Annotated in this window: 50 protein-coding genes (1 of these 50 running past the window's edge); 27 read left to right on the forward strand and 23 right to left on the reverse strand. The window is 60.5% G+C overall.

What is annotated here, in order from left to right:
- Nucleotides 1–253 (reverse strand): hypothetical protein (locus KDL09_RS11025; RefSeq protein WP_294384731.1); only part of this gene is annotated, 253 nt, incomplete at its 3' end.
- Between the two features lie 208 nt (nt 254–461).
- Between KDL09_RS11025 and KDL09_RS11030 the strand changes: the two genes are divergently transcribed.
- A complete protein-coding gene (locus KDL09_RS11030; RefSeq protein WP_294384732.1) occupies nt 462–1,151 on the forward strand; it encodes a hypothetical protein in 690 nt (229 codons plus the stop codon).
- Here the strand turns inward: KDL09_RS11030 and KDL09_RS11035 are convergent.
- Complete coding sequence (locus KDL09_RS11035; protein ID WP_294384733.1) at nt 1,144–2,478, reverse strand: hypothetical protein; 1,335 nt, start codon at nt 2,476–2,478, stop codon at nt 1,144–1,146. The genes KDL09_RS11030 and KDL09_RS11035 overlap by 8 nt on opposite strands.
- A 128-nt stretch (nt 2,479–2,606) precedes the next feature.
- Here KDL09_RS11035 and KDL09_RS11040 point away from each other — a divergent pair, with 128 nt between their 5' ends.
- The gene (locus tag KDL09_RS11040; RefSeq protein WP_294384734.1) at nt 2,607–3,824 is read left to right on the forward strand and encodes a glycosyltransferase family 4 protein; all 1,218 of its coding nucleotides are present in this window, start codon (nt 2,607–2,609) and stop codon (nt 3,822–3,824) included.
- Here the strand turns inward: KDL09_RS11040 and KDL09_RS11045 are convergent.
- The 5 genes from KDL09_RS11045 to KDL09_RS11065 form a co-directional block, all read right to left on the reverse strand.
- Nucleotides 3,814–4,422: a L,D-transpeptidase gene (locus KDL09_RS11045; protein ID WP_294384737.1), complete on the reverse strand. Its 609-nt coding sequence runs from the start codon at nt 4,420–4,422 to the stop codon at nt 3,814–3,816. The genes KDL09_RS11040 and KDL09_RS11045 overlap by 11 nt on opposite strands.
- 74 nt (nt 4,423–4,496) lie before the next feature.
- Nucleotides 4,497–5,681 carry an FG-GAP and VCBS repeat-containing protein gene (locus KDL09_RS11050; protein WP_294384739.1) on the reverse strand — a complete coding sequence of 395 codons (1,185 nt, stop codon included), beginning with the start codon at nt 5,679–5,681 and terminating at the stop codon, nt 4,497–4,499.
- Between the two features lie 49 nt (nt 5,682–5,730).
- A complete protein-coding gene (locus tag KDL09_RS11055; RefSeq protein WP_294384741.1) occupies nt 5,731–6,474 on the reverse strand; it encodes a putative 4-mercaptohistidine N1-methyltransferase in 744 nt (247 codons plus the stop codon).
- 12 nt (nt 6,475–6,486) lie between these two features.
- On the reverse strand, nt 6,487–7,656 hold the full coding sequence (locus KDL09_RS11060) for an aminopeptidase (protein ID WP_294384743.1): 1,170 nt from the start codon (nt 7,654–7,656) through the stop codon (nt 6,487–6,489).
- Nucleotides 7,657–7,738: 82 nt separating this feature from the next.
- Entirely contained in the window at nt 7,739–8,494 is a 756-nt protein-coding gene (locus KDL09_RS11065) for a TSUP family transporter (protein ID WP_294384750.1), read from the reverse strand.
- 131 nt (nt 8,495–8,625) lie between these two features.
- Here KDL09_RS11065 and KDL09_RS11070 point away from each other — a divergent pair, with 131 nt between their 5' ends.
- Nucleotides 8,626–11,001 (forward strand): M1 family metallopeptidase, encoded by a 2,376-nt coding sequence (locus KDL09_RS11070; RefSeq protein WP_294384752.1) that lies wholly within the window; start codon nt 8,626–8,628, stop codon nt 10,999–11,001.
- Nucleotides 11,002–11,037: 36 nt separating this feature from the next.
- On the opposite strand, the gene treY is transcribed toward KDL09_RS11070, so the two are convergent.
- The 6 genes from treY to KDL09_RS11100 form a co-directional block, all read right to left on the reverse strand.
- Nucleotides 11,038–13,875, reverse strand: a complete 2,838-nt coding sequence (treY, locus tag KDL09_RS11075) for a malto-oligosyltrehalose synthase (RefSeq protein ID WP_294384753.1) — start codon at nt 13,873–13,875, stop codon at nt 11,038–11,040.
- A complete protein-coding gene (gene treZ, locus KDL09_RS11080) occupies nt 13,872–15,695 on the reverse strand; it encodes a malto-oligosyltrehalose trehalohydrolase (RefSeq protein WP_294384754.1) in 1,824 nt (607 codons plus the stop codon). The genes treY and treZ overlap by 4 nt, the downstream gene beginning before the upstream one ends.
- Entirely contained in the window at nt 15,692–18,955 is a 3,264-nt protein-coding gene (gene treS, locus KDL09_RS11085) for a maltose alpha-D-glucosyltransferase (protein WP_294384755.1), read from the reverse strand. Before treS ends, treZ begins: the two co-directional genes overlap by 4 nt.
- Before the next feature lie 153 nt (nt 18,956–19,108).
- A complete protein-coding gene (locus KDL09_RS11090) occupies nt 19,109–20,956 on the reverse strand; it encodes a hypothetical protein (protein ID WP_294384756.1) in 1,848 nt (615 codons plus the stop codon).
- Nucleotides 20,957–21,118: 162 nt separating this feature from the next.
- A complete protein-coding gene (gene xylA / locus KDL09_RS11095; RefSeq protein ID WP_294384758.1) occupies nt 21,119–22,429 on the reverse strand; it encodes a xylose isomerase in 1,311 nt (436 codons plus the stop codon).
- Nucleotides 22,430–22,526: 97 nt separating this feature from the next.
- On the reverse strand, nt 22,527–23,798 hold the full coding sequence (locus KDL09_RS11100) for an MFS transporter (protein ID WP_294384760.1): 1,272 nt from the start codon (nt 23,796–23,798) through the stop codon (nt 22,527–22,529).
- 111 nt (nt 23,799–23,909) lie between these two features.
- Between KDL09_RS11100 and KDL09_RS11105 the strand changes: the two genes are divergently transcribed.
- Complete coding sequence (locus KDL09_RS11105) at nt 23,910–25,178, forward strand: hypothetical protein (protein WP_294384761.1); 1,269 nt, start codon at nt 23,910–23,912, stop codon at nt 25,176–25,178.
- A 9-nt stretch (nt 25,179–25,187) separates the two neighbouring features.
- On the opposite strand, the gene KDL09_RS11110 is transcribed toward KDL09_RS11105, so the two are convergent.
- The 3 genes from KDL09_RS11110 to KDL09_RS11120 all read right to left on the reverse strand — a co-directional run bounded on the left by KDL09_RS11110 (nt 25,188) and on the right by KDL09_RS11120 (nt 28,177).
- The gene (locus tag KDL09_RS11110; RefSeq protein ID WP_294384762.1) at nt 25,188–26,585 is read right to left on the reverse strand and encodes a DEAD/DEAH box helicase; all 1,398 of its coding nucleotides are present in this window, start codon (nt 26,583–26,585) and stop codon (nt 25,188–25,190) included.
- 162 nt (nt 26,586–26,747) lie between these two features.
- Nucleotides 26,748–27,362 (reverse strand): hypothetical protein, encoded by a 615-nt coding sequence (locus tag KDL09_RS11115; RefSeq protein WP_294384764.1) that lies wholly within the window; start codon nt 27,360–27,362, stop codon nt 26,748–26,750.
- 122 nt (nt 27,363–27,484) lie between these two features.
- On the reverse strand, nt 27,485–28,177 hold the full coding sequence (locus tag KDL09_RS11120) for a hypothetical protein (protein ID WP_294384766.1): 693 nt from the start codon (nt 28,175–28,177) through the stop codon (nt 27,485–27,487).
- A 66-nt stretch (nt 28,178–28,243) separates the two neighbouring features.
- Here KDL09_RS11120 and KDL09_RS11125 point away from each other — a divergent pair, with 66 nt between their 5' ends.
- The 3 genes from KDL09_RS11125 to KDL09_RS11135 all read left to right on the forward strand — a co-directional run bounded on the left by KDL09_RS11125 (nt 28,244) and on the right by KDL09_RS11135 (nt 32,630).
- Nucleotides 28,244–30,298, forward strand: a complete 2,055-nt coding sequence (locus KDL09_RS11125) for a hypothetical protein (RefSeq protein WP_294384768.1) — start codon at nt 28,244–28,246, stop codon at nt 30,296–30,298.
- A gap of 98 nt (nt 30,299–30,396) precedes the next feature.
- Nucleotides 30,397–32,157, forward strand: coding sequence for an FHA domain-containing protein (locus KDL09_RS11130; protein ID WP_294384769.1), 1,761 nt, complete (start codon nt 30,397–30,399; stop codon nt 32,155–32,157).
- A gap of 29 nt (nt 32,158–32,186) precedes the next feature.
- The gene (locus KDL09_RS11135; protein WP_294384771.1) at nt 32,187–32,630 is read left to right on the forward strand and encodes a very short patch repair endonuclease; all 444 of its coding nucleotides are present in this window, start codon (nt 32,187–32,189) and stop codon (nt 32,628–32,630) included.
- On the opposite strand, the gene KDL09_RS11140 is transcribed toward KDL09_RS11135, so the two are convergent.
- Nucleotides 32,627–33,208, reverse strand: coding sequence for an NAD(P)H-dependent oxidoreductase (locus KDL09_RS11140; RefSeq protein ID WP_294384774.1), 582 nt, complete (start codon nt 33,206–33,208; stop codon nt 32,627–32,629). The genes KDL09_RS11135 and KDL09_RS11140 overlap by 4 nt on opposite strands.
- Nucleotides 33,209–33,320: 112 nt before the next feature.
- Here KDL09_RS11140 and KDL09_RS11145 point away from each other — a divergent pair, with 112 nt between their 5' ends.
- From KDL09_RS11145 to KDL09_RS11195, 11 genes are all read left to right on the forward strand, one after another.
- Entirely contained in the window at nt 33,321–34,988 is a 1,668-nt protein-coding gene (locus KDL09_RS11145) for an AarF/UbiB family protein (RefSeq protein ID WP_294384776.1), read from the forward strand.
- Between the two features lie 94 nt (nt 34,989–35,082).
- Nucleotides 35,083–36,579: a xylulokinase gene (xylB, locus tag KDL09_RS11150; protein ID WP_294384779.1), complete on the forward strand. Its 1,497-nt coding sequence runs from the start codon at nt 35,083–35,085 to the stop codon at nt 36,577–36,579.
- A 17-nt stretch (nt 36,580–36,596) separates the two neighbouring features.
- A complete protein-coding gene (locus tag KDL09_RS11155; RefSeq protein WP_294384780.1) occupies nt 36,597–36,947 on the forward strand; it encodes an STAS domain-containing protein in 351 nt (116 codons plus the stop codon).
- Between the two features lie 17 nt (nt 36,948–36,964).
- A complete protein-coding gene (locus tag KDL09_RS11160) occupies nt 36,965–37,711 on the forward strand; it encodes an ABC transporter permease (RefSeq protein WP_294384782.1) in 747 nt (248 codons plus the stop codon).
- Nucleotides 37,711–38,592 (forward strand): ATP-binding cassette domain-containing protein, encoded by an 882-nt coding sequence (locus KDL09_RS11165; protein WP_294384783.1) that lies wholly within the window; start codon nt 37,711–37,713, stop codon nt 38,590–38,592. Before KDL09_RS11160 ends, KDL09_RS11165 begins: the two co-directional genes overlap by 1 nt.
- Nucleotides 38,589–39,806: an MlaD family protein gene (locus tag KDL09_RS11170; RefSeq protein ID WP_294384785.1), complete on the forward strand. Its 1,218-nt coding sequence runs from the start codon at nt 38,589–38,591 to the stop codon at nt 39,804–39,806. The genes KDL09_RS11165 and KDL09_RS11170 overlap by 4 nt, the downstream gene beginning before the upstream one ends.
- Nucleotides 39,799–41,484, forward strand: coding sequence for a SpoIIE family protein phosphatase (locus tag KDL09_RS11175; protein WP_294384786.1), 1,686 nt, complete (start codon nt 39,799–39,801; stop codon nt 41,482–41,484). The genes KDL09_RS11170 and KDL09_RS11175 overlap by 8 nt, the downstream gene beginning before the upstream one ends.
- A gap of 34 nt (nt 41,485–41,518) precedes the next feature.
- Nucleotides 41,519–42,178 (forward strand): lysophospholipid acyltransferase family protein, encoded by a 660-nt coding sequence (locus tag KDL09_RS11180; RefSeq protein WP_294384788.1) that lies wholly within the window; start codon nt 41,519–41,521, stop codon nt 42,176–42,178.
- A gap of 10 nt (nt 42,179–42,188) precedes the next feature.
- Nucleotides 42,189–42,722, forward strand: a complete 534-nt coding sequence (locus tag KDL09_RS11185; protein WP_294384790.1) for a hypothetical protein — start codon at nt 42,189–42,191, stop codon at nt 42,720–42,722.
- Nucleotides 42,722–43,291, forward strand: a complete 570-nt coding sequence (locus tag KDL09_RS11190; protein WP_294384792.1) for a pseudouridine synthase — start codon at nt 42,722–42,724, stop codon at nt 43,289–43,291. Before KDL09_RS11185 ends, KDL09_RS11190 begins: the two co-directional genes overlap by 1 nt.
- A gap of 75 nt (nt 43,292–43,366) precedes the next feature.
- Nucleotides 43,367–44,590, forward strand: coding sequence for an aspartate kinase (locus tag KDL09_RS11195; RefSeq protein ID WP_294384794.1), 1,224 nt, complete (start codon nt 43,367–43,369; stop codon nt 44,588–44,590).
- A gap of 77 nt (nt 44,591–44,667) precedes the next feature.
- Here the strand turns inward: KDL09_RS11195 and rpsF are convergent, their stop codons facing one another.
- Genes rpsF through KDL09_RS11215 form a run of 4 tightly spaced genes read right to left on the reverse strand, consistent with a single transcriptional unit; the run spans nt 44,668 to nt 47,282 of the window.
- Nucleotides 44,668–44,958, reverse strand: coding sequence for a 30S ribosomal protein S6 (gene rpsF / locus KDL09_RS11200; protein WP_294384796.1), 291 nt, complete (start codon nt 44,956–44,958; stop codon nt 44,668–44,670).
- A gap of 20 nt (nt 44,959–44,978) precedes the next feature.
- Complete coding sequence (gene pth, locus KDL09_RS11205; RefSeq protein ID WP_294384797.1) at nt 44,979–45,593, reverse strand: aminoacyl-tRNA hydrolase; 615 nt, start codon at nt 45,591–45,593, stop codon at nt 44,979–44,981.
- A gap of 24 nt (nt 45,594–45,617) precedes the next feature.
- Entirely contained in the window at nt 45,618–46,286 is a 669-nt protein-coding gene (locus tag KDL09_RS11210; RefSeq protein ID WP_294384798.1) for a 50S ribosomal protein L25, read from the reverse strand.
- Between the two features lie 57 nt (nt 46,287–46,343).
- Nucleotides 46,344–47,282 (reverse strand): ribose-phosphate pyrophosphokinase, encoded by a 939-nt coding sequence (locus KDL09_RS11215; protein ID WP_294384799.1) that lies wholly within the window; start codon nt 47,280–47,282, stop codon nt 46,344–46,346.
- 143 nt (nt 47,283–47,425) lie between these two features.
- On the opposite strand from KDL09_RS11215, the gene KDL09_RS11220 reads away from it, so the two are divergent.
- The 4 genes from KDL09_RS11220 (at nt 47,426) to KDL09_RS11235 (ending at nt 51,531) form a co-directional block, all read left to right on the forward strand.
- Entirely contained in the window at nt 47,426–49,396 is a 1,971-nt protein-coding gene (locus tag KDL09_RS11220) for a serine/threonine-protein kinase (protein ID WP_294384801.1), read from the forward strand.
- Between the two features lie 115 nt (nt 49,397–49,511).
- Nucleotides 49,512–50,168, forward strand: a complete 657-nt coding sequence (locus tag KDL09_RS11225) for an ATP-dependent Clp protease proteolytic subunit (RefSeq protein ID WP_294384803.1) — start codon at nt 49,512–49,514, stop codon at nt 50,166–50,168.
- Nucleotides 50,169–50,248: 80 nt separating this feature from the next.
- The gene (locus KDL09_RS11230) at nt 50,249–51,163 is read left to right on the forward strand and encodes a sugar phosphate isomerase/epimerase family protein (RefSeq protein ID WP_294384804.1); all 915 of its coding nucleotides are present in this window, start codon (nt 50,249–50,251) and stop codon (nt 51,161–51,163) included.
- Nucleotides 51,164–51,210: 47 nt separating this feature from the next.
- Entirely contained in the window at nt 51,211–51,531 is a 321-nt protein-coding gene (locus tag KDL09_RS11235; protein ID WP_294384805.1) for a hypothetical protein, read from the forward strand.
- Nucleotides 51,532–51,545: 14 nt separating this feature from the next.
- Here the strand turns inward: KDL09_RS11235 and KDL09_RS11240 are convergent, their stop codons facing one another.
- Nucleotides 51,546–52,064, reverse strand: a complete 519-nt coding sequence (locus KDL09_RS11240) for a DUF6702 family protein (protein WP_294384807.1) — start codon at nt 52,062–52,064, stop codon at nt 51,546–51,548.
- Between the two features lie 111 nt (nt 52,065–52,175).
- On the opposite strand from KDL09_RS11240, the gene KDL09_RS11245 reads away from it, so the two are divergent.
- From KDL09_RS11245 to KDL09_RS11255, 3 genes are read left to right on the forward strand one after another with little or no spacing between them, the layout of a single operon-like run.
- Complete coding sequence (locus KDL09_RS11245; protein WP_294384809.1) at nt 52,176–55,223, forward strand: hypothetical protein; 3,048 nt, start codon at nt 52,176–52,178, stop codon at nt 55,221–55,223.
- Nucleotides 55,210–55,779, forward strand: coding sequence for a DUF1318 domain-containing protein (locus KDL09_RS11250; RefSeq protein ID WP_294384811.1), 570 nt, complete (start codon nt 55,210–55,212; stop codon nt 55,777–55,779). The genes KDL09_RS11245 and KDL09_RS11250 overlap by 14 nt, the downstream gene beginning before the upstream one ends.
- Nucleotides 55,776–56,072: a hypothetical protein gene (locus KDL09_RS11255; protein ID WP_294384813.1), complete on the forward strand. Its 297-nt coding sequence runs from the start codon at nt 55,776–55,778 to the stop codon at nt 56,070–56,072. Before KDL09_RS11250 ends, KDL09_RS11255 begins: the two co-directional genes overlap by 4 nt.
- Before the next feature lie 30 nt (nt 56,073–56,102).
- Here KDL09_RS11255 and KDL09_RS11260 read toward each other — a convergent pair whose 3' ends face one another.
- A complete protein-coding gene (locus KDL09_RS11260; RefSeq protein ID WP_294384815.1) occupies nt 56,103–56,324 on the reverse strand; it encodes a hypothetical protein in 222 nt (73 codons plus the stop codon).
- A 98-nt stretch (nt 56,325–56,422) separates the two neighbouring features.
- On the opposite strand from KDL09_RS11260, the gene KDL09_RS11265 reads away from it, so the two are divergent.
- Entirely contained in the window at nt 56,423–56,830 is a 408-nt protein-coding gene (locus tag KDL09_RS11265; RefSeq protein WP_294384817.1) for a hypothetical protein, read from the forward strand.
- A gap of 12 nt (nt 56,831–56,842) precedes the next feature.
- Nucleotides 56,843–57,671, forward strand: the 5' portion of a protein-coding gene (locus KDL09_RS11270) for a hypothetical protein (RefSeq protein ID WP_294384818.1). It continues 1,100 nt past the right edge of the window; only the first 829 of its 1,929 coding nucleotides appear in the window; the start codon lies at nt 56,843–56,845; its stop codon lies beyond the right edge, outside the window.

The following is a 57,671-nucleotide window of genomic DNA, read 5'->3' on the forward strand; positions in this document are numbered from 1 at the left end:
CATCCGGCTTTTCCTTGATGCTGATCTTCTCCTCCATCTCCGGCGTGATCGGCTCGATGAAGGTCCGGAACGCGAACTCTGGATCGGTCATGATCGTGGCCGGATTCGAATTGATGAGCACCACCTCGTAGCCCTCCTGGCGCAGGGCCTTGCAGGCCTGGACGCCAGAGTAGTCGAACTCACAGCCCTGGCCGATGACGATGGGGCCGGAACCGATGACGAGAATGCGTTTGATGGAGGTGTCTTTGGGCATGGATCAGGTATGAGAGATCTGAGATGGGGATCAGAGATTTTTGAGTGAAAGCGTTCAGTTGGGGGCGCTTTCGGGGCCGTTTCGGTGTGAATAACCTCAATGCGGTGCCGGAAAGCGCGGCATCTTGCACAGTCGCGGGGGTGCGTCAAATGCAGGCCTTGCTTTGATGCGTTTCCGTCTGAAAAATCTGCCGATTCTCTGGAAAACCATGCCTGCCACGACCATCACTCTTGGAATCGGCCATCTGCCTTCGGACCATGACCGAAAGACGCAGTTGGATGTGCATTTGCACCTGAACTGCCCGGCCACGCCCATTTCGATGGGGGAACGCTGGGGGCCGCAGTCCATCGGCGCGAGTTTTACGCTGCAACAGGCGACCGAAAACCGCCATGAGGAACATCTGCGCGTCTGCGGCTGTGACTGGCTGTGCCGGCTGGCCCTGGAAGAGCGGATGAGCGGTCATGTGTTCACGCCGGAGGAGATCCTCCAGCGGCGGCCGGAGCAGGCCGCCCCGGCAGCAGAACCGAAACCCGCACCATCTCAGTCCTCCCCTGAGCCGCAGCTTGCCAAAATCCGCCGGGCTCTCGAAACACACGACTTCGAGAAGATCGAAGGCTTGCGGGATGTTTTGAACCCCGGCCTCGTCCAACAGATCGCCGACGACTGGCGGTCTGATCTCCCGCGCGAGACCAAGGACGCCTATGCCGCCCTGCTGCTGGATCAGGTGGCCGACTGCGTGCGTCCGATCTTCGAGGATGCGCTCGCCTCGCCCAGCGTGGAGTCACGCGCCTATGCGGTATGCGTGCTGACGAAGGACTTCGGACGCTTCGATTCCATGCTGGTCAACGGCGGTCTGGACGCAGCGAAAGTGGACGCCGCCGTGCGCACACTCAGTTGACCGAAATTTTAACGCCGATGTTCTTGTAGGCTTCGGTGATCTCCTTCGCGATCTGCGAATAACCGCGCCCGTCGAGAAGCAGCTCGAGATGCTTGAACGGAGCCGTGTCTGGCTTCATGTCCGGCGGCGGAAAGTTTGTGGGGTAGCTGAACCGGCCTTCGGGGAGACGTTTGACGCGCGGATCCTTGAAAAAAGTGCGCAGCGCCTCGGTCTCACCATAGACGGCATCCATGAACTTCATGAAGCGCCGGCCCTCCGCGCCCTTTTCACCGTCGAGGTGGCAGAAAAAGTACACGATCAGCACGGAGCGGAAGTACAGCTCCCCCATCTTCTTGTTTGAGGTGTCGGCGATAGCGGACCAAGTGGCGCGGTTCATCGTCATGTGCGTCTCCAGATTGCCGATGTCGGCGGCGTAGCCGCGTTTCTCCATCTCCTTGATGTGATCGCGGATGCTCGTCTTGTGCGCGTCGGCGCGGAACTTGCCCGCGTTGTAAGGCAGCATCTCGGTGTACTCCGCCGTGCCTTCGATGACCCACACGGGGAGGAAGGTGAGGTAGTCGTCCATCACCTGATGGGTGATCTCGTGGATCAGCGTGCCGCCGTCATAGCCGGCGTCCTTGGCATAGGATTTGCCAAGAAGCTTGAGACCGATGCTTTCAAAGGGGACCTTGAAGGTCTTTTCGTCCCCCATGTAAACTCCGCCGGAGTTGTCGGGACCGCCAGCATCCTTGTAATCCTGCCGGGTTTCATAAAGCGCGGCCTGATAGCGCTCGAAGCCCTCGGGCGGAACGCAGACAACGCCCCATGGCAGCGATGAGACAAGCGCCCGGGTGGCCTCAAAAGTGCGGGCCACCTCCTTCATCACGCTGCCGGCCAGCTTGGCCTGCGAAGTGAACTCGAACGCCTCGGAGCGGTAGATGCACTTCCGCGCGACCGGATTCTCCTCCACCACCTGGATCTCGATGGAATTCGTCGGTACGACCACATTGTCCGGCCAGGTGCGTTTCTCGATGGGCACACGATTCAACGAAGCAGCGGCGATGGCAGGCGGAGAGGCAGCCTCGGTGGTGGGGGCCGCGGGGGCAGGTGCGGCCGCCTGGCTCTTCGCATAGGCCTGGTCCTCTGCGCAGAGACGCGCCAGCGGGATCTGATGCTCTTTGCCGTCCGCCATTCTCAATACGACGCTGTCCGCTGTGGCGCTGACGAACGTGGCCTGAATGATCCGGCCCTGGGTGTCCTTCCACGGGCGCAATGCGGCATCTTGTGCGAACACGCCGAATGCGATGAAGGCTGTCGCGATGAAGAGGCTGCGGTTGGCGGGCTTCATGGTGGATGTGCATATCACGAAGCGGGAATTTAGGCAAGACGGGGCTGCAAATCGTGCGACAATCGGTCTGATGGCCTGCGATCTGCTTGGCAATCAGGCGGCGCAGGTTTTCTTTGCTCCCGATCTCGATGGTTCCCGTCTCCCCCACTCAGCCCCGCGCCCTGCTGCACGTCTTCAACCGCTACCTCTTCCGGGGAGGCGAAGAGCTGATCGTGGACAAGATCCATGACGATCTTTCCACCGGGCACAACATGACCTGGTGCCGGTTCGAGAGCTCCGAATGGACCGGAGCCGCGGCCCCCTCGAAGCTGGGCCAGGCGGCGCGCTTGTTTTACAACCGCGGGGCCCGCCGCCGCTTCGAGACGGCGCTGGACGCCAGTGGCGCGGGTGCCGCGGTGTTTCACAACATTCATCCGGTAGGCTCCCCTTCCCTGTATCACGCGGCGCTGGAACGCGGGCTGCCGTTGGTGCAGTTCCTCCATAACTATCGGCCTTTCTCTGTCGGCGGAACGCTGCATGTGAACGGCAGGCTGGAGCCCAACGCGCTCTACGGCAACTACTGGGACGAAGTGCGCGCCGGCGCCTGGCAGAACTCCGTCGTGAAGAGCGCGCTGTTCGCGGTGATGCTCAAGGCGCTGCATCGCAGCGGCTGGCTCCAAAGTGTGAAAGCGTGGGTCGCGGTGTCCGATTTCATGCGGCAGAAACTGATCGCCACCGGCTCGCTGCCTGCGGACCGTGTGCACACGTTGCGCCACTCGTGGAACGCACTGCCGCGGGCGCCTACATCCGAAGATGCAGGCTATTACCTTTTCTTGGGCCGCCTGGCCGACACCAAAGGCGTCACCGTGCTGCTCGACGCGTGGGACCGGCTTCGCCAGCAGCTCGGCAAGAACACCCCCCTGCTGCACATCGCCGGTGAAGGCCCACTGGAAGATGCCGTGCAGCAGCGCGTGCGCACCAATCCGTACATCGGCCAGCTCGGACACGTCGGTGGTGAGACCAAGCGCGAGGCGCTGCGCCGGTGCCGTGCGGTAATCGTTCCCTCCACCTGGTGGGAGCCGCTGGGCTTGGTGGTTTACGAGGCCTATGATTACAGCAAACCCGTGCTCGCCGCAAAGTCAGGCGGCCTCGGCGAAATCGTTCATCATGGCGTTACAGGTCTGCATCATGAACCGGGCGACGCGGACAGCATCGTCCACGATGTGCAGCAGATGGAGTCCACGCCTGCCTCAACACGCCAGACAATGGGCAGCGCAGGTCGTCAATGGCTGCTGCGCGAGACCGGCACACACGCCTGGCTGCAGCGCTTTGAGGAAATCCTCGCTACAGCAGTCGCTACTGCATGATCGTGACTCGCGTGCCCACGTCGGCATGCTGAAAAATCGTCTCCGCCATGCTGGCCGGCAGGCGGATGCAACCATGGGATGCCGGAGAACCCGGACGTGGAATCGGACCCGCATGCATGCCCACGCCGTAGCCGGTGATGCGCATCCAGTAGGGCATGCGGGCACCGACAAACTGACCGCCTGGCGGCACACGGGACACACCGGCCGTGGCGTTGCTGTTGACCACGTTGCCACGGGAATCGACGATCATGCCATACTTGTTCGAACGCTTGTTGGCGATCTTCTCCATGATGCGGAAGGTGCCTGTCGGCGTGGCATAGCCGCTGCGGCCCGTCGCCACATAGGTCCATCCCACGCTCTGGCCGTTCTTGAACAGATACGCCTTCTGCTGGCTGAGGTCGATGTTCACGCTCAGCGGACCCGGCCTGCCATTGCCATGCCAGACATACAAAGGCGACTGCGAAGCGAACGCGGGCAGCACCAACAGCGGGCGCCTCACCATCTCACGGCGTGCAGAGAATAGTGGATACTCTGGCAATTCGCACTGGCAGAGCACCAGCATGCCTATGACAGCGAGAGAAAATCGGGAAGTTTTCATGGCGAGTACGACTTTAGAAGCACGATCCGCGCCCATGCAACCCATCCGCTAGAACCAGTAGATGGTTTTTTGTTTCACTGATTTCGCTGATTCCAGTAAATCTTAACATTCTTGCTACGACGACCTGCACCGATGATTTCCAAATCGTGATCGCCATCGAGATCCGCACAAACGGCATCTTCACAGGCCATTCCGCCATCGTCGATGAAGGCCTCCTGCCAGCCGTTCCCATCTTCTTTCGTCGTCCAGAAAAGTTTCACCGCCACCTTGCCAATCTTCTGCTGCGCGCGCCAGCCGACGACGATCTGACGATTGTTCAAACCAAGCAGGTCATGGGTCGCGATGGCATGGCCATCAACAAGTTCACTCGTGATGACATGCCGCTGCCATTCGCCGTTCTTCGGACCTTCCGGCTTCGGCGTGTAGATGACCAGTTTGTCCCCGTGCATCGGTTCGATCGTCACGATGTAAGGCTGCCCGCCGGAAAAGGCACCATAGCGTACCTCGCCTGCCCCTTGGAGTTCAGGATTATCCTTCGGGTGCTTCGAGATCCACTGTTCCTTCCAGCCGTCGTCGGTTTGATCCAGCCGCACCACGCCCTCGCGTCCAGCCAGCAACAGGCTCTCGGCTTCACCATTGGGCGCGGGGATGATCTCGAGGTTGTGCGTCTTATGCATCGTGTCCTGCACCACGGTGGTGTTCCACTCCTTGCGTGGATCTTTTGGCATGTGATAGGCCAGCACACGCACGCCTGCCCCTTCGCCATTCTTGTCATTGCCGCGGCCGTGCAACGGAACGACGACGAGATCATAACGCCCGCCGCGGTTGCGCACCCACTTCATGCGATGCGTCGTCGGCTCATGCGTGAGCTTCACCGGTTCCCATTTCTGCGTGCGATCCGCCGGCGGGATCAAATAAAACACCGCGCCGCTGCCCGTCGTGTCGCCCGGATTCCATTCCGCGCCGACGGCGATCTCGCATTTGCCATCACCGTCGATGTCGCGCGCTGCGAGGCACACATGGTCTTTTTCCGTGAGTTGTTCGGCGATGACGTGCTTCTTCCACGTCGGGTTCTCATACCAGACGATCACCTTGCTATCGGCCAGCAGGATGTCCTTCAGCCCGTCGCCGTTCACATCCGCCGCGGCCAGCCCGTAGCCGATGCCCACCTCGGCGTCGATGAGCTGTTCCTTAAAGTTCGGAGTCTGCGCCCGGGCGACGACGGTGGCCAGGAGAAGGGAAATGAGCGTGATTTGCATGCGGCGCGCAGCCTAGGCGAGGCCGCCGCTGCGAAGCAAGCCTGCAAAATCAGACGGCCTCGACTTTTCTCCGCCATCGCATCCCCAGCGCCACGCTCCATTGATATTTCCGCGCGTGTTCGCGAATCAAAAACGGCATGTCGCAGGTCTTCGCGAGATCGAAGTGCGGCTCCAGCAGCGATTTGAGCCATTCCAGCGTCGAACCTTGGGGCCAGTTTCCACGAGGCGTGAAATCTTCCAACCACGTGCAGGGCGTTGTCAGCAGCAACTGCCCGCCCGGCCGAACCAAACTCGGCAATCGCTCGATCAACTTCAGCGGATCACTCAGACGACAGAGCAAATTCGCCGCATGCACGATGTCGTAGTCACCCAGGTCGTCGCGCAGGTTCATCGCATCGCCCTGCTCGAAACGCACGCGGTCGCGCCGCAAATTCTCCGGCACCTTCGCCAAAAGCTTCGTTGTCGCGCTGCCTTCATCGACACGCTCATATTCCATCTGCCCTTCGGCGGCCAGCTTCGCCGCCGCATCGACAAAACTCTGCGAATAATCAATGCCCAGCACGCTCACACCGAAGTTCGCCAGTTCAAAGCTCGACCTTCCGACGGCGCAGCCGAGATCAAGCGCCACCGCCTCACACGGCGTGCGCGGTAGGTCGATCAGCTCCATCACCGTGCGCACTGGAAAGCCCAGCGCCTCACGCGGCCCGTTCTCCCATGGCAGCACCTCGTTCGGGGCGCCGTAATGAAACAGCAGGTATTCGTCGAGCAGGCGACGCGTTTCGTAGATGTTCATCCGGCGAAGATTCTATTCCGCTGCGAGTGCTTCGAGCAAATATTTCGAAGGCTGAAAGTGCTCATTGAGTACGGTGACCTTGCCATCACGGAACATGCGGGTCTGCTTGATGTCGAAGTTCGGTGTCTTGTGCGGCGCGAAGAGGATGTCGTCGTGCGTGGCGTTTTGATGGCGCTTGAACTGCGCGGGAGTGATGTGACCTCCGAGATGGTCGTCGCGACCGGTGGCGAGGTGGCAGGTGCCGAGCACCTTCTCGTCCTGAATGTCCGCGCCGGAAACCGGCAGCACCTGCGTACCGAATCCGAGCTCGCCGAGCACGCCGGTCATCGGATCGTCGACGAGTCTGGCATTGTGCGTGTCGATGGTGCTCTGCTCTCCGGCAATGAGCTCGGCCTTGATGATGCGGCCACCAGTCACCGTGAGTTTGCCAAGTGTTCCATCTTCGTATTTCAACGGGAAGGTTCCTTCGGCACCGGTGGGCACGAAATAAACTTCGCCTGCGGGAAGGTTCGCGATGTCTGGCGTGTCGCCCTGGCAAAGGCCGTGGCTTTTTTGCGCCTCCTGCTGGCTCAATTCGAGCCGCACGGTCATGTCAGGACCATTTTCGACCGTGAAATCGATCTCAACCGCATCGGCGCGTGTCATGGCGAGACGCAGCTTTTCAGCATCGCGGCTCACGACTTCGTAATCGACGGCAAGACCCGAATTCAAGATCACATCATTCACACCATGCAGCGTGGCACCGCGGAATCCATACTGCTTGGCAAACGCCGTCAGCGGAGCGGTGGCGGAGAAGGTGGAGATGCAAAGGATGATGTCGTAGTTCGGATAGATGTCCTTCTCCAGGCTCAATTCCTTGCCGCTCATGTCCACACACAGATCCGGCAGATCGAGGTTGCTCCCTGTGGTCTGCGTGTAGGCGTACATTTCACCGCCCTTGAGCGCGAGCTCTTCCGCAACCCCGTTTTTCAAGCCCAGATAAAAATGCTCATGCGCACGCTGCTGAATCGGACGCTCCGGGTTCTTCAAGAACGCATAATCCTTCGCCTCGACGAGATCCGGCAGGTCGATCAGGATGCAAATCTTGCGACCAAAGGTGGGCTTGAAAACAGTGCCGAGCAGGCGTGAGAGATCGAACTTCGGGAAGCTGCGACTTTGAGCGGAGGACTGAATGGTTGGCATGGGAGCAGCGATCATAGGCAGGGAGGGTGTGGGAGGCAATTACGCGCTGCATATTCACGCCGGACGCCTCAAAATAAGGTCATCACTTCGCAAATTGGTCCCACAACAATTTCGTCACCATCGCGAACACCACGATGATGAAGATGATGCGGATGAACGGTGCTCCATGTTTGATCGCCAGGCCCGCGCCAAGGCGTCCGCCAATGAGCTGGCCCGCGATCATCGCGGCGGCGATTTCGTAACTCACGCGTGCCGTGATGACGAAGACCAGCAGCGAAGCGAGATTGCTGGTGAGATTGACGACCTTCGTGAACGCCGTGGCGCGCGTAAGCTCGAGTCCGAACAGTGACAGACAGGCGATCGTCCAGAACGCGCCGGTGCCGGGACCAAAGAAGCCGTCGTAAAATCCGAGCACGGTCCCGCCAAGAAACGAAAAAGCAACCACGCCGAGGCGCGCATGCGATCCGTGCCGGCTCAGCCGTGGACTGATCAGCACATAGATCGCCGCGCCCATCAGCATCCACGGCACGATGTATTTCAGCACGTCATTGCTGACCTTCGTGAGTGTCCAGCTTCCGAGCAGTGCGAACACAAAAGTCACCAGCACCGCCAATCGAACCTGCGACCACGAAACGAGACCTGCCTTCGCATACTTCCGCACCGCCATCAACGTGCCACAGCTCGACTGCATCTTGTTCGTGCCCAGCGCCATCTGCGGCGACAATCCGGCTGCGAGCAACGCCGGCACGGAGATCAACCCACCGCCGCCTGCGATGGCGTCGATGAATCCGGCGCTCAACCCGGCGAAAAACAGCAGCGTGACAATCTCCCAGCTCATGGGTGGAGGCAGAGGAGGTGGGAGGGTGAATGCATGGCGCGGATGCAATCAGAGCCGGAGGGGATCGGCAAGCGGGTTTCCGCTGCATTCCGTGATTGCCAAGTCACGGCGAGTCGGAACAATGGCGCACCATGAAACGCGTTCTGTTCTGTCTGATCGTTGCATCGTCCCTGTTCGCCGCCGAACCCGGCGCGCCGGTGCAAAAGTTTCAGCAGTTGGATTCGACGATGCCGACGCCATCGACGGTCAGGCTGGCGTCGGGAGCGCCAGGCCGCGACTACTGGCAGAACCGGGCGGACTATGACATCAGAGTCGAACTGGACGACGTGAAGCGCACGATCACGGCTGAGGCGACGGTGACGTATCACAACGCCTCGCCGGACACACTGGAGTATCTATGGGTGCAGCTCGACCAGAACTACCTCTCGCACAATGCGGACTCGCGTGCGGTGCCGAACACGAAGCGCGGCATCGATCCGTCAAAGATCACCTACTTTGCGGTGGATCGCCTGCTGGCCTACGAGGACTACGATGGCGAAATGAAGATCACGAAACTCACGGATGCGCAGGGTGAAAAACTGCCGCACGCGGTGGTGAAGACAATGCTGAGGCTCGATCTGCCCCAACCGCTCGCTCCGGGAGCGGACTTTGTCTTCAAGATCGGCTGGGCCTATCCGATCAACGACTGCAAGCGCATCAGCGCTCGCACGGGCTACGAATACTTCGAGGAGGACAAGAACTGCATCTACACCATCGCACAGTGGTTTCCGCGCATGGCGGCCTACACGGACTACGCGGGCTGGATCAACAAGCAGTTCCTCGGCACAGGCGAGTTCACCCTCGAGTTCGGCAACTACACCGTCCGGCTTACGGTGCCGGACGATCACCTCGTCGGTGCGACGGGTGTGCTGCAGAATCCCGAGGCCGTTTTGACCGAAACACAACGCAAGCGGCTCGAGAAGGCGCAGGCAGAAACGAAGAAGCCCCTGTTTATCGTCACGCCCGACGAAGCGAAGGCGGCGGAAAAAGGAAAACCGAAGGGACTGAAGACGTGGGTCTTTAAGGCGGACAACGTGCGTGATTTCGCGTTCGCCTCATCGCGAAAATTCATCTGGGATGCGATGGCCGTGGAAGGAGCGACGTATCCGCCGACACCGGAGCGCAAGAGCGGCATCTCCGACCGCATGTATCGCCCGCCGGTGATGGCGATGTCGCTTTATCCGAAGGAAGGCATGCCGCTGTGGGACAAGTATTCCACGCACGCCATTGCGCACACGATCCAGGTGTACTCGAAGTTCACGTTTGATTACCCGTATCCCGTGGCGTGGTCGGTGAACGGGCCGATCGGCGGCATGGAATACCCGATGATCTGCTTCAACGGTCCGCGCCCGGAAAAAGACGGCACGTATCCCGAGCGCACGAAGTATGCGCTCATCGGCGTGGTGATTCACGAGGTCGGGCACAACTGGTTCCCGATGATCGTGAACAGCGACGAGCGCCAGTGGACGTGGATGGACGAGGGGCTGAACAGCTTTGTCGAATACCTCGCCGAGGAGGAGTGGGAGAACGACTGGAAGCATCGCCGCGACGAGCGCGGCATGGTCAGCTACATGCGCACGACGGATCGCGTGCCGGTGATGACGAATAGCGAGTCGATCGCTGACCTCGGCCCCAACGCCTACGGACAGCCTACCGCCGCGTTAAACATCCTGCGCGAGCACATCCTCGGCCGCGAGGCGTTTGATCACGCGTTCAAGACCTACGCACGACGCTGGATGTTCAAGCGGCCGACGCCGAGCGATTTCTTCCGAACGATAGAAGACGCGAGCGGCGTGGACCTCGACTGGTTCTGGCGCGGCTGGTTTTACAGTGTCGATCACGTCGATGTGGCCGTCGATGAAGTGAAATGGCTGCAGCTCGACACGCGCGATCCCGCCATCGAGAAGAAGAAAAAGAAACAGGAGGAGGACGAACTGCCAAAGACCACCACGAAGGAGCGCAACTACCCGCTCTCAAAGCGTGTGGACCGGTTCCCTGAGCTGAAAGACTTCTACGACAGCTTTGACAAGACAACCGTGCTGACGAGCGAGAAGAAGAAGTTCGAAAACCTCATCAAGGAGCTCAACGAGGAGGAGATCGACCCGAAGCTGCTGGAGACGAAGCACAACTTCTACTCCATCGAACTGCGTAACGTCGGCGGGCTGGTGACGCCGGTGATTTTGAAGGTCGAATACACCGACGGCACCGAGGAGGAGATCAAACTCCCGCCGGAAATCTGGCGCTTCAACACGCAGAAGGCCTCGAAGATGCTGTTCACAAAGAAGGAACTCAAATCAATCACCTTCGATCCGCGTCAGGAACTCACCGACACCGATGTGGAGAACAACTTCTGGCCCCGCCGCCCCGTGAAGAGCAAGTTCCAGCTCTACAAGGAGGACAAGGCTCCGAACCCGATGCGGGAAGTCACCAAGCCGGAGAAAAAGGACGAGGAAGAAGCGAAGAAATAGAGCGCCCTCTCACGACGGCGCTCAATTCGCAGTCTCTCAAACCAGTTCAAAAGCGGCCACAGGTAAAACACGGAGAGCGTCCGAAAGAGCGAGTGCATCCTCACCGACCGTATGCACGGCCCCGGTGAAGAGCTCACGCACCTGCCTGCCTGAAAATTCAGCAGGCCAGTCGAGGCAGGTGTCACGCCAGGCTTCACCGACAGGCGGAAAGCCGACACGGGCCGTGAGACGAGGAACGATCACGAGCAGCGCCTCGTCTTCGTGGCGCCGCACTGATGCCACGCACGAATCGCCGAACACACCGGCGGCGGTCATCGGAGAAAACGAGCCGCTCATGAAGAGTGCGGAATGCTGCCGGCGGAAGTTCAAAAGTTTATGGGTGATGTGCATCTTGATCCGGCCATCACGCCAGTCTGCCAGCAGAGCCGCCGGATCCACGCCTTCGAGGGAGGCGAGCGCCTGACCGCGCGCTTCGTAATCGACCAGACGACGGTTGTCGGGATCAACGAGACTGAAGTCCCAGAACTCTGTTCCCTGATAAAAATCTGGCATGCCGGGCACCGTCGATTTCAGAACCGTCTGTGCGAGAGAATTAACCATGCCAAGCTGCGCGAGACGCTCCGCGAGCACCTTGAAGTTGTCGAGAAAGCGGTTCGCGCCTGCACGCAAAAGCTTCGCCACAAAGTCACGCACCGCGCTTTCCCATTCCTCATTCGGCTGCACCCAGCTGGTGTTCACCTTCGCCTCTTTGATCGCCTTGATCAGATAGTCCTGGATGCGTGCGAGGTAGGTGGCCCGCGCAGCCTTGTCCATCGGCTCCAACGGCCACGTGCCGAGCAGCGCCTGATAGACGAGGTATTCCTCGTTTGCATCGGGCGCGAATTCGCCCTCGATTTCACGCTTGTGCCGGCGGTTGATGGTGCTCCATCGACGCAGCGCCTTGCGCCAGTCTGCGGGCAGTTCCGAAATCGCCGCAAGACGCGTGCGCACATCCTCGCTGCGCTTGGTGTCATGCGTCGATGTCGTCAGCATGCAATGCGGATGCGTGCGCCCGCGCATCACACATTCCCCGTGGAATTTTTCCGGTGAAACCGAAAAATGATGAGGCTCCCCGCCGACCTCGTTGAGCGCGACTAGGCGGTTGTAAATGTAGAAGCTCGTATCCTCGACGCCCTTGGCCATGATCGGCCCGGTGCACTGCTGAAACTTCATCACGAAACGCATGTGCGCGGCCCTTGTCTCCTCATCCGTGTTTTCCGGGAACTTCTTGAGCAGGATCTCACCGAGGAAATCAAACATCGAGCGCTCGATGCCCGGATTGCGACGTTCCGCCAGCCGCACCGCGCGGCGAACGGCAAGGACGTCCTCTTCACTCGGGTCCTGATCCGGCGTGACATACGTCCGATACACGGGGAAGCAGGCGATGACCTCGCGCACCGCGGTGGTCAACGCATTGAGCGTGAAGTCGCGATACCAGCGGTTGCGCTCTGAGAGCCGGTCCAGCATGTAGGCCAGCACGTTGATCTCGCTGGCAAGGGCGAGCCGCATGACGAGCTGTTTGCGATGATAGGCGATTTCGGGGAAACGCGGGATGCCGCCGATGAACTTCTCATAGCTCTCCGTCAGCGACTTCTCAGCCGCAGGATCGACAAGCAGGCGGATGGTCTGGTTGGCGAATTCATAACCGGTGGTGCCGTGCACCGGCCACTCGGGGCGCAGGCGCTCGTCACCGAGGAGGATTTTTTCAACCAACAGGTAGAGAGGCAGATCCTCCGCTTTCCCGCCCGTGAGCTGCGCCACGCGCGACTGAAGCTGCGCGAGGTATTCGGCGGGATTCCAAAGCCCGTCCACATGGTCAATGCGCACGCCGTCCACGGAACCGTTGCCGATCAGTTCAAAGAGCAGGCGATGCGTGGCCTCGAAGACCTCAGGCAGCTCGACGCGGATGGCGGCCAGCTCGTTGATGTCAAAAAAGCGCCGGTAATTGATCTCCTCCGCCGCGACGCGCCAGAAGCTCAACCGATAGGCCTGCCCGTTGATCAGTTCGTCAAAGGCGTCAAAGCTTCGTGCATCTCCGGGCTGACCTTCGATCTCACGCATGGTGGCGGTGATCGCATCGATCAGTTCCGGGCATTCTTCACAGCGGCGGAGAAGACGGCGTTTGATGATCTCCTTTTCGCGCACACGCTCGGCGATTTTCTCCGGATCGGTCACCGTGCGCAGGGGGAGATGCTCCAGGGCAGTGATGACACTTTGGAACTCCGCCTGAAAGTCCTCGGACACTCCCAACGCCGCCAGCTTGCCGAGCGCCGGCTGCAGAATCTTGGTGTAGGTGCCCGGCGCCACCGGCAGACGAGTGTCGAAGTAGCGCAGGAAGAATGCTCCTGACTCAAACTCGAGTTTGAACTCTCCCCGCTCGAGAACGCGGCCGTACTGGTCGCCCAGAATCGGCAGCAGCACGCGATTGTTGAGGTCGCGTTTGAGCGGCCGCCAGTCGATGTCGAAATTCGGAGCAAACACGGAACTGGGACCGTTTTCGAGCACATCCATCCACCAGGTGTTCACCGGTGATCCGATGCCCATGTGATTCGGCACAAAGTCAACGATCTGGCCCAGTCCCGCCTCACGCAGCGCGGCAACGAACGCATCATAGTCTTCACGCGAGCCGATCTCCGGATTCAGTTCATTGTGATCTCCGATGTCATAGCCGTGAAGACTGCCGGGGCCGGCGCGGAAAAAGGGCGAGGCATAGACATGGCTGATGCCCAGATCGCGCAGATAGGCCACCAAGTCACGCGCCTGACGGAAGGTGAAGTGCTTGTTGAACTGGAGGCGGTACGTTGCCGTGGGGATGTGTGAACGGGTATGGGTCATTTCGTTGTTTGCAGGACGAGCAGTTCAGGGCGTGTGAACGCCACTATGCCGGTGCCTGGATCAAATCCTGACCGTCCGCTGCCGCCGAAGCGTGTTTCGTTGGTTGAAAGGATGCACGTCCAGTGCGCATCCGGCAGCGTCGCTGCCAAAGAGGTGTTGGTGAGGTGGGCGAGGAGAAGCCAGTCGCATTTCGCCCCATGGTATCTGAGCGCAGCAACTCCGAGGCACGGCACCTCCCATCCGCTGCGAGATGCGGGCCGGAACGCGGGATCAGAGAAACGCAGCCGCAAACATTCGCGATAGAGCGTGATCAACTCGTTGTGCGACGGCCGGGCGACTTCGTCCCAGTCGAGCTTTGAGCGCATGAACGTCGCGATGCTTTGTGGATCAGGAATGCTGAGTGCCACCTTGGGATCACGAAATTCCGGAAAACGCGCAAACTCTTTGCGCCTCCCCTCGGTGACGAGGCGGCCAAGTTCTTCATTGTGGTCGGTGAAGTATTGAAAGGGTGTGGAAGCTCCCCATTCCTGGCCCATGAACAGCATCGGCGTGGCCGGAGACAGCAGCAGCAGGGCACTGGCCGCACGATAGGCCTTGGGTGTCGAGAGCTGATGCAATCGCTCGCCGAAGGCGCGATTGCCGACTTGGTCGTGATTGCTGATACAAAAGGCAAATCTTTCCGGTGGCAGGTGGGAGCACTCACTGCCACGCGGAGCACCAAGGTGTTTGCTCGTCTGGCCGCGATAGTGCCAGCCGTGCCGGAGTTCATCGGCCAGTTCATCGGCACTGCCGTTGAAATCGTCGTGATACGAGAGATCCCCCAACGCGACCTGGATGGTGTGGCAAAAATCATCCGCATACACCGCGTCCGCACCACAGCCGTCGGGGTCGATCACCGTCGCAAGATTGCGTTCATCCTCGGCAATGATGAAAGCACCGCGCTCATGCGCCGTGTCCGCGATCTCGGCAATGAGATGGCGGGGCGATGTGTCCAGAATCGCATGCGTGGCATCCAGCCGCAGTCCGTCGAAGTGAAACTCGTCGACCCAATAGGCCGCATTGGAGAGGAAGTATTCGCGCACCACCGCATGCCGCGGTCCGTCGTAGTTGAGCGCCGCTCCCCAGGGAGTGTGGACGTCGTCATTGAAGTAAAAGGAGCTGTAAACGCCGAGGTAATTGCCATCAGGCCCCAGGTGATTGTAAACCACATCCAGCACGACCGCGATGCTCTGGGCATGCGCTGCATCCACCAGCGCACGCAGGTCGTCCGGCGTACCGTAGCAGCGAGCAGGAGCGAACAAGCTCACACCGTCGTAGCCCCAGTTTCTGTCACCGGGAAAATCGGCCACGGGCATGATCTGCAGCGCATTGATCCCCATGTCGCGGAGATGCGGCAATTTTTCGATGGCCGCACGAAACGTGCCGGCCGGCGTGAATGTGCCGACGTGAACCTCGTAGAGCACAAGATCCCGCAGCGGCGGGCATTTCCACTCCGCGTCCTGCCATGCATATGTCTGTGGATCGACCACCTGAGACACACTGTGAACTCCTTCGGGTTGCGCGCGCGATGCCGGATCAGGAAACGGTCCCGCACCATCAACCACATACTGATAACGGTCTCCAGCAACTCCCGCCGAATCGACGACCGAGTGATAACCATCGGCATCGGATGAAAGCGGCAGCACTCGCATGGACTCACATCCATGCGGATGAATCTGCACCTCCACCCGGCGCTTTTCCGGCGCCCAGATGCGATAACGCACTCCTTCAGCCGTGACTTCAGCGCCTTGAGGGCGCAGTTGGCGCGCCCGTTTGTTCATGAGTTCTGTCCTCCATCAAGAATACGCGCGATGCCGCGCACCGAGATGTAGATCCAGTCCGGCCTGTTGTTGAGCTCGTAGCAGACTTCGTACACGGCTTTCTCCAGCAAATACACTTCGAGAAGCATTTTCAGGGCCTTTTCATCCTTCGGCAGAAAAGAAGCGCCCTTGGCCGTGGCTAGATAAGCGTTGAGGAAGTTCGCACTGATGCGCTCCACCCAGATGTTCGCCCATGTCTCGAGATTGGCGGCATCTTCATCACGCAGGCCCGCCAGACGCGCGAGCGCGGTGTGTGACGCATAATGGAACGAGCGCAGCATGCCCGCGACATCACGCAGCGGCGAACGTTTGATCCGGCGCTCGCTGAGGGCCCGTGCGGGTTCGCCTTCGAAGTCGATGATGACGAAATCGCGTCCCGTGTTCAGCACCTGACCGAGGTGATAGTCGCCATGATGGCGAATGCGGGTGACGCTGATCTTCTGCTCCAGCATGGCCGCCTGATGTTGCAGGATTTCATCCTCGCGCAGGAGAAGCTCGGCGGCCTCGTCGCGATACTTTTCCGGGATGCCGGGAAGCTTGCGCTCCAGCAGCTGCTTCATGCGCCGCGTGCCCGCGCGCATGGACTGATAGAGCGAACGCTGATAGAGCCCGGTGAACTCCTCGGGTGCAAAATTGGGATCTTCACCATCCGCAGCGAGCGCAAGGTGCATCTCGGCTGTGCGTTCGCCCAGCTGACGCGCGCGTTCGGAATAAACTCCGCCAACGACCTCGTCGACGAGCGCAGGTGTCACGCCGTCGATCTCCGGCGGCAGTGCAAGCACGCGCTCATAGAAGCGACCCAGCGCATCGAGAGTATAAGTCCAGGCATCGCCTTCGTTTGGCACGTTTGCCACCAGCAGCGCCAGAACTCTCGGCTCCGAACCATGCACCCGATGTTCGATCGCGCCGCAGTAGCCGGGCACGTTGGCAAACTTCTGCCGCTCGCTCAGGAAGCGCAGCAGTTCTGCGTCCGGATTCTCACCCAGCTCCGGCCTGCGGTAGAGTTTCAGGAAAAAGCGGCCGTCGTAGATGATGGCCGAGTTGCTCTGTTCGGCCCGCAGCGCCTTCGAAGACAGCGGCAGGGTGATCTCGGAGGCCTGCGCCTTGAGCGCCTCACCGCAGATCCCCACGAGTTCACCGGAGCCTCCGCGCAGGTGCTTCTCGCCAAGAATGAGCTCAAACAACGACGAGCGGAAGTTCTCGTCGTCCATGGCATCAAACAACACGCCCTCGCTCTCGGCCGATGCAAAACGCGCCACAATTGATTCAGAGGCATGGCTGGCTGCGGCGAGTTGCAGAGGCATGACGTAGGTTTCCGGCGTGACCTCGTAGTAGTTGACCTGGAGGAAAGCCAGACGGCCCGCGTCACAACCGGTCACCGCATCACCGAGCGGCATGGCGTCCAGCACCTGCACGCTGCGCACTGCGTGAGCCTTGCCACCGAACCAGCGGCAGTGCCGCAGGCAGTCCGGCAGAACATGATCGGTGAATTTGGAACTGTGCAGCGTCTGCAATACGTTGGCCCAAGTGGGCGGCTGCTCGAGCAGCGGCGGATTGAAGTCAGCACCAATGCGCAGCGGATCCACATCCTGGTCGAGCGTCAGCCACAGGTAATCATGCGGCCCCATGGTGAGGAAGTAAGGAGTTGCGGCGATGACGGGAAAGCGGTTGTGACTGAAAACCTCCATCGGCCGCAGGCCCTGCCAGCGCGTGAGATCAAGCTCCACCGCCTGCGCAAACCGCGAAAGGTTGGCGACGACCAGAATCTTCTCGTCCTCATACTCTTTCACAAATGCCAGCACCCGCGGGTTGTCCGATGACAGGAACTCCATGGTGCCGCGGCCGAAGGCCTTGAAGCGCTGGCGCATCGCCACGATGCGGCGCGTCCACCACAACAGCGACGAGAGATTGCGCTCCTGCGTCTCCACATTGACCGCCTCGTAGTGGTACTCCGAGTCGATGATGACGGGAAAGTAGAGCTGCTGGGCATTCGCTCGGGAGAAGCCCGCATTGCGGTCCATGCTCCACTGCATCGGCGTGCGCACACCATTGCGATCACCGAGGTAGATGTTGTCTCCCATGCCGATCTCATCGCCGTAGTAGATGATCGGCGTTCCTGTCAGCGAGAGCAGCAGCACGTTGAGCAGCTCGATCTTGCGGCGGCTGTTGCGCAGCAACGGCGCAAGGCGGCGACGAATGCCAAGGTTGATCCGCGCACGGCGGTCAAACGCATAGACGCGATACATGTAGTCGCGCTCCTCGTCGGTCACCATTTCCAGCGTGAGCTCATCGTGATTGCGCAGGAACATGGCCCACTGCGAGTTCGCCGGAATCGCCGGCGTCTGCTCCAGAATGTCGATGATCGGAAAGCGGTCCTCCATCTGCAGCGCCATAAAGAGCCGCGGCATCACGGGAAAGTGGAACGCCATCGAGCACTCGTCACCGTCCTTGCCGAAATACGCCGCGGCCTCCTCGGGCCACTGGTTTGCCTCCGCCAGCAGCATTCGGTTGGGAAACTTGCTGTCGATGTGCGCACGCAGACGGCGGAGGATGGCGTGTGTCTCAGGCAGGTTCTCACAGTTCGTGCCGTCGCGTTCGATCAGATAGGGAACGGCGTCGAGACGTAGGCCGTCCACTCCCATGCCGAGCCAGAAATCGATGGTCTGGAACATCACCTTTTCGACTTCCGGATTGTCCCAGTTCAAATCCGGCTGGTGCGCGTAGAAACGATGCCAGTAGTAGGCATTCGCCACCGGATCCCAGGCCCAGTTCGAATGCTCGAAGTCCTTGAAGATGATGCGAGCCTCACGGTAGGGCTCCGGGGTGTCGCTCCACACGTAAAAATCACGTTCCGGTGAGCTGGGTTTGGCCCTGCGGGCCCGCTGAAACCACGCATGCTGGTCGCTCGTGTGATTGAGCACCAGCTCGGTGATGACCCGCATGTTGCGCCTGTGCGCCTCGTCGAGGAATTCCTGAAAGTCCGCCAGCGTGCCGTAGGTCGGGTTCACAGCCATGTAATCCGCCGTGTCGTAGCCGTCATCACGCAGCGGAGACGGGTAAAACGGCAGCAACCAGAGTGCCGTCACGCCGAGCTGCTCCAGATAGTCGAGCTTCGAGATCAATCCGCGAAAATCCCCGATCCCGTCTCCATCCCCGTCGCAATAAGCACGCACGTGAAGCTGATAAATGACAGCGTCTTTGAACCAAAGGGGGTCAGTCATGAAGACGGGTGTCGCAGATCACGGGACGATGCAAGACCCATGGCTCACGCGGGGAAAACATGTCGCGATCTATTACACCAAACTCAGCATATGCTTCCTTTATGACTAAAGTTTAAACTCATTTTCGCCGCCACAGGACCGGCAACATGGGGGTCACGCATGCACCCAGAAGCCGCTGGAGTATTTGGCAGGTTTCCACCACTGCGAATTCTTGGTGACGTAGTTGTAGTTGGTGCTGCCGGCCTGGCTTTCCAGCGGGATCACGACGTGACCCGAAGCGTCGCGTTTGGCCTGCTTGCCCGGGATTTCCGGAACGACGGCGGTGATGTGGCCGTGGCCCTGACTGTTTTTCGCCACAATGATGGATACTCCGCCTGCATTCGCGTTCGCCTGCAGTTCGTCCAGATCCTGCGCCGCAGTCCAGCCAAACTGGCCGCCCCAGTCGCGGAACCACTGATAGAGCATGTTGGCGGTGAGTTCATCGACCGTGTCCTCATACTTGATGTCCACCGTGTGACCGAGCGTCAGTTCATGAATGCCCTTCTGTGTCCACCACACCCGCGGGATATAGCACTGCGCGAGGCAGGCATAGTCGTAGGCGTAGATGTTGCAGTAGGTGTTCTTGCTGTCCGGCAGATGTCGTGCGGACTTTTCGGGATTGAGCCACGCGATGATGTCAGCGAGTTCGGCGGCACGTTTGGCAGGCGAGCCACCGGTGCGGATGGGAGCACCGGACTCGTTGAGTTTCCAGATCCGTCCCACGGTTTCCGAGCGCTTGACCGGCCGGTTGTTCGGATTCGGAAAGTGCACTTCCACCACACCCGCCGCCGTGGCCGGTGGTGCCGGAGGCGTGACAGGTGCAGGCTGCGCTGCATTTGAATCCACGATGGGAGCCACCGAACTCAGGAGGCCCCCCGCCATGAAGCCCTGCCGAGTGTTTCCCCCCGCATTGATCGAGACCTCCCACCATTCGTTCTCGGAAGACTTCGCCACGAAACGCACCAGCGTTCCCTGCGGATAGGCGGCGATCTTGTTCTTGTTGCCCGATGATGAGGGAGACGAACGCAGCCAGAGTCCTGAGTGCGCGGCAACGCGGAACAGGGCACCTTCCACAGGCGGTGCGAGCGGTACGGGCGGCGCGACAGGTTTGGCGGCGGCCACCTCTTCGATCACAGGAACAACGGGCGGACCGACGAGATCGAACTTCTCGAGGAAAGACCACTTTTTGCCGTGCACCCAGCCTTCCCCCACCGCGAGGGTCGCCTTGCGATTCGCGACATCCCATTGCCACGCGGCGGCTGACTTTTTCGCACGAAGGATGGCAAAGATGAACAACCGGATGATCTGCAGTTCCGCCGACGCCAGGATCCCCCGCCAGAGCGGCACGTTCTTCTTCGCATCATCGTAGCCGCTGACGTTCCTCGGCACGGAATCAACCCACTGCAGCGCCTTCGCAACCGCGGACGCCGGATTGGAACCAATGTAGGCGTCCACAACGGCGGCAGTCACCCCTTTGAGACTGCCGTTTTGCGCGGCGACATCGAAGAACAGAGAAAACTCCTGGAAGCTGCCGTCACCCTTCCAATCGGCCACCCAAGCATCGGCGAGTTTCCCTTCGTGCACCTCTGCATGCTCACGCTGTTTCACGACCATCTTCGCGCTCTTCCAGAAGGCGGCGAGCTCGCTTTTGTACGGCTCGATGACTCGGTGCTTCTTGTCACTCCAGTTCACCACCACGGCCATGCCGTTGGAGGTGCTTGAATTGATGACCGAGATGTATTCGCCACCTTTTCGGGGCATGAGACTCTGCAGTTCAGAGGTGCCATGTTCACTCAGGTAACTTCGGACAACTGTTTGCTGGTCACCCGCCTTGATCGTCTTGCCCAACTGCCCGCAGGTAAGACCCTCTCCGTCAAAATTACCCGTGATGTTGGCCCATGGGTCCGAACCTTCAAACCCACCGGTGATCAGCATCGCTCTCTCCAGGAATTGCGTGTTCATGGGGGGATTAACAGCAAAAACGCCTGTCCCGGTCGAGTTCAAAGTTTCACGCCGGGGCCCGGCTCGTCCGCGACTCGTTCGGACTCAACGTTTTGATGTGTCAAAAAAACAGGGCGCCCGCTGCCAGGCACCCTGTGATTCGTGATTCGGAATGAGCTTGGTCTAAAGATACTCGTTCACCAGATTCTCGAGCATCTCCTGACGGCCGCTGCCGAGAAGAGGTTCACCGTTGGCGAGGATGTGAGCTTCAAGTTCCTCAAAGCCGACTTCGCCGCTCTCGATCTTCGCGCCGATGCCGGTGTCGAAGGTGGCGTAGCGTTGCTTGATGAAGCCGGAGAGACGTCCGTCTTCGATCATCGCGTGGGCGATCTTCAAGCCACGGGCGAAGGCGTCCATGCCGCCGATGTGGGCGTGGAAGAGATCGACCGGCTCGAAGGATTCGCGACGGCATTTGGCGTCGAAATTGAGACCGCCGGTGGTGAGGCCGCCCATGCGGAGGACTTCGAGCATGATCTCGGTGGTGAGATAGATGTTCGTCGGGAACTGGTCGGTGTCCCAGCCGATCAGCGTGTCGCCCGTGTTCGCATCGACGGAGCCGAGCGCGTTTGCGGCGATGGCGACCTGCATCTCATGACGCATGCTGTGGCCGGCGAGCGTGGCATGGTTCGTCTCGAGGTTGAGTTTAAAGTGATCCATGAGGCCGTATTCGCGCAGGAAATTCAGACATGCGGCGGCATCGGAATCGTACTGGTGCGTGGAGGGCTCACGCGGCTTCGGCTCGATGTAGAACTGGCCGGTGAAGCCGATCTTCTTCTTGTAATCAACGGCCATGTGCAGCAGGCGCGCCAGATGGTCGAGCTCGCGCTTCATGTTCGTGTTCCAAAGCGTGGCGTAGCCTTCGCGACCGCCCCAGAAGGTGTAGCCTTCACCGCCGAGACGATGCGTGACGTCCATGGCTTTCTTCACCTGTGCGGCGGCGTAGGCGAAAACGCCAGCGTTCGGGCTGGTGGCCGCGCCCTGGCAGTAACGCGAGTGTGCGAAGAGGCAGGCCGTGCCCCAAAGAAGCTTCTTGCCGGTCTGCTGCTGCGCCTTTTCGAGTTCGTCGGCGACCGCATCGAAAGCGGCATTGCTCTCGGCGAGCGTGTCGAGTTCCGGAGCGACATCGCGATCATGGAAGCAGTAGTAATCGACGCCGAGCTTGTCCATGAACTCGAAGCAGGCCCACACGCGGCGCTGCGCATTGGCGACAGAGTTTGTGCCGTCATCCCACGGACGCTGGGCAGTGCCACCGCCGAAGGGATCGGAGAGCGAGTTGCGCATCGCGTGCCAGTAGGCGACGCCAAAGCGCAGGTGGTCGCGCATCTTTTTACCACCGACGAGTTCGTCGGCATTGTAGTGCTTGAAGGCAAGCGGGTTGCGGCTCGTCGGTCCTTCGAACTGGATTTTCTGAATGTCGGGGAAGGCTTCGTTCATGGTAGGAACTGCAAGGGAGACGAAACGGGGCGGCGTGCAACTGGTTCGTCAGCGCCCAGTGGACACTTTTTGGGCCAAATAGGACGTGGCCGTCGCCTCAAAGCGTCTTCTTGTTCGTCTCTTCCGCGAGCCACACGGAGATTAGCGTGATCGCTGCCATGACGATCAGATACACCGCCACCGGCCATGGTTTGCCACCTGTGTAATCGAGAAAAGCGGTGGCAATGAGCGGGGCGAGTCCGCCGGCGAGCGGCGAGGCAAGTTGGTAGCCGAGCGAGGCGCCGCTGTAGCGCACCCGTGTGCCGAACAGCTCCGAAAAGAACGCCGCCTGCGGACCATACATCGCGGCGTGACCGACAAGGCCGATGACGATGGCCAAGATTACAAACGTCACCTCCTTCGTTTCGATCATCCAGAAAAAAGGAAACGCGAACAATGCAAGGAACAGAGCGCCACCTAGATAAACCGGTCGCCGACCGAGACGATCCGACAAGGCACCGAACCACGGAATTACGACCAGTTGCACCGCGGAACCGATGAGCACCGCATTCAATAGCAGGGTCTTCGACATGCCCAGTTGTTGCGAGCCATAACTCAGCGCCAGCACGGTGAAGATGTAGAAGAACGCATTCTCCGCAAAGCGCGCGCCCATGGCGAGCAGGACATTGCGTGGATGATCGCGCAGCAGGGCGATGATAGGCACTTTCGGCCCGGCATCTTCCGTTTTGGCCTGCGTGAAGACCGGGCTCTCAATGATCTTCAGTCGAATGAACATGCCCACGCCGAGCAGCAGCACGCCGAGCAGAAACGGCACGCGCCAGCCCCAAGACAGGAAGGCTTCCTCATTCATCGACGACGCGAGCATGAAGACCGCATTCGCCAGCAGCAGACCCACCGGCACCCCGGCCTGCACCCAGCTCGCGTAGAAGCCACGTCTCCCTTGTGCGCCATGCTCCACGGCCATGAGCACCGCACCACCCCATTCGCCACCGACGCCGAAGCCCTGAATGAAGCGCATCAGCACGAGCAATGCCGGCGCCCACACACCGATCTGGTCGTAGGTCGGCAGCAGGCCGATCATCACGGTCGCCACGCCCATGAGCATGAGCGTCGTCACCAGCATCGACTTGCGTCCGATCTTGTCGCCGAAATGTCCGAACACGATCCCGCCGACCGGTCGTGCAAAGAATCCGACCGCATAGGTCGCGAACGCGGCCATCGTGCCAGCCAGCGGTTCGAAGTTCGGAAAGAACAGCTTGTTAAAGACCAGCGCCGAAGCCGTGCCGTAGAGGAAGAAATCATACCACTCGATCGTGGTGCCGATGAAGCTCGCGATGACGACGCGGCGGATGTTGCTGGGTTCGGACATGATTGATTCCGGACAGGCTGACGGGTTGCCAATCCCAAGACAAGACCAAAAGCCGGATCACCGCCCTGCCGCGCATCCATTTCCCGGAACCGGTGTTCAAGGTCCACCACCATGAAGACATCCGCCCGCCTCCCCGCCATCGCCGCGCTGTTCCTCGGCGCCATCTCCCTGCTCGGCCAGACCACCGACGCCCCGATCGACTGGGACAAGGCGAAGAAGCTGCATCAGCGCAACAGCGCCGGCGAAACGCTGAATGCCGAGGAAAAGGCCTACCTTGATCGCGCACATGCCGCTCTCGCCGCAGGCCAGGGTCCGGGTGCCAAAGGCCGTCCCGGCGCTCCAACATCCGACGGCATCGATTGGAAAAAAGCGCAGGACCTGTTTCAGCGTGAACAGCGCGGCGAAAAGCTCAGCGAGGAGGATCAGAAGTATCTCGATCACGCCAAAGAAGTCCGCCGAGGCGGCGGCATTCGTGGTGGTGCGGGTCGTGGCAGCCCCGCGAATCAGCGCAAGGCGCCCGAATCGCTCAAGCCGCTCACCGACATGACAGCCGACGACACGTATGAAGGCGAAGACGGCGGTCTTTACGGCAAGGGCAGCAACGAACCGCCCGAAGCATTGAAGAAATCCGCGGAGGCCGCACTCGCGCAGATCAAGCCCCTCGATGCCGAAGGCAAACCGTCCGACAGCGGCAGGATCGTGCTCGTTTCCATCAGCATGTCGAACGCCACGCAGGAATTCTCCTTCTTCAAAGGCATCGCCGACAAGGACAACCGCAAATCGGACAAGCTCACCATCGTCGATTGCGCGCAGGGTGGTCAGGCGATGGCGCAATGGGTGCCGGAAGACGGCCGTCCCTGGCAGGAAGCGATGAATCGCATCGAACGTGCCGGCGTCACCCCCGAGCAGGTGCAGGTCGCGTGGATCAAGCTCGCCAACGTCGCTCCATACGGCAGCATGAAGGAGCACCTCGACAAGCTCGAAGCCGACACCACCGAAGTGCTTCACAACGCGAAGAAGCGTTTCCCGAATCTGCGCATCGCCTACCTCGGCAGCCGCATCTGGGCCGGCAACGCCACCGGCGGCCTCAATCCCGAACCGTATGCGTATGAAGGCGCCTTCAGCGTGCGCCATCTCATCCAGAAGCAGATGAGCGGTGATGAATCCCTCGCCTCCGCCAAGTCACCACTGCTCCTCTGGGGCCCCTACCTCTGGGCCGAAGGCGAGAAAGGGCGCAAGATCGACGACCTGATCTATGTCAAAGCCGACTTCGCCGGCGACGGCGTGCATCCCAGCCAAAGCGGTCGCGAAAAAGTCGCGAAGCAATTGCTGGAATTCTTCGCCACAAGTCCGCTGGCGAAGGGGTGGTTTGCGAATTGATGTGATCCGTCACTTTTTCCCGGTCAACCGGTTCCAAAGCGTGCGTGCCCCCGATTTCGGCGGTGCCTCACGCTGAGGGCGATTGGAAGAATCGCGACGCGGCTGACCTTGTCCCTGTCCTTCCTGGCGACCACCACCGTTTCCTCCCTGACGTCCTCCACCTTGACCTCCGTGCCGGGAACCTCCCTGACCACCTTGTGGGCGACGCGGTTGGAACTGGCGTTGGTTGCGACGTTCGGGTCGTTCGTCGGTGAAGACGGGCGCGGAGGCGTTGTAGTTGAACCCTTCCGCCTTCTTGCGGACGAGGCCGCGATTGACGAAGCGTTCGAGTTTGCGCAGGTCGCTCAATTCATCGGGCGAGACAAAGCTGATCGCATCGCCAATGGCCTGCGCGCGTCCGGTGCGGCCGATGCGATGAACGTAGTCCTCGACGATGTGCGGGAAGTCGAAGTTCACGACGTGCGAGATGCCATCGACATCGATGCCACGCGCGGCGATGTCCGTGGCGACGAGGACGCGTACCGCGCCGGATTTGAAATCGTCCAGCGCACGCAGGCGCTGATTCTGCGAACGGTTCGCGTGCAGCGTGGCGCATTTGACGCCGCCTTGTTCGAGTTTGCGGGCGATCTTGTCCGCGCCGTGCTTCGTGCGGCTGAAGACGAGCACCATCTGCATGCTTTCGTCTTCGAGCAGATGCGCGAGGAGCGCCATCTTCAGATGCTTCGGCACTTCATAGACCAGTTGGGTCACGGTCTCGGCCGGATTCGAGCGTTTGCCGATCTGCACGATCTTCGGCGAATGCTGGAACTCGTGCGTGAGGCTTTCGATCTCCTTCGACAGCGTGGCGGAGAACATCAGCGTCTGGCGCTTCTTCGGCAGTTGATTGATGACTCGACGGATGTCCGGCAGAAAGCCCATGTCGAGCATGCGGTCGGCCTCATCGAGCACGAGGTATTCGAGCTGGGAGAAATCAGCGCAGCGCTGTCCCATCAAATCGAGCAGACGACCGGGACAGGCGATGACGATGTCGCTGCCGGCACGCAGCGCGTCCTTCTGCGGCTTCTCGCCGACACCGCCATAGACCTTCGCGATCTTCAGCGGCAGGTGGCGCGCATACGCGAGCACGTTTTCCTCGATCTGCGCCACGAGTTCACGCGTGGGAGCGAGCACGAGGACACGCGTGCGACGACGCTGGCCCTGCGGAACCGGATTCGCCGTCAGGCGGGTCAGGATGGGCAGCGTAAAGGCCGCTGTCTTGCCCGTGCCGGTTTGCGCGATGCCGATCACGTCGCCACCTGCGATCACCACCGGAATCGCCGCGGCCTGAATCGGAGTGGGCTCGGTGTAACCGGCTTCTTGAATCGCTTGGAGAATGTTCGGATCGAGACCGAGGGGTTTGAAGGACATGACCGCCCTTAAGCGAGAGCGGTGGAGGATGCGAGAGGTTTAAGTGCGGGCGGAATGACGAAACCAGAATGGCGAATGACGAATGAATGACGAATCCCAAAGCCCCCAGAATGCCTTATGAGCCAATTGGGGCTTGATTCGGCATTCCTCATTCTGGTTTCGTCATTTCTTCCCCACGTCCGCAGCTCGCCACAAATACCACGCTGCGAGAGTGCGATACGGCTGCCAGCGCTCGGCAAGAATGCGGAACTCCTTGGGCTTCGGCATTTCATCGAGCTTTTTGACGATGCGCCAGCCGTTGCGCACGCCGTAATCATCGCTCGGAAACACGTCCGGTCTGCCGAGGGTGAAGATGAGAAGCATCTCCACCGTCCAGCGGCCCACGCCGCGCACCTCGACCAATCGCGCGATCAACTCTTCGTCATCGAGCTTCAAAGCCGCCGACCGTGTGGGGATCTGGCCGCTGAGCGTCTTGGCGGCGATGTCTCTGATCGCGAGCATCTTGCCAGTCGAAAAACCGCAGCCTCGCAAGGTGGTATCATCGGCATCGAGCACGTGCTCGGGTTTTGGAAATCGCACACTGGGGAACAGCGCCTTGAAACGCCTCAGGATGGCCTCGGCCGCATTGGCATGAAGCTGCTGATGCGCCACCGCGCTGACCAGCGCCTCGTAGGGTGAACGCTTATGCGGGACGAGCTCACAAGGCCCGTGCGTCCTGATCAATCGGCGCAGGATAGGGCAACGCTTGGAGAGGTAGGTTTCAGCTTGGGAATGCATGGAAAGGACGGTCGAAACGAGATCCTGCCTGTTTCTGAAGAGATCACAAGCCGGGTTAACAGATCCTCCTATGAGTCGGTGGCGGCGGGCGGTGACCGCCTCGAAACAAATCTGTCATTGATTCAGGACTCCAAATCGAGTTTGATACGTATCTCCCGGTCCGGATTCAACGTGTGCTCATGGCTAAACTCACCTTTGTTCTCGAAGACGGTCAGGAAATCGAAGTCCCCTTGGAAGAGCGCATCACTCTTGGCCGGGCTGACGACAACGATGTGGTCGTGGATGATGAACGTATCTCGAAGCGTCATGCTGAACTGGTGATCAATGCCGACGGCAGCGTTCAGCTGTTTGATTCCAACTCCACCGCCGGAACCTTCGTCAACGGTGAGCGCGTTCAATCCCGGATCATCCACCATGGTGACCGGCTGGCCTTTGGACCACTCGCCGCCGTCCTTGATCTCAACAACAACGGAACGAACGGCAACGGACCCGAGGAAGCTCCCGTTGAGAACAGCAAGCCAATGTCGGCGTCGCCTAATCCGGTGAAGGCCGGCAGAATCGGTTCGCGAAAGAAAAATAGGGGAGCCCGAAGAGACTTTCCGAGTGACGCTCAGACCGCTCTCCCTGCCGAAGAGCTTTTGGCACGGCAACAGGCCGAACAAAGAAAAGCCGTCGCCAGCCTGGCGAACGAAGAGAAAAAGCTGCAGGACGACGTGGAGAGCCTGTCCCGGCAAAAGGCCGAACAGCAGAGAGTCATTGTCGCGCTGGAAACAGAGAAGAGCCATTTGCAGGACGAGATTAAGGCCCTGATTCAAAGGCAGGATGAGCAGCGAAGCGCCGCCGCCGCGTCAGAAGCAGAAAAAAGCCGGCTGCAGGAAGAAGTGAAGAATCTGGTGCTCCAGCAGGCCAAACACAAAGAGGCCGCATCCGCCTTGGAGGGCAGGAGAGCGCAGCTGCAGAGCGAGTTCGACAAGGCACAAAAGGAGTGGGTCGAATGGCAGAAGCGGTCCGAAGATGAACGAAACCTGCACAGCACCCGCTTGGAGTCGCTTCGGGCCGAAGAAGCACGTCTCGGCCCGGTGCAGGCGGCGGTGCACGAAGCCGAGAAAGCGCATGTCGCATGGATCCAATCCATCACGGCCCTGTCTGCGCAGCATGAGGAGAGGACTGCCGCACTGGCACAGATCACCGCCCGGCACGATGAGAAATCAGCCGACCTGCAGCGACTCGCCGAAGACGAAAACAGCGCCAGGCAGGATCTCAAAGATCTCGCCACCCAGAGGGAGCAAACGCTCGCCCACCTCCGGCAGATGCGTGAGGAACAGGCGCACGATGAAACCGTGCTCGATGAGCTGCGGCGCCAGATCGCCGAACTCGAGGCCCACAGCCGACACTGCAAGGAAATCGCCGAAGTTCGCAACGACCAGGTCGACGCTGCGGAGAAAAAGCTCGACCAGCTTTCGCAGAGCCGCACCCAGATCCAGGCGCACATTCAAGAGCTGACCGGCACGGAAGAAAAACTGGTGCTGACGCTCGAACGCTGCCGTGAAGCCGAGAAGAGGCAGGCCGCTCTCACCACCGCGCTTGCCGAGCTCGACTCGAAACGGCAGCAGTCGGAAGAAGCGGCGAAGGAGCTCGAATCACGCGTGGCCGCTCTCAAACATTCTCGAGAGGAGGCGTCCGCAGCGGCCGACAAAGCCCAGACAAGCCGCCGGCAGTCGGAAGCGTCCCTGCTGAATGTGCAAACGGATCTCGCCGCCCGTGAAAAGGACCTCGCCACACGCATTGCCGAACTCAACGCCGAAACAAAACGGCTGAAAGAAACCCAGGAGCGCCATGCCGAAATCGAGCGTCAGTGCCAGGAACTCGCCGAAACCGGGAAGAAACTCGCCGAAGAAAAGCAGCGGCTCGCAACCGCCGGACAGAATCTTGAAGAGGTGAATGCCTCAATCGCGGAAGGAAAGACCCGGATCGCCTCCCTGCAATCCAGCATCAAAGACCTCGAAGGGGAGGAAGGCGCCTCCAAGGGGCGGATCGATGTCCTGCATGCGCGCGAGAAGGATCTGCGCGCCGAACTCACCCGGCTGTCGGCCGCCGAACGCAAAGAACGAGTGCGTTTCGAGGAAGTTCGCCAGCTAACCGTCGAAGCCGAGAAGGAACACGCCGAACAGAAGCAGGAGCTTGCCTCCAGCCTTGCCACCCAGGGAAGGGAGCTGGCCGAACTGGTGTCCAAGCTGACGCCGCTGCGAGATTGGAAGGAGGCCATGGACCTGCTCTATGCGCGCCTCGCCACGCTGCCGCAGGACTCCTCCGAGGCGCGGGACCTCTGGCGCGAAATCGAGCGGGAAAAAAACGGCCTCCACGATCTCATCACCACCGCGCGCTCGCAGGCCCTTGTTGGCTCGCCCCCCGAGCCGCGCAACGAACCCGAATGCGAGCCCCAGCAAAACGCGCCGACAAAAGCAAACCGTCCCCCTGAACCGCCGCGTGCCACGACCGCCCGGGTGGGCATCGGCAGTGTGCAGGAAACGACTCTGCGTGCGCGTCTCACCCACCTGCGTGAGAACGTGCAGCGTGAGGAGGCCCACCTCGAACACCTCCGGCTGGAGCGCGCCCGCCAGGAAATCCATCCGCGCTCAGGCCCCGCCTCCGACGCCATGATGCGCGAGCACGAACGACAGCTGGAGGCCAAGATACGGCGCGACGAGGAACACTATACCGCCATCAAACACAAAATCGGGCTTGCGGAAACCGAGGAGGAAAAACGCCGCGAAAAAATCACCGAACTGGAACACAAGCTCGCCGAACTTCGTGCCGACATCTCCGAAGCCGAACGCCTGCGCCACGAGCTGCGCCAGCAGGCCGACCTCGCCCACACCGAGCTGAAAAACTATGAGGCCGCCTTGGTGCGCGTGACAAAAAAAACAACCGGCTAGTTTAGGCGCCGCGTTCATTTCACGACAGTCTCAAATGCCTCATTGATTCCAGTCACATCATCGACTTTGCTGCCGCAGCTTCAACGAAACAATCCCCCATGGCAAAACTCACTTTCGTTCTTGAAGACGGGCAGGAAGTGGTGGTTCCACTCAAGGAACACATCGCCATCGGTCGTGAAGAGGACAATGACATCGTCGTGGACGATGAACGCATCTCCCCGCATCACGCCGAAATCGTGCAGAACGCCGACGGCAGTCTTCAGGTTTTTGATCTCAAATCCGCCTCCGGCACTTTCGTCAACGGAGAAAAGCAGCTCAGCAGCACCCTGCTTCATGGGGACACCCTCGCGTTCGGCCCGCTCGTAGGCACTCTCGACCTTGAAGATCCGGCCACTGCTGCACCTCCGCCCCCGAAGACAACGGCCGAGGAGACCACCACAACGCCCGGCACCGATTCCGCGGAAGAAGTTTCCCGCCTGGTAGCAGAGAAAGCACGCCTCAAAGCAGAGGTTGAAGAGGCCGAGAAAGAACTGCGTGACTGGCAGCAGCGTGCTGAAAAAGAACGCGCGCTGCACCTCGCCCGGGTGGAATCTCTGCGCGCCGAGGAGACGAAGCTGGAGCCCGTCAAGACCGCCGTGCAGCAGGCCGAATCCGCCCACCGCGAGTGGCTTGAAACCATCGCCACCCTGTCCGACCAGCACGCCGAAAAAGCGGCCGCTCTCGAGCGCCTTAACGCGCAGCATTTCGAAAAATCGACCGAGCTTCAGCGTCTCACCGAGCTGATCAACAAGACTCAGGAGGAAGCGAAAACCTTTGACCAACAAAAGGAGGAGGCCCAGGCACGCCTCCAAAAAGTGCGCGATGAATGCGAGCAGGACGAAGGACTTCTCAACTCGCTGCGCCAGCAGATCATTGAGCACGAGAAGCGCATCGTTGAGGAGGAGGCAAAGCATGCCGCGCTAAACGCCGCATGCACCGCGCTCAGTGTGAAGCAGCAACGCGACGAAGCTGCCGTCAAAGATCTGGAAGCCCTCCTCATGTCGCTGGAGCAAAGCAGCGCCGCCGCCGAGGGCGCGCTTCAGCGTCTGCAGGAGGAGCATGCCGGGCATGAGCAAAATCTCGCATCCCACAAAGCTGAGTTTGCGTCGTGCAGGGCCGAGATCGCCGCCGAATTGCAGCGCCTCGATGAAGTCAGCGCGCGGCGTGCCAAGCTGGACCAAGAATGTCAGGAGCTTGCGGCCCGCCACACCAAGCTCACAGCCGAAGAACAGCATCTCGAAAAGGTCAAAGCACAGCGTGCGGAACTCGAACAGCAATGCCAGGAACTCGCCGGAACGAAACAACACCTGGCCGACACCAAACAGCAGCTCACGACTGAAACCCTGCAATTGAACGAGGTGCGAACCGAACGTGCAGAACTAGAACGGCAGTGCCAGGAGCTCGCGGACACCAAACAGCAACTGGCCGATGCCAGACAGCGTCTCGCCGCGGTCGAACAACGCTACCGCGACGTTCAGGCCAACGGTTCGCAGAGCGCCGCGCAGATGGCCGTGCCCAAACGTTCCCCGGCACCTGAGAATGCCTCCAAGCCCGATGAATTAGCCAGCCCGGAACTTGCCGCCAAGATCGAAGCCGCCCGGAGCGAGCTTGCGGAACTAGAAGCCAAAATCGCGGCACTGCGCAGCGCACAAGTTGCAATCGAAGGTGAATCTGAGCCGGCCGGCCACCTTTTCCCGCCTCCAGAAATTGTGCAGGTCGAAACCATCCGCCTCAAGCCCATCCCGATCAAATCCGAGCGCACGCGCGGAGCCAGCGCCAGGAAGGGCGCGGCAACCGCCAAATCAGGCAAGTCCGCGTAAGGACAAGCTGCTCACCCGCGGCCCAGCCCATGCCGGACGTCTTCACCAAGGCCAAGCGCAGCGAGGTGATGAGCCGCATCCGCTCGCATGGCAACGCAGCCACGGAACTGCGGCTGATGAAGCTGATGCGCGATGAGAAGATCACCGGATGGCGGCGGCAGCTTCCGCTGACAGTCAGGTCTGCCGGGATCAAGGTCCGGCCCGACTTTGTGTTCCGGCGTGAACGCCTCGCCGTGTTTGTTGACGGCTGCTTCTGGCACGGCTGCCCGCGCCATGCCACGCAGCCAAAGCAAAATCGCATCTTCTGGGAGACAAAAATCCTGCGCAATCAAACCCGCGACCGTCTGGTGACTCGCGAACTGACCAAGGCAGGATGGACCGTTCTGCGCATCTGGGAATGCGCGCTGACTCTCAAGCGCGCACGGGGCACGCTCTCACGATTGCAGCGAGCCCTGAAGAAGCCGGCGCGCTAGCCGACAAACTTTTTCAAGAACTCGGCGAGCGACTTGGCCGCGCCCGTCACCTGTCTTGCGGTGCGTTCATCTTTGAGCCGACCACCGACATCGAAAGCCTCGTGAGCCTTCGGCACGGCCGCCTGTTCCGGCAGAACGACGACTCCCATGTTGCCAAGGATGGCGCGCACATGAACAAGGCCACGCAAACCGCCAAGAGCGCCGGGGGAGGCGCTCAACAGTGCCGCAGCCTTGCCCCGATAGGCAATCAGCGCGGGTTCATCATCCGTCTCGCTGCGTGAAACCCAGTCGAGGGTGTTTTTTAGCACGGCGGTGATGGAACTGTTGTACTCGGGCGAGGCAATGAGGAAGCCGTCGTGCTCACGAAACAACGTCTTGAGTTTCTTCCCGTTCTCCGGAATGCCCTCGTGATCCTCCATATCACCATCAAACAACGGCAATGGATAATCACGCAGATCGACAACCGTGACCTCCGCTCCGGCGGCCCGTGCGGCATCGGCGGCGAAACGAACAAGCAGCTTGTTGAAGGAAGCGGTGCGGGTGCTGCCCGCAAAGGCGAGGATTTTGGGAGCGCTCATGCAACAGGGATACAGGCACCGGGTGAGATGTCACGCGGCAGCTTCGAAACACCACCCCAAAGCCTGCTTTACGCATTGTCAGCCGTCATTTTCCTGCGGAAACTATGGCAGGATGAAAATCGACGCCCTTGCACGAATGGAACGCCACGCGAAGCGCATCGCGGAGATCGCCGCCGTTCTTGGAAAATATGGGCTGGCGGATCTGTTCGGCGGATTTGACTACGCCTGGCTCAAGGACCGTTTGAAGAGTTCGGACGGTCACGCGCTTATCGGCTCCGTGACGACCGCCGCACGCACGCGCATGGCGCTCACGGAACTGGGCACGACCTTCATCAAACTGGGCCAGATGCTCAGCACACGCTCCGACCTGCTCGGACCTGAGTTGACGGAAGAGCTTTCGGAACTTCAGAGCAGCGTCCCGCCGGATGCCGCCGCAGTGGCGCGGGCGACCATCGAGAAAGAGCTGGAGCATCCCATCGAGGAACTCTTTGCCGAATTTGAAGATGAGCCTCTCGCCGCAGCCTCCATCGCCCAGGTCCATGCAGCGGTACTGACCACCGGCCAGAGCGTCGTGGTGAAGGTGCGCCGCGCCGGTGTGGCTGAACAGGCGGCCACGGATCTGGAGATCGTGCAGGCACTGGCCGAGCTGCTGGAAAAGCACTCCCCCGCCCTGCGCACCTACCAGCCGCTCGCGGTGGTGCGCCAGTTCCGCCGCACGCTGCTGCGCGAACTCGATTTCACCTACGAACGCCGCAACCTCGAGGAATTCGGCCGCAACTTTGCCGACGACTCCACGGTGTGCATCCCCGAGGTGTTCGGTGATTTTTGCTCGCATCAGGTCGTGACGATGGAGCGTCTGGAGGGTATCCGCGGCACGGACATCGAAGATCTGCAGCAATCCGGCGAAGACCTGGGCGAGTTCGCCCGACGCGGTGCGAATATGTATCTCGAAATGGTCTTCCGTGACGGTTTCTACCACGCCGATCCGCATCCTGGAAATCTGATCCTGCTGCCGGGCAACGTCGTGGGAGTGATCGACTGCGGCATGGTGGGCCGCATCGATGAAGATCTGCGCGAAGAGGTGGAATCGCTCCTGCTGGGCATCGTCGAGAACGATTCCGCCATCGTGGCGGAACAGGTGCTGAACCTCGGTGCGGTGCCGTCCTCCTGCTCGCGGGAGAAACTGCGCACCGACCTGCAGGAGTTCATGGCGGACTACACCGGCCATCCATTGAATGAGATTCACGTGGGCGCCGCGCTGGCCAATCTGGTGGAGATCATCCGCCGCCATCACATCGTGCTGCCGCCGACGCTGGCCATGCTGCTAAAGACTATCATTGTGCTCGAGGGCACCTCGCGGCGGTTCAGTCCGGACGTGAGCCTCTCCGAACTCATGCAGCCCTACTGTTCGCGCCTGCTGCTGCGCCGTCTCTCTCCGGGCCGCATCGCCAAACGCGCCGTGCGTGCCTATCGCGCCTGGGATCGCCTGCTCAAGGCGCTGCCACGTGACCTGGCAGACCTGCTCGCACGTTTCCGTGACGGTACGCTCACGGTGCATCTCGACCACCGTCATCTCGACCCCATCGTAAACCGCCTCGTGCTCGGCGTGCTCACCGCGGCCGTGTTTCTCGGTTCCAGCGAACTGTGGAGCCGCGAGGCAAAGCCGGTGCTGTTCGGCGTCTCCGTCTTCGGTGCCCTCGGCTATGTCGTTTCCCTCTTCCTCGGCTGGCGCCTGCTGCGCGCCATTCGCAAATCGGGAAACATCCAGTCGAAGGATTGACCTGCGGGAACGGCGGACCTGCCGCCACTTGACCTCTTGACCCGGCTCCCCTTTCCGACTTAAACCTAGCTTCCCTCCCATTTCTCAACCTCTTATGTATTTCCTCGGCATCGACAGCGGCACGCAAAGCACCAAGGCCATCGTCCTCGACCTCGACACGGGCAAGATCGTCGCCACAGGACACAGTTCATACGATTTGATCGACGGGCTGCCGCCCGGACATCTCGAACAGAACCCACAGGACTGGATTGATGCGGTGGATGCCTCCGTGCAGCAGTGCCTCGAACAAATCGGCAGCGACAAATCAAAGATCGCGGGCATCGGCGTCAGCGGCCAGCAGCACGGCCTGGTGGCGCTCGGCGCGGACGACAAACCCGTGCGTGCGGCTAAGCTCTGGTGCGACACCTCCACGCAGGCGCAATGCGCGGAGATCGCGCATCATTTCGGTGGCCAGCCGGGCGTGATCGCCGTCGCGGGCAACGCCATGCTGCCCGGCTACACGATTCCGAAGCTGCTGTGGATGAAGCAGAACGAGCCGGAGAACTTCGCGAAGACGAAAACCATCCTGCTGCCGCATGATTACATCAACTTCTGGCTCAGCGGCGTGAAACGCATGGAATACGGTGACGCCTCGGGCATGGGCATCCTCAACGTGAACACACGCGAATGGGCCTACGAGATTTGTGATTACATCGATCCCAGCGTGCGCGGAATGCTGCCGCCGCTTGGCTCCTCCAAAGCCGTGCATGGCACGATCCGTAAGGAACTGGCCGGCAAATGGGGCCTGAGCTATGACGTGATCATCAGCGCCGGCGGTGGTGACAACATGATGGGCGCAATCGGCACCGGCAACATCAAGCCCGGCGTCGTCACTGCGAGCTTCGGCACCAGTGGCACGCTGTATGGCGTGGCCGCATCACCGGTGGTCGACGGCCAGGGCGAGGTGGCCGCGTTTTGCGACAGCACGGATCAATGGCTGCCGCTCGTCTGCACGATGAACGTCACCGTCGTCACCGAACAGGTGCGCGAGATGTTCCGCTGGGATCTGCGTCAGCTCGAAGCTGCCGTGAAATCGGCACCCGTCGGTGCGGATGGCGTGATGTTCCTGCCCTACCTCAATGGCGAACGCACGCCGAACCTGCCCAACGGCACAGGAGTCATCCATGGCCTTCGTCCAACGAACATGATGCCCACCAACATCGCCCGTGCGGCTGTCGAAGGCGCCACGCTCGGACTCGCCTACGGTTTGAAACGCTTCCGGGATCTCGGCATGAATCCGACGGAAATCCGCCTCACCGGGGGCGGCAGCAAGAGCGCCGTCTGGCGCCAGATCGCCGCCGACTGCTTCAATGCCGAAGTCGTCACCCTCAACACCAGCGAAGGCGCCGCGCTCGGCGGTGCGATCCAGGCCGCTTATGCCCACGCCAATCAGACGGGCAAAGTCAGCTACGAGGCGCTCTGCGCCAGGCTCGTCACGCTGGATGAGTCCACACGCTGCAAACCGAATGCTGAGAACGCCGCGATCTATGCCGCCCAGCTTGAAAAGCAGATGGAGCTCACCGGCCGCTTGAATCAAACGGGCTGGCTTTGATCGCTCCAACCAACCTTATGAAACCAACCGTCCGCACCCATCCCAACGCCGTCGTCATTGAACTCGAAGGCGAGGCCGATCTGGCGACCGTGCCCGAATTCCAAAACCTTGTGCGGCAGCAGATGAAGGCAAAGGTGAAGCGCCTGATCATCGACTTTGCGAAAGTCACTTTCGTCAACACGCCGGTCTGGGCTGTGGTGGTCGAATACTTCCAGCATGCGAGTGGAGCGGGCACGGAGTTTGCGCTCTCCGGCATTCAGGGTCGCGTCGAGGCCTCGTTCAAGATCGTCCGTCTCGGCGATTTCATCACCCATCTTCCGTCGGTAGAAGACGCGCTGAACACCGCTGACCTGACGAGCAAACGCTAGGCAGCCCCGCACACGCCATGATCGAAGCATTCCGCCAGTACTTTTCCTTGTGCGGCGGTCTTCTCTACTGGCTCATCGTGGCTCCCTTTCGCGGCAGGCCCTGGCGCATCGGTCACACCTTCGCACAAATTGTGCGCATCGGCGTCCATGCGGTGCCGATGTCAGCACTCACCGCTTTGACGATCGGCGTCGTGCTGGCGATGCAATCCGCCGCACAGCTCGCGAAGCTCGGCGCCACGGTCTATGTGCCCGGACTCGTGTCCTCCAGCCTTATTCGTGAACTCGCACCGCTTGTCACGGCGGTGATCGTCATCGGGCGCAGCGGTTCTTCCGTCACCGCCGAACTCGGCACGATGAAAGTCTCTGAAGAAATCGAAGCCCTCGAAGTCATGGCCATCCCGCCGATGTCTTATCTCATTGTGCCCCGATTTCTCGCCATGGTCATCATGATGCCGCTCCTTGCGGTGTTCAGCATCTATGTCGGACTCGCCGGCGGATGGTTGATCAGCCATTTCTCGCTCCACATGTCCACGGCCTTCTACGTCAACCACGCACTGCAATACGTCGAACTGCGTGATGTGGGCATCGGCCTGCTCAAGAGCGGCGTCTTTGGTGTGCTGATCGTCACCATCGCCTGCAGCATCGGCTTGAACGTCTCGGGTGGAGCGGAAGGCGTAGGGCTTGCCACCACGCGTTCAGTCGTTGTTTCATTGCTGAGCGTCTTCATCGCCAACGCCGCCCTCACCGCCGTGTTTTTCTTCTGATGTCGTCCACACCGCCAGACTCCGCCGCCGAACCGATCATCGAGGTCGATTCTCTCGTGCGTCACTTCGGGAAGCAGACGGTGCTCAATGGCGTGAGCTTCAAGGTGTATGCCGGTGACACCTTCGTCATCATGGGCGGCAGCGGCTGCGGCAAAAGCACGCTGCTGCGCCATCTCATCGGCACTGAGAAGCCCACTTCCGGCAGCATCAAGGTGTTCGGCCAGGAGATCACCACCATGCGTGCTGATGCGATGCAAAAGCTGCGCGGGCGCTACGGCATGCTGTTTCAATCCGGCGCGTTGCTGCAATCGCTCACCGTCGCGGAAAACGTGGCGCTGCCGCTCGTCGAACACACTCGGCTCGATGCCGGTTTGATCGACACCGTGGTCAAAATGAAGCTGGAGCAGGTCGGCCTCACCGGACATGGCCACAAGAAGCCTTCCGAGATCAGCGGAGGCATGAAAAAGCGCGCTGCGCTGGCCCGGGCGCTCGCGCTGGATCCACCGCTTGTCTTCAGCGATGAACCCACCGCCGGACTGGATCCCATCATGACCGCAGTGGTCGATGAACTGACTCAGCGCCTCACGCAGAAGATCGGCGCGACCGTGGTCGTCGTTACGCATGACATGAACAGCGTCTTCCGTATCGGCACGCGCATCATCATGCTAGGCACCGGCGCCAATCAAGGGAGAGTCATCGCCTCAGGCACGCCCGATGAAATCCGTGGGCATCCCGATCCCGCCGTTCAGCAGTTCATCAACGGCGATCCTCAGGGCGACGGCGGCGACGGTTCCGGCGAACTGCTCTACCGCGAAACGTTGCTCGGCCTCAATGAAACCGGCTTGTACTCGCGTTCTGCCATCCACTCCTCCCAGTCATGAAAAACAAGCAAGACGCCACCGTGGCCACCCTGGTCATTCTGTGTTCCCTGATGCTGCTCGGAGCGCTGCTCTTCGCCATCTCGGGTGATCCCTGGCGCAAACCCCATCTGCGCTTCTCCGTGGACTTCGCCGACGTGACCGGCATCCACCGCAACACCGCCGTGCTGTATGCCGGCGACAAAATCGGAGTCGTCGAACGCATCGAGCACCTGGCTCCTGCAGACCGGCTGGTGTCCAGCAGCACGGTGCGCGTTCACATTGAGGTCTTCGAGAAGGCTCCGGTCCCGGCCAATGTGAAGGTTCTCATCAGCGCCGAGTCCATCCTCGGAGAAAAACACATCGCTCTGGTGCGCAAAGATGATGAAAGCGGCCTGCTGGTCGATGGTGCGAAGCTATCCTCCACAAGTCTCGGCAGCATGCTTGAGATGATGATTCCTGGCGGGGATGCGATCTTCGCCGACATCAAAAGCATCACCTCAGACCTCCGAAAAATCACCGATCCGCTCGGCAAGGGAGATGCCTCCAAGAAGATCAACGAATCGCTCGCGAACATCGAAGCCTTCACGCAGGAACTGAAAACCACGTTTGCCGGTGATGACAAAACGCCCGGCTTCGGGCAGAAGATCAATGCCGTGGCCGACAAGCTCGATGAAACCGCCACAGGCATCCAGGAGCTCGTCAAAGGCCCGAAAGGAGCGGCTGAAAAAGGTCTCGCCCCTCGTGCGGATGCCATCCTCGCCAACCTCGAAGGCTTTTCCAAGGAGCTCCATCAGACGATCGGCGGTACGCCCGATGGCAAGCCCGGATTGAAGACGCGTCTCGAAGAAATCACCACCGACCTTCACAAGCTCTTCGCCGGCGGCGAAAACGCGTCCGGCCCCGGACTGGAAAAGCACCTCGACACCACGATGCGGAAGATCAATACGCTGGTCGAAGAGATGAACGCCCTCGTGGTCTGGGGCGAATACATCACCGGCACGCTCGCGGAAAAACCCAGCCGACTGATCTTCGGCAGCAAGGAAAACGACGTTCCTTCCAAAGAGGAGATCATCGAACACATGCGGCGCACCCATAGCCCCTACCCTGTGCGTATCAAAGAACTCGAATCCGGCGCCAGGCCGGCACCCAAACCCGTCAGCCCCATGCCGCCTGAATCCGCCACACCTGAGGAAAAAAAGAAGGGCCTCCTCGACATCTTCAAACGTCGTGAGTAATCCCCAGCCCATCGAATCACGCCAAAGCGTGCTGCTCGAAGTGGCGCGACGTTTGAGCAGCACGCACAATCTCGTCGAGCTCGTCGATCATATCCTGAAGCGTTCACGCGAGGTGATGGACTGCGAAGTTTGCTCCATACTTCTGCCGGATGGGCCCAGCGAGGATTTGCTGATCCGATCCACTTTGGATCCCATCAACGCGATGGAAGTCCGTGTGCCGAAGGGCAAGGGCATCGCCGGCGATGTGTATGCAACGAAGAAAGTCGTCAACATCGAGGACGCGCTCACCGATCCGCGGCATTTTCGTCCGGCGGCGGACAAGTCCGACCTCGTCACCCGTGCGATGGTCACCATTCCGCTGCTCGACGGCGAACGTTGTCTCGGCGTCATGCAGGCGATCAATCCCAATCACGGAGCGGGCTTCACCGCGCAGGATGTGGAGATGTTTGAAACCTTCGGCAGCCTCATTGCCGTGACGTTGATGCGGCTTGAATCGCAGAAAAAAGCCATCGTCGAGGCCGAAACCCGCCAGCAGCTTTCGCTCGCCACTGAAATTCAAAACTCATTTCTCCCCGCACCTCAGGTGCGCCTCGGAGACATCGCCGTGGAGAGCTTCTATGAACCGGCGAGCGAAGTCGGCGGCGATTTCTTTTTCTGGCATCAGATCGACGACGGCAAAATCCTCCTCGGTGTTGGCGACGTTTGTGGCAAGGGCCTGCCTGCTGCTCTCGACATGGCCCGCGGCACCACCCTGATCGCGTCCACCGCGCATCTCTGTGTCTCGATGAATCTGGCGGACTGGATGGCGACGCTAAACCAGCGCCTGTGCGGCGTGATGAAGGCGGGCCGCTTTATCGCCATCAATGCAATGCTCGTCTGCCCCAAAACCCGCCGCGTACATCTCTGCTGCGCCGGCCTGCCTGGAGCTCAGGTCTTCGACGGCAAAACGTGGAAGGAAGTTCCTGCCCCCGGCAATGCACCTCTCGGCATCTCCTGTGCCGCACGCTATCGCGAGCATGCGCTGCCGCTGAGCAGCGGGCGCCACTGGATGCTCTTCACCGACGGCATCCTCGAAGTACAAAACAGCACCGGTGAATACTTTGAAGACCAGGCCTTCGCCGCCGCGCTGCAAAAGGCCGATGGCGGAGATGACTTTCTCAAACACATCGTTGAACAATGGCGCGCTTTTGCCCAAGGCTCGAGCTATCAGGACGACGCCACCGTGCTGACCATCACCGATCACACCCCGCCACCACCGGCAGATCTCGCGCTGACCTGCCAGCCGGACAGCTTGAGACTTGTGCGGGAGTTCATCGAGACCTGGGCCGCGTGGCATGGCCTGCGCGACGAGTTCACCGGTCTGCTCGTCCTTGGCTGCGACGAGGTCATGAGCAACATCTGCAAATACGCCTACTGCTCCACCAGCAGCGAGCGCCCCGCCTGCTGCCGCATCGAATCGGATGCGGATGCGGTTCGCATCCTGATCGAGCACCATGGCGAAGGCATCACGAACGAGGACTTCCAAAAACTCGTGGCCCCGCCCTCGACAGGCCAGCGCATCGGCGGTCTCGGACTTCATGTCATCAGCGAAATCTTCGATCGTACCGACTTCCGGCGGGATGAGGGCAAATCCGTAATCGAGCTGGTGAAATCGCTTTCCGCTGCATCGCCGGGTTGATGTGCGGTCGGATCGCGCCAAGGATGCGCGCCTCATGGCCAAAATCCGCATCAAGTCCGCCGGCAAGATCATCGCATGGATCATGCGAGGGATCGGCGTGACGCTGCGCTGGGAAATTCGCGATGACGCCGGTGTGTTTGACGCGAACCGACGCGGCTGGATCTGGTCCTTCTGGCATAACCGCATGTTTCTCATCCCGTGGCTGCACCACGAGTGGTTCGCCAATGTGCCGGGCACCATCTTGACCAGCCCGAGCGGTGATGGACAGATCATCGCGGATGTATGCGGAAGCTTCGGCATCGAAGCGGAACGCGGATCGAGCTCAAAACCGGAGAAAGGCATGAGCGCGCTCATCGCACTCGCCGCGAAGGCGCGAGAAGGCTACGAAATCGGAATCACGCCCGATGGACCGCGCGGCCCGCTGCATCGCGTGCAGCCCGGCATCGTGAAGCTCGCCCAGCTCACCGGCGTGCCGATCATTCCGGTGCATCTGCATTACAGCCGTGCGATCAAGTTCAAGACATGGGACGAATTCCTCCTGCCTTTGCCGTTTTCAAAGATCACACTCGTCTTCGACAAACCACATCTCATCCCACGCCGCATGACCGAAGAGGAATTTGAGCAGAAACGGCTCGCGTTAGAAGATGTGATGCGGTTTGGAACCAGTCTTGAAAATCTCCAGCGCGCCCGCTAGCCTCGGCGTCATGGAAACGCTCTCCGTTCGTTGCAACCACTGCGGCGCTCCGCTCGAAGTGGCTGAAAAGACCCGCTTCGTCACCTGCCAGTTCTGCCACAGCAGCCTCGAGGTGAAACGCACGGACAACTCGATCTTCACCGAGGAAGTCGCAAAGATTGCTGAGAACACCGGCAGGATGGCGGAGAGCCTCGAAGTCATCGAACTGCAAAACGAGCTTGAGCGTCTGGACCGGGAGTGGGGCATCGATCAAACCAATCACATGGTGCAGGGCCGAACCGGGCCCAGACCGCCGGGCAATCCGATATTCGGCCTCGCCTTCACCATCTTTTTTGCCGTGGTCTGTTTTGGAATGGCTTCATCGGCCGGGTCTCATGGCACACCCGGCATTTTTATAATGGTCCCGATTGGCATGGGCATCTTTGCCTTGGTAGCGGGTATGATGGGCGTGGTCAAAGGCCAGGAACGAAATGAATCTGAGTCCCGCTACCAGCAGCGCCGTGCGGAATTGACCCGGCAGCTTGAGGCCTTGAAGCAAAGATAATGCTCCTCGCCCTCCACAAGCCATTCGACGTGCTCTCCCAATTCACCAAGGAGCACCCTACACACCGCACCCTGAGCGAATTCGGTTTTCCGCCAGATGTGTATCCCATCGGCCGGCTGGACCGCGATTCGGAAGGCCTGATCCTGCTCAGCGATGAGCCCAAATGGAACGACCGCCTGCTGAATCCCCGTCACGCACACCCACGGACCTATCACGCGCAAGTAGACGGTGCGGTCAGTGACCAAGCTCTCCGAAAACTGTGCTCCGGCGTCAACTTGAAGGAGTTCCGCACGCTACCCTGCCAGGCGCAGCGACTCGACACAGATCCAGACCATCCGCCGCGTGATCCGCCGATCCGTTTCCGCAAAAACATCCCCACAAGCTGGATCGAACTCACACTCACCGAAGGGAAAAACCGTCAGGTCCGCCGGATGACCGCCGCCGTCGGTTTTCCCACCCTTCGACTCGTGCGCGTCAGCATAGGCGGGCTGAAACTGGCCGATTTGGGGCTGCAGCCCGGACAATGGCGGGAATTGTCAGCCGCTGAGCAGCAGCGGGTACTGAGCTGACGCTTCACATCCGATTTCCCCGCTTGCGCCACCGGTTCGCCGTGCCATTTTCCGCGCCCTTTCCCCAACCCCAGCATGGCCCTCATTGTCCAGAAATACGGCGGCACCTCCGTCGGCAATCCCGAGCGAATCCGCAATTGCGCCAAGCGCATTCTGGAAACGCAGCGTGCGGGCAACCAGGTGGTCGCCGTCGTCTCCGCCATGTCTGGCGTGACCGACACTCTCATCAAACTGGCCAAGGAAGTCTCTCCAGAATGCGAACCCGTCGAACGTGAGATGGACGTGCTGCTCGCCACCGGGGAACAGACCACAATCGCGCTCACGGCGATGGCGATCAACGCCCTCGGCGGCAAGGCCGTGTCTCTCACCGGCGCGCAGGCAGGCATTTCCACCGACCGCGTGCATACGAAGGCCCGCATCGTGAACATCACCCCTGACGCGGTGCACAAGATGCTCGACGACGGCAACATCGTGATGCTCGCCGGATTCCAGGGCGAGACCGCGAGCGGTGAAATCACCACGCTGGGCCGTGGCGGCAGCGACTTGACCGCCATCGCGATGGCAGCTGCAATCAAGGCCGACCTCTGCCAGATCTTCACCGATGTCGATGGCGTCTATACCTGTGATCCGCGCGTCGTGAAGACGGCCCGCAAAATACCCGAGATATCCTATGAGGAGATGCTCGAGATGGCCTCCTCCGGCTCGAAGGTGATGCAGAGCCGCAGCGTCGAGTTTGCGAACAAATTTGGTGTGCGCTTTGAAGTGCGCAACAGCATGAACCACAACCCAGGAACCCTCGTGAAAGAAGAAACACCCGGCATGGAGTCCGTCGTCGTCCGCGGCGTCAGCCTCGAGCGCAACCAGGCCAAGGTCACCATCGATGACGTCGCCGACCGCCCCGGCATCAGCGCCGCCATCTTCGATGCCATCGCCCACGCGAATGTGATGATCGACATGATCGTTCAGAACGTCAGCTTCGACGGCATCACGGACATCTCCTTCACTCTCAGCGCCGCCGACTTGCCGAAGGCCGAGGCCGCATTGAAGAAGATCCTGCCCGATCTCGGCGAGAAGGCCCAGCTTCGGACCACCAGCGGCATTGCGAAGGTCAGCGTTGTCGGCATCGGCATGCGCAGCCACAGCGGCGTCGCCGCCACGATGTTCCGAGCGCTCGCCGCCGCCGGGATCAACATTCAGATGATCTCCACCAGCGAGATCAAGACCGCCGTCATCGTGCAGGAGAGCGAAATCGAAAACGCCGCACGTGTGGTTCACACGGCGTTCGGCCTCGATGCCTAACCGGCGATTTGAAACAAAAAAAACCCGGCCCGCTGATCAAAGCGAGACCGGGGTGAAAGGCACGAAACGACAGCAGACTAGGCGCTGCGCTTCAGGTAGTACTGCTGATAGACGTTTTCGTTGAGACGCAGCTTGGCGCGCAGGCTGTCCAAAGCAGAAGGCTCGCCGGAGAACTGGATGTTCACGAAGTGACCGGCTTCAACGTGGCGCGGATTGAAGGGGAACTTGCGTTTGCCCATGTTGTCGATCTGCTCGAGCTTCAGACCGGACTTTTCCATGTCCTTGCTGATGGTGCTGACAAGAGAGTCAACGGTTTCTTCTTTGCCTTTGGTGTCGAGCACGATGAGTGCCTCGTATTTGCGGTTCATAGGTGGTGTGGTTTCGGGGTTTAAGATTGGGGTTGTCGGTTGAAGACATTCATGGCGGCTTCCAGGCCGTGTTCAACCGCAGAAAGCACGGCATCGGCGGCGCGCTGGATCACGGCTTGCAGAGCGGGCTGCTCTTCGGCGCGAAATTTGCCCAGCACATGACCGACCATGCGCTCTCCTGCAGGACGCCCGTCAACCGGGGCGATGCCGACCTTCAAGCGCGGAAAACTGTCGGTGCCGAGGGAGGAGATGAGCGAGCGGATGCCGTTGTGACCGGCGGCGGAGCCGCTGGTGCGAAAACGCAGGCGGCCCAAAGGAAGATCGACATCGTCATAGACCACAAGCGTCTGCTCCGGCGAGGACTTGTAGAAATGAGCGACCGACTGCACCGAACGCCCGCTGTCGTTCATAAAAGTGAGCGGCTTGAGAAGGTGGCCGCCGGAGAACTTGGCCACAAGACCGGTCCAGCGCTTTTCCTCGTGGAAAGCGGCAGGCAGGCGTCGTGCGATTTCGTCCAGCACCATGAATCCGATGTTGTGGCGGGTGTCGCGGTAGGTTTCGCCGGGATTGCCGAGGCCGACAATTAGGCGCGGCACGTTCAGGCCGCTGCTCGTTGTTTCCGCGCCGGAAGCCACATCGTGGGAAAGGTGCGAGGACGGTTACTTCTTGGCAGCGGCGGCTGCAGGAGCAGCAGCTGCACCAGCGGCAGGAGCGGCAGCGCCGGCGGCAGGGGCTGCGGCGGCAGCAGGCTCGGGCTCGGCCTCCACCTTGGGCTCTTCGCACATGACGATGACCACGTCGGCACCGAGACGGCAGGAGACGCCTTCTGGGAAGGTGATTTCACCGATATGGATGCCCTTGCCGAGCTCGAGGTTGGAAACGTCCACCTGAATGCTCTCAGGAAGATCTTTCGGCAGACAGCGCACTTCGAGTTCGTGATGAATGGCTTCCAGCATGCCGCCCAGCTTCTGGCCGGGGGCTTCGCCCACCATGACCACGGGAACGTTGGCGTGAATTTCTTCGTCGGCAGCCACCGCGTGGAAGTCGATGTGAAGGATGCCACCGCGCAGATAGTCGTGCTGCACTTCCTGAACGAGCGCGAGCTGGTTTTCAGCAGCACCGGCGATCTTGAGGGAGACCAGAATGTTGTCCGAAGCGCTGCCTTCGAGGAGCTTTGAGAAGGTCTTGCCGTGCACCTGGATGTTGGAAGGCTTCACCTTGCGGCCGTAAAGAGCGGCAGGAATGTTGCCGGCTTTACGCATGCGCTTGACGGCGCCGGTGCCGGACTGGGTGCGGGGCTCTGCCTGGAGATCGAGAATTTTGGCCATGGTCGGTGTCCTCTTGAGAGGGATTAGTTTTGGAAAAAGGGCGCGGAGAATACACGCCTACCCCCGTGTGTCAAACAGGGAAGTCACAGACTCATTGCCATGGATGCGTTCGATGGCCTGGGCCAGCAGCGGGGCGATGTCCAGGGAGGTGACCTTTTCCCCGGTCGCCTGGGGGGTGGAATTGGTGGAGAGCAGCTCGACGATGGGCGATTTGGCGATGCGTTCCCGGCCTTTGTCGCCCAGAACGGCGTGGGAGACCCCCGCATAGATCTTTTTCGCCCCGTGCTTCAGGAGCAGGTCGGCGGCAGCGGTGAGCGTCCCGGCGGTTTCGGTCAGGTCATCGACCAGCAGGACGTTTTTCCCGGCGACATCGCCAATGACGCTGTGAGCCTCCACCTCTTCGGCGCTGACACGGTTTTTGGCGACGATGGCCATTGGAGCACCAAGCGCCTTGGCAAAGGCATGCGTCATCTTGATGCCGCCCACGTCGGGAGAGACCACCACGAGATCGTTGATCTCACGCTCACGGATTGTCTTCATCAAAACGGGGGCCGCGTAGAGATGATCCACGGGAATGTCAAAGAACCCCTGAATCTGCCCGGCGTGCAGATCGACCGTAAGCACACGGTTCACTCCCGCGGCCACGAGAAGGTTTGCCACCAACTTCGCCGTGATCGGGACCCGCGGACGGTCTTTGCGATCCTGACGGGCGTAGCCAAAAAACGGCAGCACCGCAGTGATGCGCGAAGCGCTGGCGCGACGCACGGCGTCCACCATGATGAGCAGCTCCATCAGGTTTTGGTTCGTCGGCGGGCAGGTTGGCTGCACGATGAAGACATCACCTCCGCGGATGTTCTCGTGGATTTGCACGAAAGTCTCGCCGTCCGGGAAGGTGGTCAATTCAGCGGCGCACAGTTCAATGTTCAGGTTTTTGGCGATAGACTGCGCCAGCGTGGGGTGAGCTGAACCGCTCAGAATCTTCAGACTTTCGTTCATGGGAGGCGGAGTTAGTCGAGTCTGTCACAGAAATCAACCCATCGCGTAATTCCTTGTCTCGATGCTTGTGATCCGTGACAACTTCTCGTACGACTGGATAAAATTCTGCTATTGAGTACGCCCTCCCTTTCCCTAGACCGACCATGAGTGAATCGACCTCCCCCGTCCCTCCGCCGAAGACCACCGGCGGCGGCTGGCGCTGGGAACCGCCGACTCCGGAGGCGTTGCAGGAAATGCTGCCGCAATACGAGATTCAGATGCTGGTCGGCCGCGGCGGCATGGGTGCCGTTTACAAGGGCATTCAGCTCAGTCTCGAACGTTCCGTCGCGATCAAACTGCTCCCACCGGCGATCGAGCAGCAGGACACAGCCTTCGCCGAGCGCTTCAAAAACGAGGCCAAGCTGATGGGCCGTATGAACCATCCCGCCATCGTCAGCGTGTATGACTTTGGCCGCACCACCGACGGTCAGCTCTACTTCGTCATGGAGTATGTCGATGGCACCGATGTTCAGCGCATGATCGCCCGCGAAGGCAAGCTGCCGCCGGAACACGCGCTCGCCATCACCGCACACTTGTGCGATGCGCTGAGCTACGCGCACAAGCAGGGCGTCGTGCATCGCGACATCAAGCCCTCCAACGTGCTCATCGACACTGAGGGTCGTGTCAAAGTGGCCGACTTCGGCCTCGCGAAGCTGGCTGACAAGACGATGAACACCGGTCTCACCCAGACCGGCATGGCGATGGGCACACCTGATTACGTGGCCCCCGAAACTCTCATGTTTGGATCTGACGTGGACGGACGCGCGGACATCTACGCCGTGGGCGTCATGCTGTACCAGATGCTCACTGGCGACATCCCGCGCGGCATGTTCAAGATGCCTTCGCAGAAGTTCCAAAGCATCGATCCGCGTTTCGACGGCATCGTCCGCCGCGCCTTGGAGCATGATCGCGAAGAGCGCTATCAAAGCAGCCACGAGATGCGCATCGCGCTGGACGTGATCCTGACCACGCCACGGGCGGAACCCGGCAAGGAATCCAGCGCCGTGCTGCCTAAACAACCGGCTAATACACCCGGTCGAACGGTGGTTCCCTCGTCGCGAAATCCGGCCTCGGCCCAGCAGCGTCGCCCAGCATCGCCCTACGAGTCTTATTCTCCGCCGCCACATCCACAGCCGCAGCAGACCTCGACGATGCCCTATGTCATCGCAGCGTTGGTCATGCTCGGTGTTGGTGCTTGGTTCGTCGTCAACCGACATAATCCTGAGCCGCCTCAAAATCCTTTCGAAACAGCTGAGAACACAGAACCGTCGGTCAAAACGGTCCCCTCACAGACACCTTCCACCTCGCCTCCTTCCAACGTCGAGAGATTGCCTCCTCCCTCGATGACTCCGCCGACAACTGCGCAAACAGTCAAACCTGCTTCGAGCAACAGCAGCAGCACCTTCAAACCTGCCACGCCGGTGGTCACCATTCCGAAGACAGCCACAACCCCCGTCCCGCCCTCGACGCCCGCCGACAACGCCAAGCCCATCACCGATCGGTTGGCCACTCTCGAATCACAGTTCCAGACCGCGTTCGAACGTGAAGTGAACGTCGCCTACTCCGATCAGCTCACAACGTTGGGCACCGGCTATGTGCAGGCGCTGGACCGTTCGATGCAGGAGGCCACCAAGGCCGGGCGGCTTGATGAAGCGATTGCGTTGCGGGAGGAGAAGCAGCGCTTCACGACGCACAAGTTCATGCCTTCGATCGATCCTTCCGGCCTGCATTCGACTGTCGTCAAACTGCGCAACACCTACCGCGGCGCGGAAAAGAACTACTCCCAGCAAAAAGACGCCGACTCTCTGCCGCTCTACGACCGCTACATCGAAGTGCTGTCGGCCTTGGAGAAAGAACTTCTGGCCCAGGGACGCAGCAGCGACGCCCTGCGGGTGCGCACGAAGCGCGATGACGTCGTCATGCGCCGCAAGCAGCGTGCCGCCAAACTTCCTCCGGGCACCGCTGTGCAACCCACGGCAGCCCCCGCAAACACCAAGCTCACCCTGTTTGACGGACAATCGCTCAACGGCTGGCGCATCGTTGAGTTCGACGAGATTGCAGTGGAGTTGCTTTGAAAACAAGACGTCGTCACGCGTTGCGGATCGTAATCACACTTCGTCATCCACGAATTCGTCACTCGTCATTGCCCGCTGCATTGACAATCCCCCCTGCCACCCCTTCATTCCCACCATGACCCCCAGCCAGAACTCCGATTTCCCCTCCATCATCGCCCCACACGCCAGCTACATGGTTCCAACTGTGATCGAAAGCGAAGGCCGCGGCGAGCGCGCGTATGACATCTATTCCCGCCTGCTGAAGGACCGAATCATCTTCCTCGGAGGCGAAGTGAATGACACGATGGCCTCCATCATCATCGCCCAGCTTCTGTTCCTGCAAATGCAGGACCCGAAAAAGGACATCAACATCTACGTCAACAGCCCCGGTGGCAGCGTCACGGCCGGTCTCGCGATCTATGACACGATGCAGTTCCTCACCTGCGATGTCTGCACCTACAGCATTGGACTCGTCGCCTCGATGGGCGCGGTGCTTCTCGCCGCCGGCACCAAAGGCAAGCGCTACGCCCTGCCGAACTCCGACATCATGATCCATCAGGTCTCCGGTGGTGCCCGAGGCACCGCTTCCGACGTCGAGCGTACGGTCGAATACATGTTCAACCTCAAGAAGCGCCTCAACCGCATCCTCGCCCATCACACCGGCAAGTCCGTCGAGCAGATCGAGCGCGATGCCGACCGCGACAACTACATGTCCGCCGCCCAGGCCGCCGAATACGGCCTCGTGGACAAGGTGCTCGAAGGGAAGAAAGCGCTTCCATCGGACGACAAGTAATTCTTCACATCTCAAAAGGGCGGGACTCAAAATCCCGCCCTTTTTTGTGCCCGCACACCGCTCTTCCAACCACCCGCGCCATGAAACTCGGCTTCGTCACCGCCATCCTCCCCGAACTCGAATTCGCCAACGTGCTCCAGTTCGCCCGGCACGAAGGATTCTCCACCATCGAGGTCATGTGCTGGCCCGTCGGCAAGGCGGAGCGCAAATACGCCGGCGTCACACACATCGACGTCATCGGCATGACCAAGACGAAGGCCGAGAACATCCTCGCGCAATGTCAGGATCAGGGCGTCAGCATCAGCGCGCTCGGCTACTACCCGAACATGCTCGATCCGAATCCCGAAGTCTCACGCTTCGCCGTTTCGCACTTCAAGAAAGTCATCGCCGCCGCGCCGAAGTTCGGCCTGGACCTCGTCACCGGTTTCGTCGGTCGCGACTGGTCCAAGACCGTTGACGAAAACTGGCCACGCTTCCTCAAGATCTGGAAACCCATCATCCAATACGCCGAGGATCACGGCGTGAGGATCGCCATCGAAAACTGCCCCATGTCCTTCACGCGCGACGAATGGCCAGGCGGCAAAAACCTTCTCACCACGCCCGCCATCTGGCGTCGTGCGTTCTGCGACATCGACTCTCCGAACTTCGGCCTCAACTACGACCCGTCGCACTTCATCCTGCAAGACATGGACCCGCTCAGCCCGCTGGCCGAATTCAAATCGAAGCTCTTCCACCTCCACGCCAAGGATGTTCAAATCGACCGCAAAGCCCTCAATGAAGTCGGCCGCTTCGACTTCCCGCTGCGCTGGCACCAGCCGCGCATTCCCGGCTACGGCGACCTCAACTGGCCCGCCTTCATGGCCGAGCTCATGCGCATCGGCTACGACGGACCGCTCTGCATCGAAGTCGAGGACGACACCTTCGGCAAAACCCTCGAAGGCCGCATGAAAGCCATCAAAGTCGCGCGCAACGTGCTCGCACCGTTCTTTGGGTGATTGTCTCCTCGGTTTCTTGATACATTTGCCCATGTGCAAACGAGCGTATGAAGGAATGTATCCACAACACGATCATCTGGCTGTTCATTTTTTGGGCTGCTCAAACATTTTTGGTACTGCGTGACTACTTCCGCCAACGAAACGAAAACCGTCTGAAGCCACCCCTGACCGAAGAACAAAAAGCTGAGCGTGCCGGGCTTGAAGCAGAACTGCGAGGCAAAGAGGTCAAAAACATTCGCTGGTATGCAACTCGTCCCAAAGAAGCCATGTGGTTTCTTGGAGGGACGTTCGGCTACCTCGTCCTCGCCACTCTGTTTCTGCCAATGGCAATCGGCATTTGGCTGCTGCCAGACCCGAATCGAAGCTGAGGTTTTGGCGGGCTTCACCTCGTGGAATTCAGCGATTGCTCCAACTTAGTTGGCACAAACCGCAGTCCAACTTTGTCAGATTGTCCCTGAAGAGCGACGAGATTCACCTGATCCTTGAACATCTCGCAAAACACCGCGTGCCGCAGCTTGGCATCCGCCAAACCATCCGGTAGCGCAATCTCAAAGAACAACGTCACCGTCGGATCACCGCTCTTCCGCGTTTCCTCGTCGAGTTGGCGTCCCACCCACCCGATCTTGGCCGCTTGGCCCGCGGCATCGGTCACGACGAAGGTTTTGGCGAGATAGGCACGGATCTGCGCGTCGAACTGAGCGGCGGGCGTTTTGTCGAGACGCATCTCGCGCTCGCTCTGGCGGATGACGGCGGTTTCGAGGTCGTTGATGAAGACGGTGAGGCTGACTTCGAGCTTCTTCGTCTCCGCATTGTATTCCGCCTCGGCGGTGGACTGATGCAGCGAGTGCGCGTGCAGACACGTGGCCGTCAGCAGACAGAGGATGGCGGGCAGCGTGCGCATGGAAGCAGAGTTTAGTCCCCCACGTCGTGTGAGCAAGAGGCGCTCATCCGATGGCAGGATCTCCACAAAGGAGATCATCGCATCCCGGCGGCTTCATGGTACGATGCGGGCGTGAAAACTGCCGTCCCGACATCCAAACTCCGCCGCTGGTGGCGCTGGATGTGGCGTCTCGGTCTGATCGGCGTCATCCTAGCAACGGCACTGGGCTGGTGGGCGTGGCGGGAGCGGGTGCTGCTCGTGAATGCGGCCCTGCGGCGCTTCGGCGGGGATGTGCAGGTGAAGATCGCCACGCTGGAGTGGAAGGACGGCGCGCTGCATGTCGGCAAGGTGACCAGCTCGCACGCCTCCGGTGCGCAGAACATCGCGTCCGCCGATCATCTGGAATGGCGCCCGCAATGGAGCCATCTGAGTTCCGGCAACCTCGGCGGCTTCAAGGTGAACGGCGCCACGGTGGACGTGCCGCTGTCATGGTTTGAACCCTCCGCGCCGCAACCTGCCGGTGCACCGGCCGCCGCTTCACGTCGCTGGCATCTGGATCTGGTGGATCTGGCACCGACGAAGTTTGTGCTGCGCGATGCGGCGTGGCAGCCGGTGTTCAGCGTGATGGTGACGCAGAAGGTGGAGGCGCTGGAGATCGGCGGCATTCAATCGCCCTCGTTTCAAACGATTGTCACTGACCTGCAGCATGCCGAGTGGCATGGGAAGCCGGTGTTTGACAGCGTGCATCTCGAATCCGTGATGCTCGGGGACAAGCTGGAGATCAAACAGGTGTCCCTGAGCGGCGGCAGGATCGATCTCGCCTGGCTCAAGGAGTTCAGCCCGGCGCTGAGCGCAAAACTGCCGCCGTTGAGCGGAGGCGTCGAACTGGAATGGAAAGGCAAAAACATGGGACTTTCGAGCGCGGGCCTGACCGCCGGCGGCACGCATGAGGTGCGATTGAAGAAACTGCATCTACAGCCGCTGAACGCCGCGGGACGGGTGGATGCCGATGTGGCGGACGTGAAGGTGTCGCAGGATCTGAACGGCCTCTGGCATGTGGAGCGAGGGCTGATGCTGAAGCCGGTGATCGAATGGACGCGCGAGCTGGAGGCGGCACTGCTGCCAAAGAGCGAATCAAAGCAGGCGTCGGCATGGAAGATGAAGATTGATGCCTTCGAATTGAAGGATGGGACGGTGAAGTTGTCGCCCACGGAGTTATGTCCTGTGGCAGGCGAAGTGGCCTGGAGCACCAGACTCGAGGCGTTGGAACTGTCGCAGGACGGGCTGCAGTCCGCAGTGAAGCAAACGTTGTCCCTGGCGAACCTGTCCCTGCGCTGGGCGCGCGGAAACACCAGCCCGGAGACACGCCCGTTTGTGCAGATGAAATCCGCCGCGCTAGAGCTGGTGCCGGACAAGCTGCGTGAACTCCGGCAGGTCGAGTCGCTGGCGATGGCGGAGCCGCAGTTTGAATTCACGCCGGAGAACGGGCCGTGGTTCGACAAAATCCAGGCCGAGCCTGTGGCGAAGCCGCTCGAACCTTCGGCTCCGTGGTGGAAGCAGCTTCAATTCGCCACGCTGACACTCAAGGACGGCTCCGTGGAGCTGGCTATGATGCTGGCGGAGCGGATGGAGACCTCGATCCATTTTGATGTGATGACCGAGCAGGCCAAGCAGCGCCTGCGCATCACAAACACCCAGGTGCGCATTCCCAAGCGGGCGAACCTGCCGGTGCTGAGCATCGAGAATGTGGAAGCAGTGGCATCACTGCCCGAGATGTGGCGTAAGCAGCGACTGGAGTCTCTCAAACTCGACGGCGGCCAGGTGGAGGTGGGCGAGGCACTGACGACGTTGTTCAGCGGAAAGGCGGAAGTCGTGGAGCAAAAAGTGGAGGCGGCCTCAGCACGCTGGACGGCGGGAAGAATCGACGTGGAAAAGCTGGGTGTGACGCTGATGAGCATCGCGCCGGGACTGCCGCCGGTGCGTTTTGACGTAAACTTTGCCGCCAATGAAACCCCGCTCGATCTCGATGGTCTGGCGGAGAATGTGGAACCGCAGCGCATCATGCTCACGCGGTTGCGCATTCCCTCGCCCTATGAACCGCTGCGCACCGTGGCGGAGATGGATGTGATTCACGTGAACTACACTCTGGACGGCCTGCTGCACCGCCACATCGAGCGCGTGGAGATCGTCTCTCCCCTGCTCTACGTAGGCGAGGATTTGTTCTGGTATGTGGAGAACATCCGGAAGTCGATGAAAGGGGAGGCGCCGAAGCAGGATCCCACCTTCGGTCCGCCCAAACCACCCGAGCCCGTGGCTCCGGCCTGGCATGTGAACATTCTGGCGGTCACGGACGGCCGACTGTTGCTCGCCCCGAAAGGCGTGCCGCTGAAAGGCTTCAGCAAACCGTTCCCCTTCAGCTTCACCTCCAAGCTGGAAAGCGGGCAGCTCGACGCGGTGTTTGAGATACCCACGGACACCTACACGCTGGAAGACAAGAAGCTGGAATTCCGCGGCATGAAGGGCCAGGTGCTGTTCAATCTTCCCCTGAAAGACCGCAGCAACAACCTGACTGAAACCTTCACCGTCGAGCAACTGCGGTGGAAGGACCTGCATCTCGAGAACGGTCATCTGAGCGTGACCTACGACGTACACGGCATCTATGGCACGTTCGGAGGCGAGGCCTACAAGGGCTACGTGAACGGAGCCTTCGACATCTATCTGGACGAAGCCTACACCTGGGACGGCTGGGTGTCGGGCGCAGACGTCAACCTGGGTCCGGTGACGAAGGCGCTGTTTCCGAACTACTTCCTGCTCGACGGCGCCACATCAGGAAAAGTCGTCGCCACGGGCAACATCACCGAGCTCTATCAGGCGGATGCGGAGTTCAACAGCCGCTCGCGCGGGAAATTCAGCATTCAGGCGCTCAACGACCTGATCGACGACCTGCCACCGGTGATGAAGGGTGACATCGCGGATCAAATCACTCGCATCGGACTGGAAACGCTGCGCGACTTCGAGTATGAGGACATCGATGGCAAAGTACGCTTCTACGGACGTGAGGGCCGCGGTCACCTGCGGTTCACAGGTCCGTCTGGCGCGCGCAAGATCGACGTGAATGTCTATGACCACCGATGGAAAGAGGACCCACGCAAACCCGAAACCGCTGATGCAGTGGAGTGATTTCAACCGGCTCGCGCTGGCGCTTGGGACGCTCGGCCTGGGCGCCTGCAAGCAGCTGCCCGAGATTCCCATCACGACGCCCAAGCCGCTGGAGGTGAACCTCAACATGCGTCTCGATGTTTATCAATATCGCGGCGACGAGCCGCTGGACAAGGAGGCCACGAAAGGCGCCGGCGAGGCCACGGAACGCATGCGCAACCGCATGGGTGAGATTCAGACGCTGAAAAACAACCAGCTCGTGGGAGAGGATCACCGCGGCCTGCTGCTCGTCCGCGAGGTGCCCGCAGGCGAGTGGGGGCCGCAGATGAAAAAGACCGTCGCTGACGAAAACGAGGACCGCATGCTGCTGATGAGGCGGAAGGCGAAGGAGACAAACCGCCCTCTGCATGAGATCGAAGCGGAGCAGTGGCGCCTCCGCACTCAGCAGGCAGGCACCGGCGAATGGATCGAGGTGCCCGGCGCCTCGCCCGGCTCGTTTCAATGGAAACGCGCCGGTGCAGACACAGCTCCCCCAGCAAGCCCGTCAACCACCACTCCAACCAAGCCCACGTCATGAGACTCATCCTGTTCCTCCTCGTCGCGCTGCTCGTCGTTCTCGCCCTCACCAATCCCAACGAGGCCGAGTTCCGTGCCCACATGCAGGAAAAGTACGGCATCGCCGGCTCGCTGAGCCTGAAGGTCGCCGCCATCTTTTCTGCAGGCACCGGCAGCGGCGTGCAACGCGACAACTACTTCCTCTTCAGCCGCTACTTCATCGGCGGCGACGGCATCCTTCCCCGCACCGACCTTGCCTGGGGCATTGCGGGAAAGTTTTTCGACATCGACGAAGAGACCGAGCCTCGAAAGTAGCGTGTGCCTTCGGAAACAACTCCCGTCAGCTCACTCAGGCGGGACTTCGGGGGGCGGTTCCTGCTCTGCTTTTTGAGCGGGCAATTCCACGGTCACACTCAACTCCCAGGCGCGATTTTTGACCGCCCATATCAATGCCGCCAGACACAGGAACCCCAGCAGGGCCAGATGGATCATGCATCCCCTGCGGCAGCCGATTCCCTGAAACGAATCGAGATAAGTGCGGATATTAGTTCTGTCAGAGTCATGCATGATCAGCGGGCCGGGCCATCTTAAGTTGGACAGCCAGCGATTGTCGTCGATTTTTAGCTTCCTGCCACAGTCTCATCCTCAATCCCACTGATCAGCCAATGCCACGCCGTGCCCAATCCGGAGTCCGCCCCGCCCACTGGCTGGGCCTGATCGCCATCATCGCCGTCATCGGCGGCGGTGGCTACACCTTGATGAACCGAACCACGGATCCGATGACCGGCGTCACCGAACTCAGCGCCAACGAGTTCATGGAAAACGCCACGGCCCTGAGCGGGAACGAATACAAGGTCGAAGGCATCGTTGACGACCGGCTGGACAACTGGCGCAGCGCAGACGGCCGTCTTTTCAGCGTGCAGCTCAGCGACGGCTCGGGAAACACCTTTGTCCCCGTGTGGGTGCCGCCGGACTACAAGGGCTCCAATATTCAGCGCGGGCAACGTTACATCCTCAAAGTGCTCGTGTTGGAAACGGGCGTGCTCAAAGTGCTCGAACTCATCAAATCGTAATTCCTCTCCACCATGAAGCGGCTCCTCCTCGTCCTCGTTCTCGCCGGATTGTCATCCGCGTCCGCTCAGGTGCTCCCCGGATCTTCGGGCGGAACGGCCGCACCTCCGCCATCCACAGGCTCGTCCTCGTCGGGCTCAGGTGGTGAGAAAAAAAGTGATGGCCAGTTGCTCGGTGGTCTGCTGCCCGCCGTCGATCCCGGCAGCGAAAACGTCTCCTGGGACGGCAAGCTCTGGAACGTCAGCAACAACCGCATGATGCGCTCACGCTTCGAGGTCTATCTTACCACGCCCGAGGCCAACAGTGCCGAGGACCAGGCCTACCGCGATGTGATGGCGCAGATCATGGAGCTGCTGGCCCCCACGCACAAACCCGCGCCTGAACTTATGAAGGCCTACGCCCTGCTGCCGGAGGCCGGAACGGCCAAAATCGACGGCGGCCTTTGCAACGCAGTCGCCAACGCAATCTGGGATGTGTGGACCTCGCAGAAGCGCGTGGGCGAACGCAGGCTGGCCAACGAGGAGATGCTCAAACGCCGCAAGCAGCTCGAATGGAACGCCGAGATGGGCATGAACAACAGTCAGTTGGCGCCGCCGGGAAGTGGATCAGGTGGCAAAGGCGCCCAGGGACAGCAGCAGGCCAATCAAAACGCGCAGACAAACAGCGCCGCCGTCGGCCGCACCTCCGGCTACATCAAAGGCATCGCCGAAATTGAAGCCCGCATGAAGATGAACGAGACCGCGATGGGCCTCTCCGAGATCACCAGCAAGACGCAGTTCCAGGCGCTCATCATCCAGATGTTTCTGCAGCGCCGCTTCGAACATGCCGTCATCGCCTGCCGCT

It is taken from the genome of Prosthecobacter sp. (genome assembly GCF_020439865.1).
In the GTDB taxonomy this organism is placed as follows: domain Bacteria; phylum Verrucomicrobiota; class Verrucomicrobiia; order Verrucomicrobiales; family Verrucomicrobiaceae; genus Prosthecobacter.

Bases quoted from the DNA above. Each gene is read 5' to 3' on its own strand.
- KDL09_RS11030 (WP_294384732.1), top strand. From the start codon at position 462: ATGCCTGCCACGACCATCACTCTTGGAATCGGCCATCTGCCTTCGGAC.
- KDL09_RS11035 (WP_294384733.1), bottom strand. From the start codon at position 2,478: ATGAAGCCCGCCAACCGCAGCCTCTTCATCGCGACAGCCTTCATCGCA.
- KDL09_RS11040 (WP_294384734.1), top strand. From the start codon at position 2,607: ATGGTTCCCGTCTCCCCCACTCAGCCCCGCGCCCTGCTGCACGTCTTC.
- KDL09_RS11045 (WP_294384737.1), bottom strand. From the start codon at position 4,422: ATGAAAACTTCCCGATTTTCTCTCGCTGTCATAGGCATGCTGGTGCTC.
- KDL09_RS11050 (WP_294384739.1), bottom strand. From the start codon at position 5,681: ATGCAAATCACGCTCATTTCCCTTCTCCTGGCCACCGTCGTCGCCCGG.
- KDL09_RS11055 (WP_294384741.1), bottom strand. From the start codon at position 6,474: ATGAACATCTACGAAACGCGTCGCCTGCTCGACGAATACCTGCTGTTT.
- KDL09_RS11060 (WP_294384743.1), bottom strand. From the start codon at position 7,656: ATGCCAACCATTCAGTCCTCCGCTCAAAGTCGCAGCTTCCCGAAGTTC.
- KDL09_RS11065 (WP_294384750.1), bottom strand. From the start codon at position 8,494: ATGAGCTGGGAGATTGTCACGCTGCTGTTTTTCGCCGGGTTGAGCGCC.
- KDL09_RS11070 (WP_294384752.1), top strand. From the start codon at position 8,626: ATGAAACGCGTTCTGTTCTGTCTGATCGTTGCATCGTCCCTGTTCGCC.
- treY (WP_294384753.1), bottom strand. From the start codon at position 13,875: ATGACCCATACCCGTTCACACATCCCCACGGCAACGTACCGCCTCCAG.
- treZ (WP_294384754.1), bottom strand. From the start codon at position 15,695: ATGAACAAACGGGCGCGCCAACTGCGCCCTCAAGGCGCTGAAGTCACG.
- treS (WP_294384755.1), bottom strand. From the start codon at position 18,955: ATGACTGACCCCCTTTGGTTCAAAGACGCTGTCATTTATCAGCTTCAC.
- KDL09_RS11090 (WP_294384756.1), bottom strand. From the start codon at position 20,956: ATGAACACGCAATTCCTGGAGAGAGCGATGCTGATCACCGGTGGGTTT.
- xylA (WP_294384758.1), bottom strand. From the start codon at position 22,429: ATGAACGAAGCCTTCCCCGACATTCAGAAAATCCAGTTCGAAGGACCG.
- KDL09_RS11100 (WP_294384760.1), bottom strand. From the start codon at position 23,798: ATGTCCGAACCCAGCAACATCCGCCGCGTCGTCATCGCGAGCTTCATC.
- KDL09_RS11105 (WP_294384761.1), top strand. From the start codon at position 23,910: ATGAAGACATCCGCCCGCCTCCCCGCCATCGCCGCGCTGTTCCTCGGC.
- KDL09_RS11110 (WP_294384762.1), bottom strand. From the start codon at position 26,585: ATGTCCTTCAAACCCCTCGGTCTCGATCCGAACATTCTCCAAGCGATT.
- KDL09_RS11115 (WP_294384764.1), bottom strand. From the start codon at position 27,362: ATGCATTCCCAAGCTGAAACCTACCTCTCCAAGCGTTGCCCTATCCTG.
- KDL09_RS11130 (WP_294384769.1), top strand. From the start codon at position 30,397: ATGGCAAAACTCACTTTCGTTCTTGAAGACGGGCAGGAAGTGGTGGTT.
- KDL09_RS11135 (WP_294384771.1), top strand. From the start codon at position 32,187: ATGCCGGACGTCTTCACCAAGGCCAAGCGCAGCGAGGTGATGAGCCGC.
- KDL09_RS11140 (WP_294384774.1), bottom strand. From the start codon at position 33,208: ATGAGCGCTCCCAAAATCCTCGCCTTTGCGGGCAGCACCCGCACCGCT.
- KDL09_RS11145 (WP_294384776.1), top strand. From the start codon at position 33,321: ATGAAAATCGACGCCCTTGCACGAATGGAACGCCACGCGAAGCGCATC.
- xylB (WP_294384779.1), top strand. From the start codon at position 35,083: ATGTATTTCCTCGGCATCGACAGCGGCACGCAAAGCACCAAGGCCATC.
- KDL09_RS11155 (WP_294384780.1), top strand. From the start codon at position 36,597: ATGAAACCAACCGTCCGCACCCATCCCAACGCCGTCGTCATTGAACTC.
- KDL09_RS11160 (WP_294384782.1), top strand. From the start codon at position 36,965: ATGATCGAAGCATTCCGCCAGTACTTTTCCTTGTGCGGCGGTCTTCTC.
- KDL09_RS11165 (WP_294384783.1), top strand. From the start codon at position 37,711: ATGTCGTCCACACCGCCAGACTCCGCCGCCGAACCGATCATCGAGGTC.
- KDL09_RS11170 (WP_294384785.1), top strand. From the start codon at position 38,589: ATGAAAAACAAGCAAGACGCCACCGTGGCCACCCTGGTCATTCTGTGT.
- KDL09_RS11180 (WP_294384788.1), top strand. From the start codon at position 41,519: ATGGCCAAAATCCGCATCAAGTCCGCCGGCAAGATCATCGCATGGATC.
- KDL09_RS11185 (WP_294384790.1), top strand. From the start codon at position 42,189: ATGGAAACGCTCTCCGTTCGTTGCAACCACTGCGGCGCTCCGCTCGAA.
- KDL09_RS11190 (WP_294384792.1), top strand. From the start codon at position 42,722: ATGCTCCTCGCCCTCCACAAGCCATTCGACGTGCTCTCCCAATTCACC.
- KDL09_RS11195 (WP_294384794.1), top strand. From the start codon at position 43,367: ATGGCCCTCATTGTCCAGAAATACGGCGGCACCTCCGTCGGCAATCCC.
- rpsF (WP_294384796.1), bottom strand. From the start codon at position 44,958: ATGAACCGCAAATACGAGGCACTCATCGTGCTCGACACCAAAGGCAAA.
- KDL09_RS11210 (WP_294384798.1), bottom strand. From the start codon at position 46,286: ATGGCCAAAATTCTCGATCTCCAGGCAGAGCCCCGCACCCAGTCCGGC.
- KDL09_RS11215 (WP_294384799.1), bottom strand. From the start codon at position 47,282: ATGAACGAAAGTCTGAAGATTCTGAGCGGTTCAGCTCACCCCACGCTG.
- KDL09_RS11220 (WP_294384801.1), top strand. From the start codon at position 47,426: ATGAGTGAATCGACCTCCCCCGTCCCTCCGCCGAAGACCACCGGCGGC.
- KDL09_RS11225 (WP_294384803.1), top strand. From the start codon at position 49,512: ATGACCCCCAGCCAGAACTCCGATTTCCCCTCCATCATCGCCCCACAC.
- KDL09_RS11230 (WP_294384804.1), top strand. From the start codon at position 50,249: ATGAAACTCGGCTTCGTCACCGCCATCCTCCCCGAACTCGAATTCGCC.
- KDL09_RS11235 (WP_294384805.1), top strand. From the start codon at position 51,211: ATGAAGGAATGTATCCACAACACGATCATCTGGCTGTTCATTTTTTGG.
- KDL09_RS11240 (WP_294384807.1), bottom strand. From the start codon at position 52,064: ATGCGCACGCTGCCCGCCATCCTCTGTCTGCTGACGGCCACGTGTCTG.
- KDL09_RS11250 (WP_294384811.1), top strand. From the start codon at position 55,210: ATGCAGTGGAGTGATTTCAACCGGCTCGCGCTGGCGCTTGGGACGCTC.
- KDL09_RS11255 (WP_294384813.1), top strand. From the start codon at position 55,776: ATGAGACTCATCCTGTTCCTCCTCGTCGCGCTGCTCGTCGTTCTCGCC.
- KDL09_RS11260 (WP_294384815.1), bottom strand. From the start codon at position 56,324: ATGCATGACTCTGACAGAACTAATATCCGCACTTATCTCGATTCGTTT.
- KDL09_RS11265 (WP_294384817.1), top strand. From the start codon at position 56,423: ATGCCACGCCGTGCCCAATCCGGAGTCCGCCCCGCCCACTGGCTGGGC.